Below are 55,839 nucleotides of genomic sequence, written 5' to 3' on the forward strand. Positions count from 1 at the left end.
GCCCCCCGGCCTGCCTCTGAAGGCTCGGGCAGCGACTTGGAACCCCTGCGTGGCGGCGCCGGCGTTCGCGGCGCCCCCCCCCCCCCCACGGCTCGGAGGTGGCCGCCCGCCAGCGGACCGGCGCGGCGCCCTCGGCGGTGAGGGTGACGACGGTGACGTGCCCGCGTGAGCGGGCCTCCACGAGCAGCCGGCCCGGCCGGGGCACCGAGCGGTCGTCGCCGTCCGCGGAGTCACCGGACGGCGAGGCGGAACCCCGGGCCGCGGCCGAGGCCGAGGCGGAGGCGGACGCCGAGGGGGCGGCGGAGGCGACGGAGACCGACAGGCGGCCCTGGCCGCCGCGATTGGACCGCTCGCGCGCGTCGGCCGTGCCCGCGACACCGGCCTTCTCGTACTGCACGCCGTCGAGGCCCTCGTCGGCGCTGAGGGAACCTTCCCCCTTGTGCTCGGCCGCCAGCGGCGCGCCGTGGTAGGCCGCCCACAGCGCCAGCACCGGCGCCGCGACGACGGCGGCGACCACCGTGGAGGTCACCGCGCGGTGCCGCATCCGGGCCCGCCGCGCCATCCGTTCCTTCAGGTCCATCGGGAAGCCGCGCCGGTCGAAGCGCGGGGTGCCCTGGCGGGTGCGCCCGACGCCGCCCCGCATGGCGTGCAGCAGGGCTGCGTACGCGGCCGAACGGGGCGCCTCGACCGTCGACAGCACGGCCGTGGCGGCGGTGGTGGCCAGGCCCGGCCAGGGGCCCGTCGCCACGGCGCGCTCGGCGGTGACCCGGCAGTGCGGGCACACGTCGACGTGGGTCACCAGCTCGCGGCGGAGCGCCGAGCCCAGCAGCACCCGGGCGTCACCGGCGAGGCGGGCGACGGCCGCGCAGTTGCCGAGCTCGACCACGGCGAGCGCGGCCCGGGTGCGCTCCACCTCGCAGGCCGCCTGCGCCAGCAGCGCCCGCGTCGTGTCCGGTTCCCGTCCGACGACCAGCGCCACCTCGTGCGGCGCCAGCTGGTGCCGCACGGCGAGCTCCAGCGCCTCGCGCTGCTCGGGGGTGGTGCCGGCCGCCTCGGGCCAGGCCAGCGCCGCCAGTTCGCCGCGCCTGCGGGCGGCCACGTCCGCCGAGGCCTTCACCGACACCGGGCGGCCCTCGGCCAGGGTGCGCAGACAGGCCCAGCGGGCCAGCGCGTACAGCCAGGGCCGGCGCAGCTCCTGGTCGCGCAGCCGGGCGCGCTGGCGCTCGGCCACGGCCAGCACGTCGCCGAGGGCGGCGGCGGCGGAGTCGTGCTCGCACAGCACCGAGAGGCAGTAGGTGAACAGCCCGTCCAGATACGGCTCGTAGTGGGCCGGCGGCTGCGCGGGCAGGGTCCCCTGCGGGCGCGGCCGCCGCCGCGCCGGGGACCCGGCACCCGGCGCGGAGCGGCCACGCTGGACCGGCGCGCGGTGTCGGCGGTGCGCGCCGGTTGTCTGGGAGGGTGTGTCAGACCTGCTGCTCATCACTCCGTGACGGTAGGACCACGACCCGTACGCCCTCAGGCATCACGGCGGGCTTTAATCCAAATGGGTGGTGATCCCGCCCGAAAGAGCACACGCGGCTCACCCCCTCGGGTGACCCCTCCGGCCAGGTGCGCGAGCCTTTTCCGGAGCGGACGGCAGGGGTCCGCTCCCCGGGCGGTGCCGGGTTGTCGGTGGCACCCGATAGCGTGCGGCACATGGCTGCCCGTACCCGCCCCGCTTCCAAGGACCGTCCGTCGTACCGCTGCACGGAGTGCGGCTGGACGACGGCCAAGTGGCTCGGCCGCTGCGGCGAGTGCCAGGCGTGGGGCACGGTCGAGGAGTACGGCGGCGGCGCGACGGCGGTGCGGACGACCGCGCCGGGCCGGGTGACCACGCCCGCGAAGCCGATCGGCCAGGTCGACGGGCGGCAGGCCACCGCGCGCGGGACGGGCGTGCCGGAGCTGGACCGTGTCCTGGGCGGCGGGCTGGTGCCCGGGGCCGTGGTGCTGCTCGCCGGCGAGCCCGGCGTGGGCAAGTCGACCCTCCTGCTGGACGTGGCGGCGAAGGCCGCCGGCCCGCAGGCCCGGACGCTGTACGTGACGGGCGAGGAGTCCGCCTCCCAGGTCCGGCTGCGCGCCGACCGCATCGGGGCGCTCTCCGACCACCTCTTCCTGGCCGCCGAGACGGACCTGTCGGCCGTGCTCGGCCATCTCGACGATGTGAAGCCGTCCCTGCTGATCCTGGACTCGGTGCAGACCGTCGCCTCCCCGGAGATCGACGGCGCCCCCGGCGGCATGGCCCAGGTGCGCGAGGTCGCGGGCGCGCTGATCCGCGCGTCGAAGGAGCGCGGCATGTCGACGCTGCTGGTCGGCCACGTCACCAAGGACGGCGCGATCGCGGGTCCCCGGCTCCTGGAGCACCTGGTGGACGTGGTGCTGTCCTTCGAGGGCGACCGGCACGCCCGCCTCCGCCTGATCCGGGGCATCAAGAACCGCTACGGCGCCACCGACGAGGTCGGCTGCTTCGAGCTGCACGACGAGGGCATCACGGGCCTGGCCGACCCGTCCGGCCTCTTCCTGACCCGGCGCGACGAACCGGTCCCCGGCACGTGCCTGACCGTCACGCTGGAGGGCAAGCGCCCGCTGGTCGCCGAGGTGCAGGCGCTGACCGTCGACACCCAGATCCCCTCCCCGCGCCGTACGACCTCCGGCCTGGAGAACTCCCGGGTGTCGATGATGCTCGCGGTGCTGGAGCAGCGCGGCCGGATCAAGTCGATCGGCAAGCAGGACATCTACACGGCCACCGTCGGCGGCGTGAAGCTCGGGGAGCCGGCCGCCGACCTGGCGGTGGCGCTGGCCCTGGCCAGCGCGGCGATCGACACGCCGCTGCCGAAGAACCTGGTCGCGGTGGGTGAGGTGGGCCTGGCGGGCGAGGTCAGGAGGGTCACCGGGGTGCAGCGCAGGCTCGCCGAGGCGGCCAGGCTGGGCTTCACCCACGCCCTCGTACCGCCGGACCCGGGCAAGATCCCGGCGGGGATGAAGGTGACGGAGGTGACGGACATAGGGGACGCCCTGCGCGTCCTGCCCAAGAGGGCCCCACGTCCCTGACCCTCTCGACGGTAAACTTTGCCCTGGTCTCGCCCATCCGGGCATCCGTACGACCGGAGGAGAGCAGTGGCAGCCAACGACCGGGCGGCAGCTCCCGGCAAGGCCTGGAGTCGCGAGGGCTCCGGCGGTGAGGGCCTGATGCGCGCCTCCCTGAGCGCGGTGGCCCCCGGCACCGGCCTTCGGGACGGCCTCGAGCGGGTCCTGCGCGGCAACACCGGTGGCCTCATCGTGCTGGGCATGGACAAGACCGTCGAATCGCTGTGCACCGGCGGTTTCGTGCTGGACGTCGAGTTCAGCGCCACCAGGCTGCGCGAGCTGTGCAAGCTCGACGGCGCCCTCATCCTCGACCGGGACATCACCAAGATCGTGCGGGCCGGGGTCCAGCTGGTGCCGGACGCGTCGATCCCCACCGAGGAGACCGGCACCCGCCACCGCACCGCGCAGCGGGTCTCCATCCAGACCGGCTTCCCGGTGGTCTCCGTCAGCCAGTCGATGCGGCTGATCGCCCTGTACGTGGGCGGGCAGCGCCGCGTCCTGGAGGACTCGGCGGCCATCCTCTCCCGCGCCAACCAGGCGCTGGCCACCCTGGAGCGCTACAAGCTCCGCCTGGACGAGGTCGCGGGCACCCTCTCCGCCCTGGAGATCGAGGACCTGGTCACCGTCCGGGACGTCACGGCGGTCGCGCAGCGCCTGGAGATGGTGCGCCGGATCGCCACGGAGATCGCGGAGTACGTGGTCGAGCTGGGCACCGACGGCCGGCTGCTCTCCCTGCAGCTGGACGAGCTGATCGCGGGCGTCGAGCCCGAGCGCGAACTGGTCGTCCGCGACTACGTGCCGGAGCCCACCGCCAAGCGCAGCCGCACGGTCGCCGAGGCGCTCACCGAGCTGGACTCGCTGCCCCAGGGCGAGCTGCTCGAACTCCCCACCGTCGCGAGGGCGCTGGGCTACGCGGGTTCCCCGGAGGCACTGGACTCCGCGGTGTCGCCGCGCGGGTACCGGCTGCTGGCGAAGGTGCCCCGGCTGCCGAACACGATCGTGGAGCGGCTGGTCGAGCACTTCGGCGGGCTGCAGAAGCTGCTCGCCGCGAGCGTGGACGACCTGCAGACGGTCGACGGTGTCGGCGAGGCCCGGGCCCGCTCCGTCCGCGAGGGTCTGTCGCGCCTCGCGGAGTCCTCGATCCTCGAGCGCTACGTCTGACTAGACGTTCTTCAGGACGAAGGACGTCTGCTTCGCGGAGCGGCCCGGCAGCTTCACCTCGAGCAGGTAGGTGCCGTACGGGGCCGTCCGGCCCTTGGGCGTGGCGCACTGCGGGGAGCTCGTCCTGCGGTCCCACTCGACGTCGTACGAGGTGGAGCCGCCCGCCGGGACCTGCAGCAGGTACGGGGCGCGGCTCTCGGGGCAGTCGTCGCTCGCCCACACGTGGTGGTCGTTGACGTCGCTGATGGACAGGACCGCCGAGTCCGGGCCGAAGTCCAGCTTGCAGGCGGTGGCCGAGGGGTTGGTCGCGGTCAGCGTGAACCGCGGGCGCTCGCCGGGCTCGTAGGCGTTGTCGGTGCTGCGCACGCTCAGCGAGACGCCGGGCCCGCAGTCCGGCAGCGAGGAGCCGGCGGGCAACTGCGCACCGCCGCTTCCACTTCCGCTTCCGCCCCCACTTCCGCTTCCGCCGCCGGAACCACCCGCGCCCGCGGCGCCCGAGGCACCGGCGTCCGCGCCGCCGTCGGAGGCACCGGAGTCGGCGCCCTGCGAACCGCCGTCCGTGGCACCGGAGTCGCCCGCGCCGCCGTCGGAGGCGTCACCGCCGCCGTCTCCGCCACCGCCGCCGACCGAACCGCCCGGGCGGGAGCTGTTGAGCGGACCGCTCGCGGACGGACCGGGGGTGATGGACGGCACGGGTGAACGGCCGTCCGGCCCGTTGGCGCTGTTCCCGCCGCCGTCACGGGAATTGACGGCCCATACGGCCAGGACGGTGAGCAGCGCGAGCAGGAGCAGCACAACCGCCCGTCGCCGCCAGTAGATGGAGGACGGGAGAGGTCCTACAGGATTGCGCATAGAGCCCACGCGCAAACCTTATGCGGTTTCCCTTGAATCGGACCAAGGCACACGCAACACGCTGGCAACTTGTGTGATTGATCAGCAGATCTCCCCTCCGTTCCGGGGAGCGCCCCCACCCGTTCGCGCTGCCCGCCGCGGCGGCCCCGGGGACGTAGGATCAAAGGCGCTATGAACGACGACCGCGACCACCACACGCTGCACTCGCCCGTGATCGACTGGTTCGACGACAACGCCCGGGACCTGCCGTGGCGCCGTCCCGAGGCGGGCGCGTGGGGCGTCATGGTCAGCGAGTTCATGCTGCAGCAGACCCCCGTCAGCCGGGTCCTGCCGGTGTACGGGCAGTGGCTGGAGCGCTGGCCCACGCCGGGCGCCCTCGCCGCGGACCCCTCCGGCGAGGCGGTGCGCGCCTGGGGCCGGCTCGGCTATCCGCGCCGCGCGCTGCGGCTGCACGCCGCGGCGACCGCGATCGCCCAGCTGCACGGCGGCGAAGTGCCCACGGAACACGCCGAGTTGCTGGCCCTGCCGGGGGTCGGAGAGTACACCGCCGCCGCGGTGGCCTCCTTCGCGTACGGGCAGCGGCACGCGGTGCTGGACACCAATGTGCGCCGGGTGTTCGCGCGGGCCGTGACCGGTGTGGAGTACCCGCCGAACGCCACGACCGCCGCCGAGCGCCGGATCGCCCACCGGATGCTCCCCGCCGACGAGGCCACCGCCGCCCGCTGGGCCGCGGCCACGATGGAACTGGGCGCCCTGATCTGCACCGCCCGCGGCCCCGAGTGCGTGCGCTGCCCGATCGCCGGGCAGTGCGCCTGGCGGCTGGCCGGCTCCCCCGCGCACGACGGTCCGCCCCGCCGCGGCCAGACGTACGCCGGCACCGACCGCCAGGTCCGGGGCAGGCTGCTGGCCGTGCTGCGGGAGGCCACGGAGCCGGTGCCGCAGTCGGCGCTGGACGCCGTATGGCACGAGCCCGTCCAGCGTGCCAGGGCCCTGGACGGCCTGGTCGCCGACGGCCTGGTGGAGCCCCTCCGGGACGGTCTGTACCGGCTGCCCGGCTGAGTGCCGCGCTCCCCGGACGGCCGCCTCGTTACACAACCGATGGGTGGCTGTGGGTCCGCTGTGCGGCGGCGGTCGCGAAAGCCGTACATCCGCTCCGTAGCGTCGGCCGGGACGTAATCAAGCGCGCCGGACGGAGGGACGCCATGGCGGCGAACGCCCAGGGGACAGCCCAGGTCATGGACTTCGAGGAGTACGTGCGGAACCGGCAGGAGGCCCTGCTGCGCAGCGCGCGCCGGCTCGTCCCGGACCCGATCGACGCCCAGGACCTCGTCCAGACGGCGCTGGCGCGCACCTACCCGCGCTGGGGCGACATCGCCGACAAGAACCTGGCCGACGCCTACATGCGCCGGGTGATGATCAACACCCGTACCGAGTGGTGGCGCGCCCGCCGGCTGGAGGAGGTGCCCACCCCCGAGCTGCCGGAGGGCTCCGTCGACGACGGCGCCGAGCAGCGGGCCGACCGGGCGATGCTGCTGGATGCGCTCGCCATGCTGGCCCCCAAGCAACGCCAGGTGGTGCTGCTGCGCCACTACCGGCAGCTCAGCACGGAGGAGACGGCGCACGCGCTGGGCATGTCCGTGGGTACCGTGAAGAGCACGCTGCACCGGGCGCTGGCGCGGCTGCGCACCGAGCTGGAGCGGCAGAGCAACGGATACGGAAGGCCCGTGGAGCCCGTCACGGGCAGGACGGAGGGCGTGTGCGCCGCAGCGTAGTCCCGGTGGGTGCCGCCGCCGCCGCTGTCGCGGTGTGCGGGGCGCTCGTCGCCGTGACCGGCTGCCGCGACACCGGGGGCGTCCGCGAGGAGGGCACCGCCGCGGTCGCCTCCCCCGCCCCGCCGTCCTCCTCGGCACCACCACCGGCCCCGGACGCCCACCCCCTGGACGCCGGGCGGTCGGCGGACTCGCGGGGGGTGGACGCCAAGGCCACCGCGGACGTGGTGCGCCTGGTGAAGCACGACCCGAAGGTGGCTCAGGACATCCGGGACAGCCTGGTGGCCTGCCCCGCGCCGTCCGCGGACACGGCGACGGCGGGCACGGCGGCTGCCGGCGCGGAGACCGGGGGCACGGCGACCGAGGGCACGGCGACCCGGCCGAAGGCCCCGGTGGAGCCGTACCCGGTGGACCGCCGCTCCGGGCGGCTGACCGGCGGGGACGGCACGGACCTGGTGGTCAACGTCTCGACCTGCGCGGACAGCGTGGGCATCGGCAGCTACGTCTACCGGCGGGTGGGCGGTGCGTACGTCAACGTCTTCGCCGACGAGCAGCCCCCCGTCTTCGCCGAGATCGGCGACGGCACCCTGAAGGTGACCCACCAGGTGTACGAGCCGCAGGACGCGGTCTCCAACCCCTCGGGCGAGGACGTGACCACCTACCGGTGGAACGGCTCCCGCTTCGAGGAGGTCTCGTTCTCCCACCGCGACTACGAGACGGACGACGGCACCGGGAGCGGTTCGCATGGCTGAGACGCACGTCCTGTTCGTCGAGGACGACGACGTCATCCGCGAGGCGACCACCCTGGCGCTGCAACGGGACGGCTTCGAGGTGACCGCCGTGCCGGACGGCCTGGCCGGGCTGGAGGCGTTCCGGGCGCGGCAGCCCGACCTGGCGCTGCTGGACGTGATGGTGCCGGGCCTGGACGGGGTGAGTCTGTGCCGGCGCATCCGGGACGAGTCCACGGTGCCGGTGATCATGCTCTCGGCGCGGGCCGACGCCATCGACGTCGTCCTGGGCCTGGAGGCGGGCGCCGACGACTACGTGACCAAGCCCTTCGACGGGGCCGTGCTGACCGCCCGCATGCGGGCGGTGCTGCGGCGTTTCCGGGTGGCCGCGGTGGACGAGCCCCCGGCCGGGGCGGGGGTGCTGACCTTCGGTGACCTGGAGGTGGACCCGGAGGGGATGGAGGTGCGGCGCGCCGGTGGGCGGATCGCGCTGACGCCCACCGAGATGCGGCTGCTGCTGGAGTTCTCGGCGGCGCCGGGGACGGTGCTGTCCCGGGACCGGCTGCTGGAGCGGGTCTGGGACTACGACTGGGGCGGCGACACCCGGGTGGTGGACGTCCACGTGCAGCGGCTGCGGGCGAAGATCGGGCAGGAGCGCATCGAGACGGTGCGCGGCTTCGGCTACAAGCTCAGGGGCTGACGCGGTGACCGCACGTCCGGGGGACCCCGCCGCGAGGAGGGGCCGTCCGCTGCCGAAGATCGGGCTGCGCTGGAAGGTCTGCGCGGCGATCGCCGTGGTGTCGGCGCTGGTCGCGCTGGTGCTGAGCCTGGTGGTGCACAACGCGGCCCGGGCCAGCATGATCGACAACTCCCGGGACGTGCAGAACGAGCGGGTGCAGTTCGCCCAGCGGATCTACGAGTCCACCGGCCGGCTGACCATCGACGCCCGGCTGGACGACCCCGATCTGCCCGCGCCGCTGAAGCGGCTGGCCAGGGAGGGCAAGCGGGCCACCTACGTCTCCGACACCGGCGGCGCGCCCGTGGTGTGGGCGGAGACCCCGCTGGCGGACGGCAAGATCCTCTCGCTGAAGACGACCTTCACCGACCGCTTCTCGGTCCTGGAGGACCTGGACCAGGCCCTGGTCATCGGCTCGTCGGCGGTCGTCGTGGGCGGTACGGCGCTGGGCGTGCTGATCGGCGGGCAGCTGTCCCGGCGGCTGCGCAAGGCGGCCGAGGCGGCGGGCCGGGTGGCCGACGGCGAGACCGACGTACGGGTGCGCGAGGCGATCGGCGGCCGGGTCCGCGACGAGACGGACGAGCTGGCGCGGGCCGTGGACGCCATGGCCGAAGCCCTCGCCGGCCGGCTGGAGGCGGAGCGCCGGGTCACCGCGGACATCGCCCATGAGCTGCGCACCCCCGTGACGGGGCTGGTCACCGCGGCCGAGTTGCTGCCGCCGGGGCGCCCCTCGGAGCTGGTCAGGGACCGTTCGCAGGCGCTGCGCACGCTCGTGGAGGACGTGCTCGAGGTCGCCCGGCTGGACGGCGCCGCCGAGCAGGCCGACCTGCAGGACGTGGCGCTGGGCGACTTCGTGCGGCGCAGGGTCGCGGCCGCGGCGCCCGAGGCGGCCGTGACCGTCCGCGGCGACGCCGTCGTCCGCACCGATCCGCGCCGGCTGGAGCGCGTCCTCGGCAACCTGCTGGCGAACGCCGCGCGGCACGGCCGGCCGCCCATCGAGGTCACCGTCGACGGCCCGTACGTGGAGGTCCGCGACCACGGCCCGGGCCTGCCCGGCGACCTGCTCCGCGACGGCCCGAGCCGCTTCCGCACGGGCAGCAGCGACCGGGCCGGCGGCGGTCACGGCCTGGGCCTGACCATCGCCACCGGCCAGACCCGCGTGCTCGGCGCCCGCCTCACCTTCCGCAACGTGCCCGAGGAGGAGGGCGGCGGCGCGGTCGCCCGGCTGCTGCTGCCCCGCGAGTAGCCGCGGGGGCGGGCGGCGGGCACGCGGGCGGGGCGTCGGTGCGGGCCCGCGTCCGCATCGCGCCTTGGCCGGCCGCGACCGGTGCGGGAGCCGCAGGTGCTCCGCCGTACGGACGATGCTCGCACGCGGGTCGGACGACGACCCCCGTGCGAGCATCGGCAGCGGGTGGGAGGAGTGGGCGGGCGGGCGGCTCAGACCACCTCGACCGCGGCCACCGCCTCCTCGGTGCTGGGCACGGCGGGCGCCGAGCGCAGCGGGATCTCCTTGACGAAGAAGGCCAGCAGGAAGCCGATGACGCTGACCGCCGCGCCCCACAGGAAGACGTGGTGAGTGCCGCCCGCGACGGCGTGGAGGTAGGCGTCCTTGACGGCCGGCGGCAGCTTGGCCAGGCCGGCCGGGTCGAGCTGCGCGGTGCCGGAGGTGGCACCCGAGGCGGCGTCGCCGAGGCGGTCGGTCATGGTGTTCTGCACCTGGTGGGTGAAGATCGCGCCGAAGAGGGCGACGCCGAAGGAGCCGCCGATCGTCCGGAAGAGGGTGGAGGACGAGGAGCCGACGCCCATGTCCTTCATCTCGACGCTGTTCTGCGCGATGAGCATCGTGATCTGCATCAGGAAGCCCATGCCCGCGCCGAGCACGGCCATCCACACGCCCGAGACGAAGCGGCTGGTGCCGGTGTCCATCGTCGACAGCAGGTAGAGGCCGACGGTCATCAGGCCGCCGCCGACGATCGGGAAGACCTTGTACTTGCCGGTCTGGGTGGTGACCCGGCCGGCTATCAGCGAGACGACCATCATCGCCAGCAGCAGCGGGAGCAGCAGGAGACCGGAGTTGGTCGCGGAGGCGCCCTGCACGGTCTGCTGGTACAGCGGCAGGAAGGTCATGGCGCCGAACATCACGAAGCCGACCAGGAAGCCGATCACCGAGATCAGCGAGAAGTTGCGGCTGTGGAAGATGTGCAGCGGGATGACCGGCTCGGCGACGCGGGTCTCCACGTAGAGGAAGGCGGCCAGGGCGGCCAGGCCGAGCACCAGCAGGCCCAGGATCTGGGGCGAGCCCCACTCGTACTGGTTGCCGCCCCAGGTGGTGAGCAGGACGAGCGAGGTGATGCCGATGGTGAGCAGCACCGTGCCGAGGTAGTCGATGCTGGTCTTGATGGTCTTCTTCGGCAGGTGCAGCACCGCCGAGATCATGAAGAGGGCGACCACGCCGAGCGGGAGGTTGATGTAGAAGCTCCAGCGCCACCCCCAGTTGTCGGTGATGTAGCCGCCGACGAGCGGGCCGCCGATCATGGCGACCGCCATGACGCCGGCCATCATGCCCTGGTACTTGCCGCGCTCCCGCGGCGGGATCAGGTCACCGATGATCGCCATGACACCGACGATCAGACCGCCGGCCCCCAGGCCCTGCACGGCGCGGAAGGCGATCAGCTGGCCCATGTCCTGAGCCATGCCGGACAGCGCCGATCCGATCAGGAAGATCACGATCGACGACATGAATATGCCCTTGCGGCCGTACATGTCGCCGAGCTTGCCCCAGACGGGCGTCGATGCGGCGGTGGCGAGCGTGTACGCGGTGACCACCCAGGACAGGTGCTCCAGACCGCCCAGCTCACCCACGATGGTGGGCATCGCGGTGCCGATGATCATGTTGTCGAGCATCGCGAGCAGCATCGCGATCATGAGCCCGAACAACACCACGCGCACGCTGCGCTGCGGGGTCTCGGCGGTGTCCGCCATCACAAGCTCCCCTACTTGTTTCTTGCTTCTCTTCGGTTGCTTACCTGCCGCCCGGCTAGTTGCCTGGGGCACCCTGACAGTATGCGGCTTACTAGCCGGGCGTCAAGTAAGTTAAAGTTCGCCCATGGCAACGCCCCACGCACGCAGAGGTGATACGCGACGCCGCATCCAGGACGTCGCGCTGGAACTCTTCGCCGAGCAGGGATACGAGAAGACGTCCCTGCGCGAGATCGCCGAGCACCTGGACGTGACCAAAGCGGCGTTGTACTACCACTTCAAGACCAAGGAGGACATCCTCAACAGCATCGTCGAGGACCTGGCCTCACCGGTCGACGAGCTGATCGCCTGGGCCAACGAGCAGCCGCGCACCCTGGAGACCAAGTGCGAGGTGCTGCGCCGCTACGCGGACGCGCTGTGGAGCGCCGGCCCGCTGTTCCGCTTCATCCAGGAGAACCAGGCCACCGTCCGCGACCTCAGCATCGGCGAGACCTTCAAGACCAAGCTGCTCGCCGTCCACTCCCTGCTCAAGGACCCGGACGCGCCGCTGACCGACCAGGTCCGCTCGATCACCGCGGTCTTCGCGATGCACGCCGGGATGTTCGCCATGCAGAACCTCGAGGGCGACCCCGAGGACAAGCGTGCCGCCGTCCTCGAGGTCGCCCAGGAGTTGATCGCCCGGACCTACCGGGGTCAGACCGACACGCCGTGAGCCCGGAGGTAGGGCAGCGGGTTCACGGACGAGCCGTAGTACGGGGTCGTGCGGATCTCGAAGTGCAGGTGCGGGCCGGTGCTGTTGCCGGTGTTGCCGGACAGCGCGATCTGCTGGCCCTGGCCGACGTGCTGGCCGATGCCGACCTGCATCTTGGACAGGTGGCCGTACTGCGAGTACATGCCGTTGGCGTGGCGGATCACGATGTTGTTGCCGTAGGCGCCGCCCCAGCCGGCCTCGACGACGGTGCCGGCGCTCACGGCGTGGACGTTGGTGCCGATCGGCACGGCGAAGTCCTGGCCGGAGTGCTTGTGCGCCCAGCGGGCGCCGTCCTGCATGTAGCCGGCGGACAGCGCGTACTTCTTGACCGGCACCGACCAGCCGCTGTTGGTGCGGCTCTGCTGCTGCGGGACGCTCTTCGCGGACTTCGCCAGGTGGTTCCGGTGCTTGCGGTGCAGCTCGGCGCGGGCGTGGCGGTCGGCCTTCACGGCCTGGGCGGCACGCTGCTGCACGTCGGCCTGCGCCCGGGTGACGTCCGCCAGCTTCCCGGCCGCGCCGAGGCCCAGCAGGCTCTCGCCCTGCGTCTGTGCCATGGCCGTCCCCGCCGCACCGAGTGCCAGCGAGGCGCACACACCGGCGGTGACGACGGTACGACGGCCACGGAAGACGGAGTTCGAGATCTTGGGCATACGCATTCGGAATTACCTCGCGGAAATAGCCGGACAAGTCTTTGCGACGCGTTCGCCGCGATCCCTTGGTAACCCGACATTCCGGCCCGGGACAAACCCCCGCGTTTACTACCTTTTTTCGTAGCCGAAGCGGTCCGCACCCCTCTTCCCCGCCTGGGACAAGGGCTCCGTCCCCTAAGGTGATTCGTACGTGGCCCAGGTCACGTGGGTCACGTCACCGGCCCCGGGACCAAAGGGAATTGCCCTTCGGGACCTAGGTCCCGTGGCCCGGGTCACATGGAAAGAGAAATCCGGGAGCTCGCGGGGCGCGGGAAAGGGAAAAGCGCGCGATCCGCATGACGGGGGGGCGGGAACGTGGATCCTTCGGCCGTGGGCGTACGACTGGCGTCGGCCGTGGCGGGGCCACTGGTCAAGCGGCTCTTCGTGGCCGAGGGCCCCGGCGCGGGCCTCGTGGACCGGCCGGTCCGCATCTCCTCCCGCGTCTCCTTCAGGGGCGAGAAGCGCACCCTCACCGACGCGGACCTGCGCGCCCTGGCCGCCCGGCTGGTGCGCCGGGCCCTGCGCGCCGGGGAACGCCCCGTCGGCGCCGACGAGGAGACCGCCGTCGCGGACGCCCTCGCGGCCTCGCTGCGCGCCCTGGGCGACGTCGACCTCACCGACCTGCAGGCCGTGGACCTCGGCCACACCGCGTTCGCCCGCGCCCTGCGCCGTGCCGCCGGTTCCCCGGAACGGGAACTCAGCGCCGACGGCGCGTACTTCCACGAACGGCTGCTCGACACGGCCTGCCTGCACATCCTGCACTTCTTCACCCAGCGTTCGACCTTCGTCGCCGCCACCCTGGTCGAGCAGAGCCGTGCACTGGGCGAGCTGACCGTCCGCGTCGACGAGCTCATCACCCGTACCCCGCTGCCGGGCGGCGAGGACGCCGCCTTCGAGCGGCGCTACCTGGAGTACGTCGCGAAGAAGCACGGGCGGCTCACGATCCACGGCCTCGACCTGGCGGACACCCCGGACCGCTGGCCGCTGGACACCGCCTACCTCAGCCTGGAGGCCGCGCCGTCCGCCGGACCCGCGGACGGCGCGCCGGAGCACTCCGCCGGGCCCCGCGCCGCCGACCGGGCGCTCGCCGCGCACGAGCGGGTCCTGCTGCGCGGCGAGGCGGGGTCGGGGAAGACCACGCTCGTGCAGTGGCTGGCGATCGCCTGCGCGCGCCAGGACCCGGACGAGGGCACGGCGTACCTGGAGGACCGGATCCCGTTCGTCCTCCCGCTGCGCACCCTCACCCGCCACGGGGAGCGCCTCCCCGCGCCCCGCGACTTCCTGGCCGCCGCCGGGTGCCCGCTCGCCGGCACCCAGCCGGCCGGCTGGGAGGCCCGCGTGCTCACGGAGGGCCGCGGGCTGCTGCTGGTGGACGGCATCGACGAGATCCACGGGGCCGAGCGCCGGCACGCCCGGGCCTGGCTCGGCGACCTGCTCGACGCCCATCCCGGCAACCGCTGGCTGGTCACCTCCCGCCCCTCCGCCGTACGGGAGGACTGGCTGGCCGCCGAGGGCTTCACCGAGCTGGCCCTGACCCCCATGGGCCCCGCCGACGTCGCCGCCTTCGTCCGCCGCTGGCACGCCGCCGCCGGGCCGGAGGCGGCCGGGTACGCCGAGGGGCTCCTCGGCGCCGTACGCGCGGAGCCGGACCTCGCCCGGCTCGCCACCAACCCCCTGATGTGCGGCCTGATCTGCGCCCTGCACCACGACCGCCGCGGCTACCTGCCCCGGGCCAGGAAGGACCTGTACGCCGCGGCCCTGTCGATGCTGCTGGTCCGCCGTGACCGCGAACGCGGGACGGCGCTCGTGCCGCTGCGCGAGGAGGCGCAGACCGAGCTGCTGCAGCGGCTGGCGCACTGGCTGGTCCGCAACGGCCGCACCGAGATGGATCTCGACCGGGCCGAGGCCGTCGTCGCGCGGGCGCTGCCCGCCGTCCCCGAGGCCGCCGCGCTCGGCGACGCCGGCGCCGTCCTCGCGCACCTCCTCGACCGCGGCGGCGTGCTGCGCCGGCCCGCACCCGGCACCGTCGACTTCGTGCACCGCACCTTCCAGGACTACCTGGGTGCCCGCGCCGCCGTGGAGGAGGGCGACTTCGGGCTCCTCGCCGCGCACGCCGCCGACGACCGGTGGGAGGACGTGCTGCGCATGGCGGTCGCGCTCGCCCGTCCGCAGGAGCGGGCCGCGATCCTGCGGGACCTCCTCGACCGCGGCGACCGCGCCGACGACCGGCGCACCCGGGCGCGGCTCCATCTGCTCGCCGCGGCCTGCCTGGAGGACGCCGCCGCCCTCGACCCGGGCGTGCGCGAGGCCGTGGAGCGGCGCGCCGCGGCACTGGTGCCGCCCGCCGACGCGGCGGAGTCCCGCGCCCTGGCCGAGGCCGGGCCGCTCGTCCTGGATCTCCTCCCCGGCCCCGACGGTCTCTCCGACGCGGACGCCCTCCACGTGGTGGTCACCGCCTGCCACCTGCCATCGGACCGGGCCGCCGGCTACCTCGGCCGCTTCGCCGCCCACCCGTACCTGCGGGTCCGCGCCCAGCTGATGTGGTCCTGGCACCGCTTCGACTGCGCGGTGTACGCGCAGGAGGTCGTCGCCCGCCTCGACCCGGACGGCCTGGACTTCACCGTCCGCTCCGCCGAGCAGCTGCGCGAACTGCGCAGGCTCGGTCTGCGGCCCACCCGCCTCGACCTGCGCGGCGACCTGCCCGCGGACGAGCTGGCCGGGTACGTGGCCGGGCTCGCCCTCACCGAGGTCAGGGTGAAGGACTGCACCCTGACCGACCTGCGCTTCCTTTCGGGGCAGCAGGGGCTGCGCAGGCTCGCGCTGCTCGGCCCCGGCGTGCCCGCCGACTGGGCGTCGATCGGCGGGCTGCCCGCGCTGCGGGAGCTGGAACTGGCCGCCCCGGCCGACGGCCGCCTCGACCTGTCACCGCTCGCCGCCCACCCCGGGCCGCTGACAGTGCGCGTCCCGCTGCCCGCGGACCGTCTCGCCGGGACCGGGCTGCTGCCCGCCGGCGTGACGGTCGTCCCCGGACCGCCTCCGGCAGGCTAGTCGCCGTCCCGGTCCTCCCAGCCGCCCCAGCCGCCCCGGCTGCCGTGGCCCCGGCCGCCGTGGCCGTCCTCGTCGCAGTGCCCCGCGCAGGGATCCCCGCCGGCCGCCACCGATGCGGTGACCGAGGGTGCCGGGCTCGGCGGCGCCGAGGGCGGCGCGGCCACCCGGGTGGAGCCGGCGAGCAGCAGCGAGCCGCTGGAGTACGCCACCGACTGGAAGCGGGGCGGCGAGTCGGAGGTGTCGAAGGTCCAGCGCTGGACGGGCCGGCCGTCGCGGGGCCTGAGGACGACCTCCGCACCGGGTTCGCGGGCCCCGGGGGCGACCGCGAGCTGCTGGTTCCAGCGGGGGACGAGGTCCCCGGACACGGTGAGGTCGTAGCGCACGTCCTCGGCGCCGGTGACGAAGGACGCCGTGCACAGGCCCAGTTCCAGCGCCCGGCCGCGGTGGGAGTTGAGGCAGTACGCGGGCTGGGCCACGCTCCGCATCAGCCCGTCCGGCTCGTACGACCAGAACTGCGTGGCCCCGGAGTCGCAGCGCGCGGTGACCGTCCCGGTGCCGATGACGGTCCGCCGGCCGGTCAGGTCGACGCACAGGTCGTTGTCCCTGTTCCGGAGCCGGCCGCGGAGCCCGTCGGAGGGAACGGGGTCGGCGGTGATCGTGCCGGAGCCGGGCACGGTGTCCGAGGTGGTGACCGAGGCCGAGGCTGCGGGCGAGAGGGTCGCCGCGGTGGGCGCCGTTCCGGAGGCACGGTCGTCGCCGCCGCCGTCGCCGGTCGTCAGACCGACGACCAGGGCGGTCACGAGGGCGAAGCCGCCGAGGCCCAGCAGGGTCGCGGTGAGCCGGCGGCGGCCGCTGTCCGCGGCCCGGCGCCGGCGGCCGCCCTGGCGCCGGCCCGGGGAGGCGCCGGGGCCGTTCCCGGCATCGTTGTCACGGGCCGCCCGGCGGGTGGGGCGCGAGTCGTAGTAACCCCGCGCCTCCCAGACCAGGACCGCCTCGGCGATCAGCACGCCCAGCCGGTCCCCCGAGTGGTCGAGCTGTTCGGCCGCGTAGCGGCAGTGGTCGCACCGGGCGATGTGCCGCTGGAGGTCGGGCACGAGCCCGGTCCCGCCGCGGTGGACGGAGATGTCCAGCAGCCGGCTGAACTGCAGGCACGCCTCGTACGGCGCGAGGTCCCGGTGCGCCTGGACGCAGGCCTCGCGGAAGCGGGTGCGGGCGAGCTCCAGCTGGGCCGCGGCCCGTTCCGGGTCGATGCCGAGCAGCCCGGCCGGTACGTCCAGCGGCTCGGCGTCGACCTCGGCGTGCCAGAGCAGGCAGCGGGCGGGCTCGGGGAGCCGCATGAAGGCCCGGTTCGCCAGCCGGCGGTTCTCCGGTACCGCCAGGCGGGTGTCGGTCTGGTCCGGGCGGGGCCGCAGCCGCCGGTGGAGCCAGGCGCGCCGGCGGTCGACGGCCCACTCCTCGGAGATCTTGTGGACGGTGATCAGCAGTTCGGGGCGCCAGGCGGCCGTGGGCCCGGTCAGTCGCAGGGTGTCGACGAAGACCCGGGTGAACGCGGCCGCCGCGAGTATCCCGGAGGCGTGCCCGGAGACCGTGCACAGCTCCGCGTACTCGGAGACCGGCCGCCAATGGCGGGCCAGCAACTCCTCGAACGGCTGGTGCGCGCCTTCCTTTCCCAGGGCCTTTCCGATCTCTCCGGACAGCGACTCGTCCGGTACGCCGAACAGCCGGCCGGGGTGCGCGGAATTCGGATGCGGGGATTCCTTCAACGAGAGTTTCCTTCCGCGTTCGCCCCGCCGGGAAAAGTACGAACCAATGCGCCGGCGCGGGACGCAGCTACGTGGGGGGAGGTGGGGCCGGGGCGCCGGTGAAGGGGCATGGCGGCCGCTCCTCACTCTCGGCTGATCTTTTCGAATGCCTGCCGGAATGACGGCACGACACCGGCCGGAGCACGGAGAAGGAAGGGTCCGTGCTGAACATCGCTCACCTTTCCACAAATGCAACCGGCGCAACAAGGGTGGGTTCATGGGGAACGCAAAACGCGACGACCCCGCCCGCACTATTGTGCGGACGGGGTCGGATCGCTCTGCGATTACCTGCGGTTATGCTTCCTTGCTGAGGTTCGGCCCACCGGCCGCCTCGACCGGAGGCGCGTCGGCGACGGCGACCTTCTCCTCACCCCGGAAGGTGAACTTGATCTCCTCGCCCTCGCCCTCGGTGCCGACGACCACGATGTGACCGGTGCGCAGCTCGCCGAAGAGGATCTTCTCGGAGAGCACGTCCTCGATCTCGCGCTGGATCGTCCGGCGCAGCGGCCGGGCGCCCAGCACCGGGTCGTAGCCCTTCTTGGCGAGCAGCTTCTTGGCCTCGGGGCTGAGCTCGATGCCCATGTCCTTGTCCCTGAGGCGCTCGTCCACCCGGGCGATCATGAGGTCGACGATCTGGATGATGTCTTCCTCGCTGAGCTGGTGGAAGACCACGATGTCGTCGACACGGTTCAGGAACTCGGGGCGGAAGTGCTGCTTGAGCTCCTCGCCGACCTTGGCCTTCATCCGCTCGTACCCGGTCTTGACGTCACCCGCGGCCGCGAAGCCGAGGTTGAAGCCCTTGGAGATGTCCCGGGTGCCGAGGTTGGTGGTCATGATGATGACCGTGTTCTTGAAGTCCACGACCCGGCCCTGGGAGTCGGTCAGGCGACCGTCCTCCAGGATCTGCAGCAGGCTGTTGAAGATGTCCGGGTGGGCCTTCTCGACCTCGTCGAAGAGGACGACGGAGAACGGCTTGCGGCGCACCTTCTCGGTGAGCTGGCCGCCCTCCTCGTAGCCGACGTATCCCGGCGGGGAGCCGAAGAGCCGCGAGACGGTGTGCTTCTCGCTGAACTCGGACATGTCGAGCTGGATGAGCGCGTCCTCGTCGCCGAAGAGGAACTCGGCGAGCGTCTTGGAGAGCTCGGTCTTACCGACACCGGACGGGCCGGCGAAGATGAACGAGCCACCGGGGCGCTTGGGGTCCTTCAGACCGGCCCGCGTACGGCGGATGGCCTGCGAGAGGGCCTTGATCGCGTCCTTCTGGCCGATGACGCGCTTGTGCAGCTCGTCCTCCATGCGCAGCAGACGCGAGGACTCCTCCTCGGTGAGCTTGAAGACCGGGATGCCCGTGGCCGTGGCCAGGACCTCGGCGATCAGCTCCTCGTCGACCTCGGCGACGACGTCCATGTCGCCGGCCTTCCACTCCTTCTCCCGCTTGGTCTTCGCGGAGAGCAGCTGCTTCTCCTTGTCGCGGAGGGAGGCGGCCTTCTCGAAGTCCTGCGAGTCGATCGCGGACTCCTTCTCCCGGCGCACGTCGGCGATCTTCTCGTCGAACTCGCGCAGGTCCGGCGGAGCGGTCATCCGGCGGATGCGCATCCGGGAACCGGCCTCGTCGATCAGGTCGATCGCCTTGTCCGGCAGGAAGCGGTCCGAGATGTAGCGGTCGGCGAGGGTCGCCGCGGCCACCAGGGCGGCGTCCGTGATGGACACCCGGTGGTGGGCCTCGTAGCGGTCCCGCAGGCCCTTGAGGATCTCGATGGTGTGCGGCAGCGACGGCTCCGCGACCTGGATGGGCTGGAAGCGGCGCTCCAGGGCCGCGTCCTTCTCCAGGTGCTTGCGGTACTCGTCGAGCGTGGTGGCGCCGATGGTCTGCAGCTCACCGCGGGCCAGCATGGGCTTGAGGATCGAGGCGGCGTCGATCGCGCCCTCGGCGGCACCCGCACCCACCAGGGTGTGGAGCTCGTCGATGAACAGAATGATGTCGCCGCGGGTGCGGATCTCCTTGAGCACCTTCTTCAGGCGCTCCTCGAAGTCACCGCGGTAGCGGGAGCCGGCCACCAGGGCCCCGAGGTCCAGGGTATAGAGCTGCTTGTCCTTCAGCGTCTCCGGGACCTCGCCCTTGACGATGGCCTGGGCCAGGCCCTCGACGACGGCGGTCTTGCCGACGCCGGGCTCGCCGATGAGGACGGGGTTGTTCTTGGTGCGGCGCGACAGCACCTGCATCACGCGCTCGATCTCCTTCTCGCGCCCGATCACCGGGTCGAGCTTGGTCTCACGAGCGGCCTGCGTGAGGTTGCGGCCGAACTGGTCCAGGACGAGCGAGGTCGAGGGGGTGCCCTCGGCCGGACCGCCGGCGGTGGCGGCCTCCTTGCCCTGGTAGCCGGAGAGCAGCTGGATGACCTGCTGCCGCACCCGGTTGAGATCGGCGCCCAGCTTCACGAGGACCTGGGCGGCGACGCCCTCGCCCTCGCGGATCAGGCCGAGCAGGATGTGCTCGGTGCCGATGTAGTTGTGGCCGAGCTGGAGGGCCTCGCGGAGCGACAGCTCCAGGACCTTCTTGGCCCGGGGGGTGAAGGGGATGTGCCCGGACGGGGCCTGCTGGCCCTGGCCGATGATCTCCTCCACCTGCTGGCGGACCGCCTCGAGCGAAATCCCGAGGCTCTCCAGGGCCTTAGCGGCGACACCCTCACCCTCGTGGATAAGGCCCAGGAGGATGTGCTCGGTGCCGATGTAGTTGTGGTTGAGCATCCGGGCTTCTTCCTGAGCCAGGACGACAACCCGCCGCGCGCGGTCGGTGAACCTCTCGAACATCGTTAATCGCTCCTCAGAGCGGTCGGGCAGTTAGGGGCGTGTCCCCTCCCTGTCCTTCCGCATGCTAGTCCCGCACAGCGGGGCAGCTCACTTCAACCGTCGACACCTTGCGAGGTCGTTAACCCCCGCGCCGTCGACAACAGCCTCAACCCGATGGTGCGAGACGATGTTCCCGCAGGCCAGGCGGATAGCCCTTTATCCAGTACGCCGAGGGCGAACGCCCCGCCTGTCCGACATGGCCGTCGTCCGTTCCCACTAGGTATTTCTTACCCGCCCGCACGGACAGTCCATGCCGGGAGCACGCCCGCTGTCTGCTATAGGCGAACAGACTTGCGTCGTGTGGATTCACGGAGGGTGACGGATCCGGCCGACCGGGCACTCCCGGTGACCCCGCTCGTAACCCGGGACCCCCGGGGGGCGTTGCGCAGGGCATGCAGGCCTCACGGGTCCCGGCGACCCTGGAACACGCGGACGTGCTCGACGTCCCCGCGGAGGCGGGGCACGAGGTGCTCGGCCGCTTCCCGGCACCCCGGACGGGGCCGGTCGCCCTGACGGGGCACCGCATGCGGTTCTTCGTCGCCCCGGGCAGCGCGGAGGAACTGCCCGGCCTGCTGGACTGGCTGGAGTGGAGCGGCATCCCGCTCGACCTCGTCCCGCTGCGCGGTCCCGGGGCCACCTGCGACGACGGCGCGCCCGCCTGGCTCCGGCCGCCCGTTCCGGACGGCGGGCGCCACGCCGGCGCGCCGCTCGGCCTGCCCTCGATGACGCTCGGCACGCAGCCCGGCCCCGCGGCGGACGGACGCTCCGGGGGGACCGTGGGCCTCACGGCCCTGGTCTCCGCGCTCGCGACCGCCTGCCACCGGGTCCGGCTGCGTGTCGCCCGGACCGATCAGCCGTGCGCCTTCTCGTACGCCTCGCGGATCTGCGCGGGGACGCGGCCGCGGTCGTTGACCTCGTAGCCCTCTTCCTTCGCCCACGCACGGATCTTCGCGGTGTCCTGGCTCGCCGCGCCCCCGCGGGAGGCGCCCTTCGTGGCGCGCCCGCGGCCCGCACGGCCACCGGTGCGGCGGCCGCCGTCCACGTACGGGCCGAGGAGACCACGCAGCTTGTCGGCGTTGTCGGTGGTGAGGTCGATCTCGTACGTCACTCCGTCGAGTGCGAACGTCACGGTCTCATCCGCCTCGCCGCCGTCGAGGTCGTCAACAAGAAGGACCTGAACCTTCTGTGCCACCGGCTTCCCTTTCATCGAATACGGATTACCGGTAAAAGCAAACCGCCTTTTCCCGGAAAACTCAAACCCCTTGCCCGAAGTGCTCCCGGCCGGGTACGCATCCGCGTGGTCTTCCGCGGAACGTTTCGGACATACTGTTGTGCCGGGCGGACACCGTGGGCAGCCTCACAGATGCAACAGCATCCGGCTGTTGCCCAAGGTGTTGGGTTTCACTCGTTCGAGGTCGAGGAACTCGGCCACGCCCTCGTCCTTTGACCTCAGCAGCTCGCCGAAGACATCGCCGTCGACCGGCGTCTCGCCGATCTCGACGAAGCCGTGCTTCGCGAAGAAGTCCACTTCGAAGGTGAGGCAGAAAATTCTCCGCACTCCCAGCCACCGCGCGGTCTGCAGCAGCTTCTCCAGCACGAGGTGCCCGACACCCTTGCCGTGCTGCGCAGGATCGACCGCGAGGGTGCGCACCTCGGCGAGGTCCTCCCACATCACGTGCAGCGCGCCGCAGCCCACCACCTCGGCGTCGTGGTCGTGTTCGGCCACCCAGAACTCCTGGATGTCCTCGTAAAGCGTCACCGTCGGCTTGTCGAGCAGGATGCGGTCGCGGACATAGGCGTCGAGCAGCCGCCGGACGGCCGGCACGTCGGCCGTCCGGGCCCGGCGGATGGTCACGTCATTTGATGCGGCGGGCATGTGCGGACGCTATCGCCCGTCCGATCCGTCCGTCTCCCCGGGGTCACCCGGATCAGCGGATTGCACCACCCGCATTGCGTCACGGAGCGCTTCTCGCTGTTCCGCCGACATCTTGCCGAAGAAGGCGACAAGGGCCGCCGCGGGGTTGTCGCTCGCGGCCCACGCCTCGTGCATGAGTGCCGCCGAGTAAGCGGCACGAGTGGAAACCGCCTCATAGCGATAGGCGCGCCCTTCGGCTTCCCGCCGTAGCCAGCCCTTCTGATGAAGGTTGTCCATTACGGTCATGACCGTCGTGTACGCGATCGAGCGCTCCCGGCGAAGATCCTCCAGCACCTCGCGCACCGTCACCGGGCGGTTCCAGCGCCACACCCGGGTCATCACGGCGTCTTCGAGGTCTCCCAATGGACGGGGCACACCCGAATACTAGTTGCTTACGGGCGCATTGCCCGGAATGCCGGAAATATCGAGGTCATACCCGGTGCTCGGTGCCGCCCGACCGCTGGGCCGGGGGCTGCGCGCCGGACAGCGCGGCGTCGACCACCGCGTCCTCCTTGGCCTTGTTGACCCCGCCCTGGCTCCTGATCAGCGTCCGGATGAGGAAGGTGAACGCGATGGCCATCACGGTGGGGGGCACGAGCGCGGAGACGTAGTCCATGGCACCAGGGTAGCCACGCCCCCGTACGCGCCCTGCGGCGGACCACCACCGGCGGCGGAGGAGTCCCCCGCCGGTCGTGCCGCGGCCCCGGCGGGCGGGGGGCCGGCCGGGGCCGCGGTCCGTTCGCTCCGGGGCGGCTGCGCGCCCGTACGCGCCCCGCGACGGGCCCCCGCGGCCGGGCAGCACCCCCGGGGCCGCGAAGGCCGCCGGGCCGGCCGCCAGGGGACGCACCGGGGCCGCGCCGGTCGCGGCGAGGGAGCCGCCCGGCGCACAGGTCCGCGGGGAGCACCACGGCCCCGGCCGGGGCCGGCGAGGTCGAAGGTGACGACGACCTCGCGGGCGGGCGCCGACGCCTCGCCCGGGCACTGGGCAACGGCGGTCGCGGTGCACACCGCGGGCCGGGTGGGTCTGATGCCGGGTGGTTCGGGGCGGCGCACCCGTGAACGCACGGGAGGCGTCACGGGAAAACCCGTGACGCCTCCGGAAGGTTGTGCGGTGCCTTCGCGTCAGCCCGTGGCACGCTCCTCGGGCGGCGGCGCGGAGCGGCGGCGCGGCGGGAAGATCTCGGCCGGCGTCGGCACCTTGCGCTTCTCCTCACCGGGATCGGGCGCGGCCGGCTCGGCGGGGGGCGTCTTCGGCTCGGGTTTGGGCCCCGGCTTGGGGTCGTCGGAGGCGGCCCGTCCCCCGGGCAGCGCACGCAGCCGCGCCCTGCCCGTGGAGGGCGTGCCGCAGGGTGGCGAGGGGGCGGGGATGCGCGCCTCCAGGCGGGCGCGCACGTCGAGTTCCGCCAGGTGCTCGCAGCGGCGCAGCACGGCCCGCCTGCGGTGCGCCTCGGCGTCCGTGCACGGCGCGTCGTGCAGGCGGCGCAGCGCGGCGAGGTCGTCCGGCAGGGGCACGTACCCCGTGTCGAGCGCTCCCGTCAGCCGTTCGAGGTAGCCGGCGGCGCTGCCCGGCAGCGCCTCCCGGTACCTGGCGAGTTCCGCGAGCTGGAAGGTCCGCAGCCGGCCGCCCTCGCGGGCCGCCTCGTCGACGTCCTCGGCGAGGCGCAGATAGTCCCTGACCTCGTCGGGGGTGGGGATCATGGTGCTGGACTGGAGGGCCGCTGAGAGGGCGCGCCGGAGCACGCGCAGTTCATCCGCGCTGAACGCCATTCCGCCTCGGGACCCGTGTGGCGTGGGCATGGTCCGACTTTACGTACTAAGCGAACAAAATACGCGTAACCAGATATGGCCGGGCGCGCCGCGTACGTCCCCCCGCGGACCCGCAGCCGGGCTGTCGGGCTGTCGGGCTGTCGGGCTGTCAGGTCGTCGACACGTTCCGCTCGTAGACCAGCCGGAGGCCTATCAGGGTGAGCCAGGGCTCGTGGACGTCGATGACCGCCGACTCGCCCAGCACGAGCGGCGCCAGTCCGCCGGTGGCGATCACCGTGACGTCGTCCGGGTCGTCGGCGAGCTCCCGCGCCATCCGCTCGGCCACGCCGTCCACCTGGCCGGCGAAGCCGTACAGGATGCCGGACTGCATGGCCTCGATGGTGTTCTTGCCGATGACGCTGCGCGGACGGGTCAGCTCCACCTTGCGCAGCTGGGCCCCGCGGGCGCCCAGGGCGTCCACCGAGATCTCGATGCCGGGGGCGATGGCGCCGCCCGCGTACTCGCCGCGCGACGTGACCGCGTCGAAGGTGGTGGCCGTGCCGAAGTCCACCACGATGCACGGACCGCCGTAGAGGTGCACGGCGGCCAGGGAGTTGATGATCCGGTCGGAGCCGACTTCCTTGGGGTTGTCGGTGAGCACCGGGACACCGGTCTTGACGCCGGGCTCCACGAGGACCGCGGGCACGTCGCCGTAGTAACGGCGCGTCACCTCGCGCAGCTCGTGCAGCACGGAGGGGACGGTGGAGCAGATGGCGATCCCGTGGATGTTGTCGCCCAGTTCCTCGCCGAGCAGCGGGTGCATGCCCATCAGGCCCTGCATGAGCACGGCCATCTCGTCCGCCGTGCGGCGCGGGTCGGTGGAGACCCGCCAGTGCTCGACGATCTCTTCCCCGTCGAACAGTCCCAGGACGGTGTGGGTGTTGCCGACGTCGATGGTGAGAAGCATCAGTCCCGCTCCGACCCCTCGGCCCGCAGGTCCAGGCCGATGTCGAGGATCGGGGAGGAGTGCGTCAGCGCGCCCACGGCCAGGTAGTCGACGCCGGTCCCCGCGTAGGCGCGGGCGTTGTCCAGGGTGAGCCGGCCGGAGGACTCCAGCAGGGCGCGGCCGGCGACGATGGCGACGGCCTCCTCCGTTTCGGAGGGGGTGAAGTTGTCCAGCAGGATCAGGTCGGCGCCCGCCTCCAGGACCTCGCGGACCTGGTGCAGGGTGTCGACCTCGACCTCGATCGCCAGCTCGGGGAACTCGTCGCGGACGGCCTTGAAGGCGGCCGCCACACCGCCCGCCGCGACCACGTGGTTGTCCTTGACCAGGGCCGCGTCCGACAGCGACATGCGGTGGTTGACGCCGCCGCCGCAGCGGACCGCGTACTTCTCCAGCGCGCGCAGGCCCGGGGTCGTCTTCCGGGTGTCGCGGACCTTCGCCTTGGTGCCCTCCAGCGCGTCGGCCCAGCGGCGCGTGGCGGTGGCGATCCCGGACAGCCGGCACATCAGGTTGAGCGCGCTGCGCTCAGCGGTCAGCAGGTCCCTCGTACGGGTGCGCACCGAGAGCAGCGCTTGACCGGCCTCGACCCGGTCGCCGTCCTCGACGTGCCGCTCGACCTCGAACTCGTCGGTGCACACGATGGACAGGACCGCCTCGGCGATCCGCAGTCCGGCGACCACGCCGGCCTCGCGGGCGGTGAAGTCACCGGTGGCCATGGCGTCCTCGGGGATGGTGGCCACGGTCGTGACGTCCACCCCGCCGTCCAGGTCCTCCTCGATCGCCAGGTGCGCGACGTCCTCGACCAGCACCGGGTCCAGCCCGGCGTCGGCGAGCAGCTGCGCCAGGTCGGGGTCGAGACCGCACTCGCTCGGGTCGTGCGCGTAGTCGTCGCCGGAACCGCAGCCGCAGCCGTCGCCGCAGCCACCGCCGCCGGCGCCGCCGATCTGCAGGAGGGGGAGGTCGGGCGTGCTCATCGCTGGGGCTCCGTTCCAGGACGGGTTGCGGGAAGGTCCGCTGTGGGGGTGGTGCGGATGGTGAGACTAGTGGGTGCGGCGGGCAGCCCCGCACCACCGGAGGGGAGCCGGACGACGATGTGCCGGCGCCAGTCCGCGTCGTCGCGCTCCGGCCGGTCCTCGCGCCAGTGGCAGCCGCGGGTCTCCTCACGGCGGCGGGCCGCCTCGACCAGGACCCGGGCGACCAGGCAGAGGTTGGTCGCCTCCCAGGTCTCCACACAGGGTTCGGCCGTCTTGCCGTCGCGCTCCAGCAGCTCCTCGGCGTCGGCGTACATCCGGCTCAGGGCCGCCGCCGCGTCCTCCAGGCTCTGCGCGCTGCGCAGCACCCCCGCACCACGGGTCATGATCCGCTGGATCGCGAAGCGCGCCTCGGAGGGCAGCAACGGGGAGCGGCCCGGCTCCGGGACCACCGGGGCGCCGGGGGCCGCGGGGTGCTCGGCGATGTCGGCCGCGATGCGCTCGGCGAAGACCAGCCCCTCCAGCAGGGAGTTGGACGCCAGCCGGTTGGCGCCGTGCACGCCCGTGCAGGCGACCTCGCCGCACGCGTACAGGCCCGGCACCGTGGTGCGGCCGTGCAGGTCGGTGCGGACGCCGCCGGAGGCGTAGTGCGCGGCGGGGGCCACCGGGATCGGCTGCGTGACCGGGTCGATGCCGTTGGCGCGGCAGGCGGCCAGGATCGTCGGGAAGCGCCGCTCCCACATCCGCGCGCCGAAGTGCCGGCCGTCGAGGTACATGTGCTCGGCGCCGGTCTCCTGCATGCGGCGCGTGATGCCCTTGGCGACGATATCGCGCGGCGCCAGCTCGGCCAGCTCGTGCTGCCCCTGCATGAAGCGCACCCCGTCGGCGTCCACGAGGAACGCGCCCTCCCCGCGCACGGCCTCGGAGACCAGCGGCTGCTGGCCCTCCGCGTCCGGGCCGAGGAAGAGCACCGTCGGGTGGAACTGCACGAACTCCAGGTCCGAGACCTCCGCGCCGGCGCGCAGCGCCAGGGCCACCCCGTCGCCGGTGGACACGGCCGGGTTGGTCGTGGCCGAGAAGACCTGCCCCATGCCGCCGGTGGCCAGCACCACGGCGCGGGCCCGGACGGCGCCGACGCCGTCGCGCTGCCCCTCGCCCATGACGTGCAGGGTCACGCCCGCGGCGCGGCCCTCGGCGTCGGTCAGCAGATCCAGCACGAGCGCGTTCTCGATGAACTCGATCCCGGCCTCGCGCACGGCCTCGATCAGCGCCCGGGAGATCTCAAGGCCCGTCGCGTCGCCGCCCGCGTGGGCGATCCGGCGGCGGTGGTGACCGCCCTCCCGGGTCAGCAGGATCTCGCCCGTCGCCTCGCTGGTGTCGAAGTGCGCGCCCGTCGCGATCAGCCGGCGGACGGCGTCGGGACCCTCGGTGACCAGGGTGCGCACGGCCTCCTCGTCGCAGAGCCCGGCGCCCGCCACGAGGGTGTCGTCCAGGTGCTGTTCCGGGGTGTCGCCCTCGCCGAGGGCGGCGGCGATGCCGCCCTGCGCCCAGCGCGTGGAGCCGTCGTCGAGCCGCGCCTTGGTGACGACGGTGACCTTGGCGCCCTGCGCGGCGCAGCGCAGCGCGACCGTCAGCCCGGCGACGCCGGACCCGACGACCACCACGTCCGCCTCGTGCTCCCAGCCGGGCGCGGGGGCGTGCAGCCGTATGCCAGAACCTGTGCCGCTCATCGGCGGACTCCGAACTCCAGGGGGATGTTGTCGATCAGCCGGGTCGTGCCGACCTTGGCGGCGACGGCGAGCACCGCCGGTCCGGTGTGGCCGGGGGCGGCCTCGGTGAAGTCGCCCGGGTCGATCAGGGCGAGGTAGTCCACCGCCAGGCCGTCGCCCTTCTCCAGCACCGTCCGCGCCGCGTCCCGTACGGCGTCCGGCCCGTCGTCCAGCGCGTCGCGCCCGGCGAACAGGGCACGGGAGAGCGTGAGGGCGGTCTCCCGGTCGTCGTCGGAGAGGTAGCGGTTGCGGCTGGACAGGGCCAGGCCGTCCGGCTCGCGGACCGTGGGGACCCCCACGATCTCGGCCGGGAAGTTCAGGTCCGTCACCATGCGTCGGATGAGCGCCAGTTGCTGGGCGTCCTTCTGGCCGTAGAAGGCGACGTCCGGCCGGGTCAGGTGGAGCAGCTTGGCGACGACGGTCAGCATGCCGTCGAAGTGGCCGGGGCGCGAGGCGCCCTCGTAGCCCTCGCCCATCGGCCCGGCACTGATCCGCACCCGCGGCCGGCCGCCGGGGTAGACCTCGTCGACGGAGGGCGCGAAGACCACGTCGGCGCCGGCCCGGCCGGCGATCCCGACGTCCGCGTCGAGGGTGCGCGGGTAGCGGTCGAAGTCCTCGTCCGGCCCGAACTGCAGCGGGTTGACGAAGACGGTGACGACGACCGTGCCGTCGCCCACCCGCTCGCGGGCGGTCCGCACGAGCGTGGCGTGCCCCTCGTGCAGCGCGCCCATGGTCATGACGACGCCGACCTCACCGGGCCGGCCCCCGACGGCCTCCCGCAGTTCGCGCGCGCTGTGCACCAGCCTGGTCATCGCTTTCCCCCCTCGGCGCCGTCCGCCAGGACGCCCAGCAGCGCCTCCGCGAACTCCGCCTTCAGCATTCCGCCCGCCAGCGCGCGATCCGCCGTGGCGCGGGCCATCGCGACGTACGGGGCCACCATCTCCGGGGCGTGCAGACGCAGCTCCGCCAGGTGCGCGGCCACCGTGCCCGCGTCGCCGCGGGCGACCGGGCCGGTCAGGGCGGCGTCACCCGAGCGCAGGGCGTTGTCCAGGGCCGCGCCGAGCAGCGGGCCCAGCATGCGGCCGGGCTCGGCGACGCCGGAGGCGCGCAGCAGCTCCATGGACTGGGCGACCAGCGTCACCAGGTGGTTCGCGCCGATCGCCAGGCCGGCGTGGTAGAGCGGCCGCGCCGACTCCTCGATCCACTCGGGCTCGCCGCCCATCTCGATCACCAGCGCCTCGGCCGCCATCCGCAGCTCCGCGGGGGCCGTGACGCCGAAGGAGCAGCCGGCCAGCCGCTGCACGTCGACGGACGTGCCGGTGAAGGTCATCGCGGGGTGCAGGGCCAGCGGCAGCCCGCCGGCGCGCAGGGCCGGGCCCAGCACACCCGTGCCGTACCGGCCCGAGGTGTGCACCAGCAGCTGACCCGGCCGTACGGCCCCGGTCTCGGCGAGGCCGGCCACCAGCCCGGGCAGCGCGTCGTCCGGCACGGTCAGCAGGACGAGCTCGGCGCGGGCCAGCACCTCGGCCGGCTCCACGAGCGGCACGTCGGGCAGCAGGGCGGCGGCTCGGCGCCGTGAGGCGTCGGACACACCCGACGCCGCGACCGGGTGGTGCCCGGCCAGCTTCAGCGCGGCCGCGAGCGCGGGACCGACCCGACCCGCGCCAACGACGCCGACCGTGAGCCGCGCGGGGCGGGCCTCCACGTCGGGGGGCAGGGGCCCCGGGGTGTGCGATGCGTTCACGCTGCGCTGGCCTTCCGTTCCAGTCCTCACGGGGGTACCGGACGTTCTCGTCAATGCTACGCGAATGTTTCCCGGCGCCCGCCGGGGCGGCAGGATCGGTCCATGACCTCTGCCGATGACGAGAAGGCGCGGCGCATCGCCGCCGTACGCTCCTGCGACCGCGTGCTGTCCCACGGGAAACCCGCCACGATGCGGGAACGACTGGCGCGGCTGGCCGGACGGGAGGGTCTGGACAGCCCCGTTGACATGTACGGCGACGGGATCGTCGCCGAGCTGGAGCAGCGCGTGGCCGGGCTGCTCGGCACGGAGGAGGCCGTCTGGTTCCCCACCGGGACGATGGCCCAGCAGGTCGCCCTGCGCTGCTGGGCGGGACGCACCGGCAACCCCGCCGTCGCGCTGCACCCGCTGGCCCACCCCGAGGTGCACGAGCGCGGCGCGCTGTCCGCGCTGAGCGGGCTGCGGACCGTCCACCCCACCACGGCCCGCCGGATACCGGACGCCGACGAGGTGCGCGACATGGACGAGCCCTTCGGCACCCTCATGCTCGAACTGCCGCTCCGGGACGCCGGCTTCGTCCTCCCCACCTGGGAGGAGCTCACCGCCACCGTGGCCGCGGCGCGCGAGCGCGACGCCGTCGTCCACTTCGACGGCGCCCGCCTGTGGGAGTGCCCGCCGCACTTCGGGCACCCCCTGGACGAGATCGCGGGGCTCGCCGACAGCGTGTACGTCTCCTTCTACAAGTCCCTCGGCGGCGTCGCCGGCGCCGCACTGGCGGGCTCCGCCGACCTCGCCGCGGAGGCCCGTACCTGGCGGCACCGTTACGGCGGGCTCGTCTTCCAGCAGTGGCCCGCGGTGCTGTCCGCGCTCGACGGGCTCGACCACGAACTGCCGCGCCTTCCGGAGTACGTGGCCCACGCGAAGGGCGTCGCGGCCGCCCTGCGGGACGCGCTCGCCGCGGGGACGGGCTGGGTCCGGGTGCACCCGGAGGTGCCGCACACGCACCAGTTCCAGGTGTGGCTCGCGGAGTCCCCGGACGTCCTCAACGAGGCCACGGTGCGGCAGGCCGAGGAGACCAAGACGTCGCTCTTCGGGCGCTGGACGGGGGCGGAGGTGCCGGGGGTCGCGATGACGGAGGTCACGGTGGGGGCGTCCGCGCTCGAGTGGGACCCGGCCGGGGTCGCGGACGCGGTGTCCGATTTCATCGGCTTCCTCGCGGGGGCGCGTACCGCGTGACGTCCGGCCCGGGTGCGTTTGTGGTTGCGGTTGGGGTTCTTTTCCCGCCCGCCCTCCCTCCCCCAGCCTTCGGCCGGGGGGACCCCCATCCCGGTTGGTTGGTGCGGGTCTCGCCGGGTTTCGTTGGTGGGCCGGGGGCGGGGCCTCCGGGGTGGGCATTCTGTACCGCATATTTATGTGCATGGCGGGCAATCCGAACAGGTGCCGCTCTGCCGCACAACAAATACACGTCAGCGTCCAGAACGCCCACCCCTCCGACCCCACCCCCTCCGCGAGTTGCGCGACCAACGCCCGGTGGGGGGATGAAGCAGTCCGGGGTGACCCCGGATTGCCTGCTCACCCCCCACCGGCCGTCATGCGCCCACACGACGGGAGGGGGTGTGGCGGGGTGCGCCCGGAAGCGACGAGCGGTGATGCCGGTGACGCAACGGCCCGGCAAATCCGCGAGCGCTGAGGACGTGCGCCGGCGCGCCACCGCCCCAGGCACACGATGCGAGACCCGCACTGACCGACCGGGGCAATCGGGTGGGCGGCGGGGAAAAAACCGCACCGCAACCACAACCCACCCGCACCCCGGGGACGCTCAGACGCCGCCGCCGGCGCCACCACCGCCCGCGCGAACAAGCCCCGTCTCGTACGCGAGCACAACCGCCTGCACGCGGTCGCGCAGATCCAGCTTCGTGAGGATGCGCCCGACATGCGTCTTCACCGTCGCCTCGCTGAGCACCAGCTTCGCCGCGATCTCCCCGTTCGACAGCCCCTGCGCGACCAGCAGCAGCACCTCGCGCTCGCGGTCGGTCAGCCGGTCCAGTTGCTTGTGCGTCGGCTGGCTCGCGCTCGGCAGCAGCGGGGTGAACCGGTCGAGCAGGCGCCGCGTGGTGCTGGGGGCGACGACCGCGTCGCCGCTGTGGACGGCGCGGATCGCCGCGAGGAGTTCGTCCGGGGGGACGTCCTTGAGCATGAAGCCGCTCGCGCCGGCCTTGAGGGCGGAGAAGGCGTACTCGTCGAGGTCGAAGGTGGTCAGGATGAGCACGCGCGGCCCGCCGTCGTCGGGGGTGCGGTCGGGGGCGCCGCAGATCTGGCGGGTGGCCTCGACGCCGTCCAGGCGGGGCATGCGGACGTCCATGAGGACCACGTCCACCGCCGTGGTGCGCAGGGTCTCGACGGCCTCCGCGCCGTCCCCGGCCTCGGCGACGACCTCCATGTCGGGCTGGGCCTGCAGCACCATGCGGAAGCCGGTGCGCAGCAGCACCTGGTCGTCGACGAGCATCACGCGGATCGCCATGGGTCCGGTCCTCTTTCCCTCTGACTGTCGTCTCTGTTTCCCGCCGTCGCGCGGCGCATCCGCTAACGCGCGGCCTTCACCGGGAGCACCGCGCTGATGCGGAAGCCCCCGCCGGGGCGCGGCCCGGCGTCCAGGGTGCCGCTGACCATGCCGACGCGTTCGCGCATGCCGATCAGGCCCTGGCCCTGGCCGTCCTCGCCGCCGCCCTCGTAGAGCTCCTGCTGGGCGCCGCGCCCGTCGTCCTCGATGAGGAGGGCGAGGTCGCCGTCGCCGAAGGTGAGCCGGACCTTGGCGTGCGCCTCGGGCCCGCCGTGCTTGCGGGTGTTGGTGAGCGCCTCCTGCACGATGCGGTAGGCGGTGAGCTCGACGCCGCTGGCGAGCGGCCGGGACACCCCCTCGACCTCGAAGGCGACCGGCAGCCCGGCGCCCCGCACCTGCTCTATGAGGTCGGTCAGCTGGTCGACGCCCGGCTGCGGCACGTACTCGCCGCCGCCGTCGTCGCCGGCGCGCAGCACCCCGAGGAGGCGGCGCATCTCGGTGAGCGCCTGGCGGCCGGTGGTGGAGATGGTCTCCAGTGCCTGCTTGGCCTGCTCCGGGGAGGCGTTCAGCACATAGGCGGCGCCGTCGGCCTGGACGACCATGACGGAGACGTTGTGGGCGACGACGTCGTGCAGTTCGCGGGCGATCCGGGCGCGTTCGGCGGCGACCGCGGCCTTGGACTGGGCCTCGCGTTCGCGCTGCAGGCGGGCGGCACGTTCCTCCAGCTCGGCGTAGTACGCGCGGCGGGTGCGGAGGCTGTCGCCGATCACCCAGGCCAGCAGGAAGGGGACCGCGAGGAAGACGGCGGAGACGGCGTCGGCCCATTGGCCCCCGCCCTCGTTGGGCCAGCGCAGGGTGGAGATGGTGGAGGCGACCAGGCCGCCGGCGAAGGCGAGCCGGGACGCCCAGCGGGCGCCGTTGGCCGCGACGGTGTAGATGATCACCAGCATGGCGAAGTCGCCCGGGTTGGCCTGGACGTCCAGCACCAGCTGGAGCACCCCGACGAGGACGGCAAGCAGCAGCATCTTCTCCGGCATGCGGCGGCGCAGCGCGACGACGAGGGACAGCGCGAGGGCCAGCGGCACGGCGGCGGCCCGGGAGTGCGCGTGCAGTTCGTCGTTGGCGATCCACAGGGAGGAGAACCCGAGCAGGACGAGGGCCCAGAAGCCGTCGACCCAGGTCGGGTGCCTGCGGAGGAAATCGTAGAGACGCTGCACGTAACCCAGCGTAGGCATCCCGGATGCGTGCGGGAGTCAACCGGAGGAGCGATCCGGGGTACTCCCCAGGGTGGACGCGCGCCCTCCGCCGAGGAGGAGACGGCAGGCCGCCCGGCGGTGCGCCCCCGCGCGGTCAGCCCGCGGCGCGGCGGTGGCTGCGGGTGCCGTTGCGGGAGCGCTTCTCGATGTACATGCGCTGGTCCGCGGATTGCAGCACCTCGTCCGCCGTCATCCCGCAGCCGGCCCAGCCGATGCCGAAGCTGGCGCCGACCCGGACCGCGCGGCCCTCGAAGCGGATCGGCGGGATGATCGCGTTGCGCAGGCGGACGGCGAGGTCCTCGGCGTCCTCCCTGCCGAGGCCGTCGGCGAGGACGACGAACTCGTCGCCGCCCAGCCGGGCCACGGTGTCGCCGTCCCGCACCGCGCTGGTGAGGCGGCGGGCGACCTCGATGAGCACAGCGTCGCCGGTGTGGTGGCCGAAGCGGTCGTTGATCGACTTGAAGCCGTCCAGGTCGCAGAAAAGCACGGCCAGGCCCTTGCCGCCGTCGGGGTCGTCGGACGGCGCGACGGTGTGGGTGTGGTGGTCGAAGCCGGACAGCCGGGCGGCGCCGTCGACCGGGTCGTAGTCGTAGGTGTAGGCGAACTCGTCGGCGGCCGCGTGGGCGGCGGTGTGGCCGTCGGCGTCCGGGGCCTGCGGGCGCGCGCAGATCTTGCCGGACAGCCGGGCGCGCAGTTCGGCGCTGTTGGGCAGGCCGGTGAGCGAGTCGTGGCTGGCGCGGTGGGCGAGGGCGAGTTCGCGGCCCTTGCGCTCCTCGATGTCCTCGACGTGGGTGAGCAGGAAGCGCGGCCCGTCGGCGGTGTCGGCGACGACGGAGTTGCGCAGGCTGACCCAGACGTAGCTGTTGTCGCGGCGCTGCAGCCGCAGTTCGGCGCGGCCGCCCTCGGCGCTGGTGCGCAGCAGGACGCCGACGTCCTCGGGGTGGACGAGGTCGGAGAAGGAGTGGCGGCGCAGCACGGCGGCCGGGCGGCCGAGCAGCCGGCACAGCGCGTCGTTGGTGCGGACCAGCTTGCCGTGCTGGTCGCCGCCCATCTCGGCGATGGCCATGCCACTGGGGGCGTACTCGAAGGCCTGGCGGAAGCTCTCCTCGCTGGCCCGCAGCGCCTGCTGCTCGCGCTCCAGACGGACCAGGGCGCGTTGCATGTTCGCACGTAGACGCGCGTTGCTGATGGCGATGGCGGACTGGAAGGCGTACATCTGCAACGCCTCGCGGCCCCACGGGCCGGGCCGGCGGCCGCCCACGGGGCGGTCGACGGAGATGACGCCGATCAGCTCGCCCGCGCCGGCCGGGTTGGCGTACATGGGGGCGAGGAGCCGGTCCTCGGGGTGCCACTCGTCGGGGAAGCGGGGTGGCGGGCCGTCGCCGGGCCAGCTGGGGACGTCGTCGCCGTCCAGGACCCAGCCCTCGTGGTGGGGTATGAAGCGCAAGGTGCCCCAGCGCTCCCCCATGGTGAGCCGGCGCTCCCAGGAGGCGCGCGAGCCGACCCGGCCGGCCATCAGGGCCTCCGCCGCGGCGCTCCCGGCGACGGCGGCGACGACCAGGTCACCGTCCGGGCGGATGAGGTTGACCACGGCCAGTTCGAAGCCGAGGCCCCTGACGACGCCGTCGGCCACGGCCTGCAGGGTGTCGGCGAGGCTGCGTGCGCAGTTGAGGTCCGCCACGACCTGGTGCACCTGGCGCAGGGTCGCGAGGCGGACATACGGCTCCGACTCGGTGTCCATGCGCTCTCCCCGGGCCCTCGACGACAACTCCTGAGACTGCTTGTGGTCCGTTGTGGTCCAATTCCCACCGCAACTGAATCACAGCGAGCAGTTCGACCGGTACACAGGGTCAACAATTCATGCCCCTTGTGACTCAAGTCACATCTGATTGTCGTGTTCCGATCACGCAGCGTAGAGCAGACCGGGTGTCCCCCTTCACCCATTGAACACAATCGAGCAGGTGAGCGGGGGTTGTACGACCGGAAGCGGGAATGGCCGGGAGGTCCTAGGACCTGGCTCGATCCGAAGTCCGATGCGGGTGGTGCGGCAGTCCGGCTAGCGTCGGGGCGTGTCACAGTCAATCACCTCCGCGTCCCGCATCCCGCATCCTGGGACCGTGCCCGACGGTTCCGAGCCACCCTTGTCCGGCGTGGACAGCGACGCCTTCCGCGCCGTCATGGGCCGCCTCGCCGCGGGGGTGGTCCTGGTGACCGCCCACGACCCCGAGGAGGGCCCGCGCGGCGAGGACGTCGGCATGACCGCGACCGCCTTCGTCTCGGTCTCCCTGGAACCGCCCCTGGTGATGGTGAGCCTGCGCGAGGGGTCGCGCATGGACGAGCTGCTGGAGCGCCGGCAGCGCTGGGCGGTGTCCGTGCTGAGCGAGAGCCAGCGGCACATCGCCGGGCGCTTCGCCATGCGCGGCCGCATCAGCGACCGGCTGCTCTTCGAGGACGTGGCCTACTACCGCGGGGAGGCCTCGGGCGCCCCGATCCTCGGCGGCGGCCTGGCCGTGCTCGAGTGCGAGACCGAGCAGCGCGTCCCGGCGGGGGACCACACCCTGGTGATCGCCCGCGTGCTGACCGCGCGCACCCCCAGCGCGGACGGCTCGCCCCTGATGTACTTCCGGGGCCGTTACCGGCACCTCGGCTGAGACGCCCGGCCGGGCCCCGCGGGAAGGACACCGCGGGGGCTCAGGACCAGCCCCGCGGGTCGCGGCCACGCTTGGTGTCGCCGCGCCGCTTCTTCTCCCGCAGCCGCCGCTCGTTGATGCCGCGCGGGATCTTCGTGGGCCTGCGCACCTTGGGCGGCGGCGCCGTTGCCTCGGCCAGCAGCGCCGCCAGGCGGGTCATCGCCGCCTCCCGGTTGCGCCACTGCGAGCGGTGCTCGGAGGCCCGTACGACCAGGACGCCGCCCACCAGGCGGGAGGCGAGCCGCTCCAGGGCCCGCTGCTTCCACACCGGGGGCAGCGACTCGGAATTGGCGAGATCGAATCGCAGCTCGACCTGGCTGTCGGAGGTGTTGACGTGCTGGCCGCCCGGTCCGGACGACCGGGAGAAACGCCACATCAGCTCGGCATCCGGTACGGAGACCGAGCCGCGGACGACGAGTGGGGGCGGCCCTGACATGCCTCCCATGATCCCGCCGACGGTCGCCGGAGTCACAGGATTTTCCGGGACATGGCCCCGGAGGCGGTTTTCGCCGTAAAGGAACCATGCGGGCCTCTCACGACGTTCCCCCCTGTGAAGGTAGCGTCGACGTCGGCACGAATGACCGACATCACGGAGGGGACTCCCATGGCTGTAAGCCTGTCGAAGGGCGGCAACGTCTCGCTCACCAAGGAAGCACCGGGCCTGACGGCCATCACGGTGGGCCTGGGCTGGGACGTGCGCACGACCACCGGCACCGACTTCGACCTCGACGCGAGCGCCATCGCGCTCAACCCGAGCGGCAAGGTCTACGCGGACCCTTACTTCGTCTTCTTCAACAACAAGCAGACGCCGGACCAGAGCATCGTCCACACCGGCGACAACCGCACCGGCGAGGGCGCGGGCGACGACGAGGCCATCAACGTCAACCTGGCGGGGCTGCCCGGCGACGTCGAGCGGATCGTCTTCCCCGTCTCGATCTACGACGCCGAGACCCGCAGCCAGAACTTCGGCCAGGTGCGCAACGCCTACATCCGCATCGTCAACCAGGCCGGCGGCGCCGAGATCGCCCGCTACGACCTGAGCGAGGACGCCGCCACCGAGACCGCCATGGTCTTCGGCGAGCTCTACCGCAACGGCGCCGAGTGGAAGTTCCGCGCGGTCGGCCAGGGCTACGCCTCGGGCCTCGCCGGCATCGCCACCGACTTCGGTGTCGGCCTCTGACACCGGACGGGCCCGCAAGCCTGACCGGCCTCAGTCGATGAGGCGCCCGTGCCCCGCACGCGACTAGCGTGCGGGGCATGCTGGTGCTCGAACCCCTCGTACCGGTGGACGGCTCCCTGCCGCCCGGCGTCCTCGCCGGGCTGACGGAGCTGTACGCCTCCAACCCCGACTTCCACCGCGCCACCGGCGACTTCCCGGATCCCGGGTCCGTCACCGCGGAGCAGGTCGCGAGCAGCGTCAACGCCGAACTGGCCCATCCCGCCGTGGAAGTGCTGCTCGCACGCGACGACGCCGACACCGACACCGACGGGAGCCTCGCCGGTCTCGCCGTCACCCTCGCCGAGCACCCCGACCCCCTCGACCCGTACCCCTGGATCGGCCTGCTGATGGTGCACGGCGGCCGGCACCGCTCGGGCCTGGGGCGCGAACTCGCCGGACTGGTCGAGGAACGGCTGCGCGCCCAGGGGCGCGACGGTGTGCGCCTGGCGGTGCTCGACGGCAACCCGGGCGCGCTCGCGTTCTGGCGGACGCTCGGCTACCGGGTCATCGACCACCGCGAGGACCGGCAGATGGGCCGTCCCTGCTCCGTCCTCCACAAGGACCTGCCGCCGGGGCCGCCGCGTACCATCGGCGGGTGATCGACCTCGGCTACTCGCTCTCCCGCCGCTTCCCCGACCCCCCGCAGACCGACTACCGCACCGCCGACGTACGGGCGCTGCGCCACGACCTGTTCTGCGGGGACGTCTACCTGGCGGACGTGACGGCCGACCGCGAGCTGTCCACAGCCTGGGGATGGGTGCCCGTCCTGGACTTCGCGTGGGCGCTGTGCGACATCGTCGAGCAGCTGGACCGCGACCCGCTCGGCGGCCGCGCCGCCCGCCCCCAGTACGCCGAGCTGGACTTCACCGAGTCCACCGACCGGCTCCGCTTCCGGCGCCGCTTCGGCTTCGTCGACGTCAGCGCCGACTGGGCGCCGGACGACCGGCCGCTCTCCCTCGCCCACGCCGAGCTGCGCCGCGAGGCCCGCGACTTCCTGCACGACCTGGTCGCCGACCTCACCGACATGCACGACGGCCTGGACGCCAACCCCGTGATCTGGGACCTGGCGGCGCGTTTCCCCCGGCTGTAGCCCGAACGGCGCAGCCCCGGGTGCGGGACCCGTTCGGTCGCCGTCCACTTGGGGCATGGACGACTACCCTCTGCTGAACCTCTTCTGGACGATGCTCCTGATCTTCTGCTGGGTGCTGTGGTTCTTCCTGCTCTTCAGGATCATCGGGGACCTCTTCCGCGACCACACGGTGGGCGGATGGGCCAAGGCCGGCTGGATCATCGTGCTGATCTTCCTGCCCTTCATCGGCGTGCTGATCTACGTCATCGCCAGGGGCAAGGGGATGGCCGAGCGCGACCAGAAACAGGCGAAGGACATGGACGCCGCCTTCAAGCAGTACGTGCGGGAGGCAGCCGCGGGCGAGGGCGGAGCGGCGGGCGGCAACGTCGACCGGCTGTCCAAGCTCGCCGAGCTCAAGAGCCAGGGCCACATCACCGAGGACGAGTACACCAAGGCGAAGGCGAAACTCCTCGCCTGACGCCGGCGTGCGACGCCGGCGCTTGACCTCAACCCCGCTTGAGGTCGGACAGTGGGCGGTGCGGATCATCCGGCCGCCCACTGTCGTCGTGTCCAGGGGGAACCATCGTGCACGCCATCCGTCTCCATGCGTTCGGCCCGGCCGCCAACCTGAGTTACGAGAGGACCGCGGACCCGGAGCCCGGCCCCGGGCAGGTGCGCATCGCCGTCGCCGCCGCGGGCGTCCACGTGATCGACACCGCCATCCGCTCCGGCGACCCCAAGGGCCCGTACCCGCTGCCCGAACTACCCACGGTCCCGGGCCGCGAGGTGGCCGGCACCGTGGAGGCCACCGGGGCGGGCGTCGGCCGCGAGTGGCTCGGCAGGCCCGTTGTCGCCCACCTGGGCATGGTGCCGGGGGGCTACGCCGAACTCGCCGTCACCGCCGTCGAGAAGCTCCACGTCCTGCCGGACGGGCGGGACCCCGCCGAGGCCGTCGCCATGATCGGCACCGGCCGCACGGCCATGGGCATCCTCCGCCAGGCCCCCCTCGGCCCCACCGACACGGTCGTGGTCACCGCGGCGGCGGGCGGACTCGGCAGCCTGCTGGTGCAGGCGGCGCGCGCCGCGGGCGCTTTCGTCCTCGGGCTGGCGGGCGGGCCTGCCAAGACCGCGCGCGTCCTCGAACTGGGCGCGGACGCCGCCGTCGACTACCGCGCCGAGGGCTGGACGGACGCGGCCCGGGCCGCCCTCGGCGGGCGGCCGGGCACGGTCGTCCTCGACGCGGTCGGCGGCGGCCCCGGCCGCGGGGCGGTGGACCTGCTGGGCCCGGGCGGACGGCACGTCCTCTACGGCTGGGCGTCCGGCGGGCCGCTGGAGTTCCCGCCCGGCGAGCTGTCCTCGCGCGGCATCACCTCCGAGGTCGTGCTCGGCCCGGCCATGCTGCGGATCGGGCTGCGGACGCTGGAGGAGGAGGCCCTCGCCGCATGGACGGCCGGGCGGCTCACCCCCGCTCTGCAGCGCTTCCCGCTCGCCGAGGCCGCCGCCGCGCACACCGCCCTGGAGGGCCGCGGCACGATGGGCAAGGTCGTCCTGGTCCCGTAGGGAGGGCTCCCGGCACCGGCGACCGGGGATCCGTCACTCCCCCGCCCGTACCGCGGCCGTGTGCCCGCGGCCGGTCCCGGGCAGGGAGAAAACGTGACAACAGCGACGACTCACGCCCTGCACGCGGTCCCGCTGACCGGGGGCCCGGTGGAGATCCGCGGCGCGCTCGACCTGGAGCGGACGCGGGCCGGACTGCTGCCGCGCCGTCTGCCGGCGTGGACCCGGGCGCAGTACCCGGACGTCTTCATGGACGAGACGACCGCCCTGCCCTCCGGCGTGCGGCTGGCGTTCCGCACCGCGGCCCGGGTGGTCGAACTGGAGCTGCTGACCTCGGTCTGGCAGCTGGCGGGGACCTCGGAGCCGCTGCCCGCCGGGGTCGTCGACCTGGTCGTCGACGGCAGGCGGGCCGGCAGCGCCCCCGCGCCGCCCGGGAACGTGCTCCACAAGCCGGACCTCTTCGCCGAGCCCTCCCGGCGCGAGCCGGGGGCGCCGGGGCGGGTCCGGTTCGGTGGCCTGCCGGGCGGCGAGAAGGACGTCGAGCTGTGGCTGCCGCAGCAGACCCGCACCGAGCTGGTCGGGCTGTGGGCGGACGCCGAGGTGCTGCCGCCGCGCCCGACCGGCCGGCGGCGCTGGATCCACCACGGCAGCTCCATCAGCCACTGCGCCGCGGCGGAGTCCCCGACCGCGACCTGGCCCGCCCTCGCCGCGGCCCTGGCCGGGGCGGAGCTGCTCAACCTGGGGCTCGGCGGCAACGCGATGCTCGACCCGTACGTCGCCCGGACCATCCGGGACCTGCCGGCCGACCTGATCAGCCTCAAGCTGGGCATCAACATCGTGAACCGGGACGCCTTCCGGCTGCGCTCCTTCGGCCCGGCGGTGCACGGCTTCCTCGACACCGTCCGCGACGGGCACCCGGACGTCCCGCTGCTGGTCGTCTCGCCCATCAGCTGCCCGGTCGTGGAGACCACCCCCGGCCCGACCGCGCCCGACCTGTCGGCCGCCGTCCCGCGGGTGGTGGCCATGGGCTCCCCCGCGGACGTGCCCGGCGGCGCGCTCACGCTCACCGTGATCCGGGCCGAGCTGGCCCGGATCGTCGCCGCCCGGGCCGCCGCCGGCGACCGGAACCTGCACTACCTGGACGGCCGCCGGCTCTTCGGCCCCGGCGACGTCGCCGACCTGCCGGACGACCTGCACCCCAACGCCGCGGGCTACCGGCGGATGGGCCGGCGCTTCGCCGCGCTGGCCTTCGGTCCGGGCGGGCCGTTCGCGGACCCGCGGCGGGCCGGAACCGGCGCCGGCCCGGTCCGGGGCCCGGTCAGCCGGGGGTGAGCGGGCGCAGGACGCCGTCCGGGTCGTGGCGCCGCCACAGCCCGCGCACCCGCGTGCCGGTGGTGCCCGGATAGGCGCGGTCGAAGACCCCGGGGCCGGTGCCGCTCTCGAAGTTCACGTAACTGCCGCTGCCGTGCTCCCGGACGGGCGCCCACAGACGGTGCAGGTCGTCCTGCCCGTGCGGCGGGAAGAGGTTGCCCTGCGCCAGGACCTGCGCGCCGCGGTGGGCGTAGGCGGTGGCGTCCGCCGGGACGTCGTCGATCGCGCCCCCGAGGGAGCGCAGCTGGACGAAGGCCGGCCGGCGCCGGTCGCCCGCGGTCGCCATGACGGCGCGTGCGGCGTCCCGGGTCATCGCGGGCAGCAGCGAGTTGGTGCTCACCACGGGCTGCTGCCCGGTGTTCGCGTGCTGGTGGGCGGTGGAGACCAGCGCGGTGTAGGGGGCCAGTTGCGCGGTCGCCTGGAGCGGGCGGTGCCGCCCGGCCAGCAGGGGGCCGAGTGCCTCGCGGACGCGCTCGGGGTCGTCGTCGGCCGCGGCGACGGTGACGGAGAGCGCCAGGGCCGGGCCGTTGGACAGGAGGTGGGCGGCGGAGGTGAGGGTGCGCGGCGCGGCGGCCATCGCGGAGGCCCACTGCGCGAGGGCGCCGCCCGCCGGGTCGGCCTCGAAGACCAGCTGGGCCACGCCGATGTCCCCCAGGTCCATCGCCTCGATCTCGAAGGCGGTCACGATCCCCACGCCCGCGCCCGCCCCGCGTACCGCCCAGAACAGGTCCGGGTGGTGGGTGGCGTCGGCGCGCAGCGCGGTCCCGTCGGCCAGGACGAGCTCGACGGCGCGGACCCGGTCGACGGTGAGGCCGTACGTACGGGCGAGCCAGCCGATGCCGCCCGCGGTGGCCAGGCCGCCGGCCGCGACGTTGCCGTGGTCGCCCGAGCTGACGGCGAGCCCGTGGGCCGCGAGCACGGAGGCCACCCGGCCCCAGCGGGCGCCCGCCCCGACCCGCACCAGGCGGGCCGCCCGGTCCAGGACCCGGACCTCGTCGAGCCCGGAGAGGTCGACGACCACGCCACCGTCGTTGGACGACCGGCCGGACAGCCCGTGGCCGCCTGAGCGCACGGAGACGGGCAGCCCCTGCGACCGCGCCGCCGCGAGGGCGGCTGCGATGTCGCCGGGTCCGTGTACGAGGACCACAGCGGCGGGGCGGGCGACGGTGGTGTAGGTGGAGCGCAGCAGCGGGTAGCGGGAGTCGCCGGGGAGCACGGTCCGCTCCGCCAGGACGGCGGGCACGGCGAAGGCGGCGGCCGGGGCGGTGACGTGGTCGTGGCCGGGTGTCATCGGGCCAGCCGTTCCCGGACGGCGGGCACGACCTCGCCGGCGAAGACCTCCAGCTGGCGCCGGTGGGCGGTGACCGGCCAGAAGACGAAGGTGTCGAAGCGCAGCGCGGTCGCCCACTCGGCAAGGGTGTCGGCCCACCGGTCGGCGTCCCCGTTCAGGCCGGGGGCGCCGGAGCCGCCGATCTCTCCGATCACGTTGTAGATGCGGCGGACGCGGGAGGGATCGCGCCCGGCGCCGCGGGCGGCCTCGTCGACGATCCGCTGGCGCTCCGGCACCTCCTCGGGCGGCACATAGATGTTCAGCGGCGAGATCCAGCCGTCCGCCGCCCGGCCCGCCACCGCCAGCATCCGCGGCCGCTGCCCGCCGAGCCACAGTTCGACCCGGCGCGGCGGCACCGGGCCGGCCTGGTAGCCGGGCACCGTGAGCACCTCGCCGCGGTGCCGCACGGGGCCGCCGTCCAGGGCGGTCCGCATGACCCGCAGCGACTCCTCGGTGTACGTCACGACCTCGCGGGGCGGCATCGGCGGCGCCCCCATCGAGCCGATCGCCTCCGGTATCCCGCCGCCGCCCACGCCGAGCCGGAATCGCCCGCCGGAGGCCGCGGCCAGGCTGGCCGCGGCCTTGGCCAGCATGACCGGGGGCCGCAGCCGCAGGTCGGCGACGTCGGTGAGGACGGAGATGCGCGAGGTGCGGGCCGTGACGAGCGCGGACAGGGTCAGCGCGTCGAGGTGCCCGGGCTGGTACGGGTGGTCCTGCACGGCGAGCAGGTCCAGCCCCGCGGCGTCCGCGGCGGCGGCCAGCTCCAGTGTGTCCGGCAGCCGCGCGGCGTCCGGGTCGAGGCTCAGCCCGAAGCGGAGCCGCTGTGCACGGTCGGTGGTGTCCATGGCTTCAGCGTCGGGGGACCGGCACCTTCGGCAAAGACGAGGGTTAGCCACTAATCTTGAGTAAGTGACTTCCCATGACACCGCCGACCCCGACATCGACGCCGAGGCGTGCACCGCCTTCCAGGCCGTCCTCGAAAAGGTCGGCCGGCGCTGGACCGGCGCCGTCCTGCTGGCCGCCGCCCGCGGCGCCCGGCGCTTCACCGACTACCGCCGCATGGTGCCCGGCATCTCCGACCGGCTGCTCTCGCAACGCCTCAAGGAGATGGAGAGCCTCGGCCTCATCGGCCGCGAGGTCATCCCCAGCACCCCCGTGCAGATCCTCTACCACCCCTCCGCCCGCGGCACCGAGCTCCTCGCCGCCCTCGAACCGCTCATCGCCTACGGGCTGCGCCACGCGCCGGGACCGCCGCCCGCGGCCGCGCCGGCCGGCTGACCCTCCCGCCGGAGTGGACAGCGGCGCCCGGATCGGCCAGGCTGCGTCGGCGATCATGCGGGGGCGATCATGCGGGGGGCATCATGCGGGGGGCATCATGATCGGGCGAGGGGCGGGGAGTTCCATGGAGCACGTTCGATTCCGGCTGACCTGGCACCAGAGGCTGCTGCCGCAGGTGCCCGGCGCCCTGCTCGTCACGGCCCTGACGATCTCCGCATGGCTGCGCTCCCCGGACTCGCCCGGCCCCGGCTTCCCGTTCGCGGCGGCGGTGTGGCTCGCGGTGCCGGCGGGACTGCTGGTGCACGCGCGGTTCGGCGTCACGCTGACCCCCTCGGCGGCGGTGGTGCACAACACGCGGCGCAGGACGATCCGCTGGGCGGACGTCCAGGGCATCTGGACCGAGTCGGGCGTGGGGGTGCGGCACGTGGTGCTCTGTGAGGCGAACGGCCGCGTCACCCGCCTGCGGGCCCCGATCACCGGATTCATGAGCCGGGACGCCGCCTTCGAGGAGAAGTTCCGGACCATCGGCGAGTGGTGGCTGCGCCACCGCGGACCCGAATGGACCCCGCTGCCCCAGCCGTGGCGAAGCCGCTGAGCCGTCCCCACGGGCCCACACCCCCGCTACGCAACGAGTAACGCAAGCCGCGCAAAAAACAAACAGTCAGCCGCACTTGGTCATCATCATGCCGAAAACATCGCGCAGGAGCCTTGTGAAGCGGCCTGACGGGTCCTTACTGTCGCCTCACCTCACGACGTCCGCTCCGCCTCGAACGTCCCGGGCGGTCGCGCCTTACGAGAGAAGAGCTGGGGATGACACGGAGCAGCAGGAGTGCGTGGCGAAGAGCCGTGGCCGTGGTCGCGGTGGCGGCCGGCCTCGGCGTCGGCATCGGGCCGGCCGGCGCGACGGCCCAGGCCGGCACCGCCTCGGCGAAGAGCGCGGCCGGGCCCGTCGTGACGCGGGCGGCGCTGGACCCCGCCCTGGTCAAGGGCCGCGGCGCGGACCTCGGGTTCGTGGAGCAGGAGGCCGAGAACGCCGCCACGGACGGGGAGGTCATCGGCCCGGACCGGACCGCCTACACGCTCCCCGCCGAGGCGTCGGGGCGCAAGGCGGTGACCCTGCGGCGCGGCCAGTACGTGGAGTTCACGCTGCCGAGCGCCGCCAACGCGATCACCGTGCGGTACAGCATCCCGGACGCGCCCGGCGGGGGCGGCATCACCGCGCCGCTCGACGTCACGGTCAACGGCCGCGCCCGCACCACGATGACCCTGACCTCGCAGTACGCCTGGCTCTACAACCAGTACCCGTTCTCCAACGACCCGCAGGCCGGGCTGCTCCACGACGACTGGTGGATCACCGAGTGCGGCTGCGTGCCGAACGCGACCACCCCGGCGCCGGTCATCGCCAAGCCCTTCCGTCCGAACCACTTCTACGACGAGCAGCGCCTCCTGCTGGGCCGGACGTACAAGGCGGGCGACAAGGTCCGGCTCACCGTCCCGGCACGCTCCGGGGCCGTCCCGACGACCGTCGACCTCCTCGACTCGCAGCTCGTCGCGCCGCCCCGGGTGTCCCTGCTCGCCGCCAACGTCCTCGCGTTCGGCGCCGATCCGACCGGACGCCGGGACTCGGCGGGCGCCCTCGACAAGGCGATCGCCTTCGCCCGCCGCGCGCACCTGAAGGTCTACGTCCCGCCGGGCACGTACCAGGTCAACCGGCACATCATCGTGGACGACGTGACGATCGAGGGCGCCGGCAGCTGGTACACGGTCTTCAAGGGCAAGGAGGTCGCGCTCGGCACCCCCGCGCCCGATGGGTCCGTCCACACGGGCGTCGGCTTCTACGGCAAGGACGCGTCGGCCGGCGGCAGCCGCGACGTCCACCTGTCGGGCTTCGCGATCGAGGGCGACGTCCGCGAACGCATCGACACCGACCAGGTGAACGGCGTCGGCGGGGCGATGAGCGACTCCACCATCCAGGGCCTGTACATCCACCACACCAAGGTGGGCCTGTGGTTCGACGGCCCGATGTCGAACCTGCGGATCACCGACAACGTCATCACCGACCAGATCGCCGACGGCCTCAACTTCCACACCGGCGTGACGGATTCCGTCGTCCGCAACAACTTCGTCCGCAACTCCGGCGACGACGGGCTGGCGATGTGGTCGGAGAAGACCGGCAACGCCCGCAACACCTTCGACCGCAACACCGTGCAGACACCGGTGCTCGCCAACGGCATCGCGATCTACGGCGGTACGGACAACACGCTCTCCGGCAACCTGATCGCCGACCCCGTCCGCGAGGGCAGCGCCCTCCAGGTGGGCTCCCGCTTCGGCGCCGAGCCGTTCACCGGGCACCTGTGGATCACCGGCAACACCACGGTGCGGGCCGGAACTTACGAGCTGAACTGGAACATCGGCCTGGGCGCGATCTGGTTCTACGCGCTGGAGCGCAACATCGACGCCGACATCCGGGTGACCGGCGACCACTTCCTCGACAGCACCTACAACGCGGTCATGCTGGTCGCCGACTGGCCGGTGAAGGACACCTACTCCATCACGAACGTGCACTTCAAGGACATCCGGGTGGACGGCACCGGCACCTCGGTCGTCAGCGCCCGGGCCGCGGGTTCCGCGTCCTTCGAGAACGTCGACGCCCGCAACGTCGGCGCGGTCGGCGTCAACAACTGCGGATCCTTCAACTTCCCCGCCACCGGTTCCGAGTTCTCCCTGACCGACCTCGGCGGCAACGACGGCGGCGGCACCACGGGCCCCTGGCTCGGCGCGTGGGAGCTGCCCAACACCATCACCTGCGACGACCGTCCCCCGGTCGTCGCACCCCCGGGCCCCGCCCCTTGGTGACGGACGTCCGCACCCGGCCCGCGGGGCCACCGACCGGGTGACCCCACCGCACGAGGAACGCCCCGGCCGCAGCGGCGGCCGGGGCGTTCCGTACGTCCGGCCGGGTGCGGCGGCGCGGGACGCCGGTCGGAGCCCCCGGTCGCGGGGCCTCTTGACCGAATCCATAACCCCGCACCCCCTCCGGGTCATCTGCGGATCCGCAACCGGCCATCTGTGCTTCGCCGAACGGGTGTCGGGTGGACACGGGCCGGCGACCAGCCGGCACATCACCCGTAAGGAACACGCAATGACACTTCGCGGGAAGAGAACCGTGGGGACCGGCGCGCGCCGGACCGCCGTGGTCACCGCGCTGGCGCTGGCCCTGACCGGTGCGGTCACCGGCGCGGCCACCGCCTCCGGTTCCGCCGGGGACGACGCCTCCCGTGGCCGTACGGCCGAGGGTGACTGGCTGCCGCAGACGCCGCCGGACTGGCCGCTCGTGGTGGACCACACCCGTACCCCCGCCGAGACGGTCACTCGCGGTCTGCAGCACTACAGCGAGACGTACGACACCGTCGGCGGCCGGCAGCACATCCAGGTGCTCTCCGCCGACCTCGGCGACCCGAACCTGCGGGTCGGCATGGTCGAAGCAGGCGACACCGTCACCAACCCGGCCGACGAGACGCCGTCCTCGATGGCCCACCGCACGCACGCGGTGGCCGGCGTCAACGGCGACTACTTCGAGATCCACGCCAGCGGACGCCCGCTCGGCGGCATCATGACCGACGGCCGGCTGCTGAAGAGCCCCAAGCCGGGATTCGCCTCCCAGCTGGCCGTCAAGCCCGACGGCACCATGGTCATGGGCCCGCAGACCTTCTCCGGGACGGTCACCGCCGGCTCCGCGACCCGCGCGCTCACCTCCGTGAACACATTGAACGACGTGGCGTCCGGCGGCATCACCGAGGTCACCCCCGACCTCGGCGAGACCCCCGGCCTGGCCGGCCCCTCCACGCTGGTGCTCGGCCACGTCACCGACGGCGGGTTCGTCGTCGACGACGTGCGGAGCGGCGTCACCACCGTGCCCCGGCTCGCCGACGGCCGGCTCGGTCTGCTCGGCGCGGGCGAGGGCGGGCAGTGGCTGACCGACACCCTGCACGGCGGCGACACGGTGGGCATCGCCACCCGGCTCTCGCCCGACAACGATGTCACGCAGTTGATCAGCGGCGTCGACACACTGGTGAAGGACGGCAAGGTCTACAAGGACCCGACCGGCACCCCGCCGAGCGGCGCCAACCCGGAGACCGCCGTCGGCATCACCGAGGACGGCAGGCACGCCATCGTCGTCGCCGTCGACGGCCACGGCGGCGCCTCCACCGCCTTCGGCATGACCCGTGACGAGGTCGCCGGCTACATGGTCGCCCACGGCGCCCGCACCGCGATGCTCTTCGACGGCGGCGGCTCCACCGGCATGGTCAGCCGGGCCCCCGGCGCGCAGCAGGCCGAGGTCGTCAACACGCCCTCCGACCTGCCCGGCAACACCGAACGCCCGGTCGCCAACGGCATCTTCTTCTACTCCACCGCCAAGGAGGCCGGACCGGCCGTCAAGGTCGTGGTGAACGGCGGCGAGCAGGTCACCACCGTCGCCGGCGGCTCCGTCCCGCTCCCGGTCCACTCCGTCGACCGGTACGCCAACCCGGCCGCCGGCCAGGTCCACGTCCGGATCGAGCCCTCGTCCCTCGCCACGTACGAGAACGGCAGGCTCACCCCGCACCGCACGGGCACCGGCCGGATCATCGCCACCGACGGCAGGGCGACCACCTCGGAGAAGCTCGAGGTCGTCGGCAAGCTGGAGACCCTCACGGTCGCGCCCGGCAAGGCCGACCTCGACAACGGCGCCACCCAGCAGCTGACCCTCTCCGGCACCGTCAAGGGCGGCGGCCGGGTGCAGATCCCGGCCGAGGCCGCCACCTGGAAGGTCACCCCGGACGACCTGGGCACCGTCGACGCGCACGGCCTGTTCACGGCCGACGCCGACCACGGCGGCCTCGCCGAGGTGACCGCGCGGGTCGCGGGCGCCGACGGCACCGCGTCGTTCGCCGTCGGCAGCGTCAGCAAGGTCATCGACCCGATGACCAGCCTCGACGTCTGGCGGCTCAGCAACAACACCACCGGCCAGCCGGCCACCCTAGCCGCCGACCCCGGCGTCGTCCCGCCCGGCTCCACCGAGTCCGGCTCGCTTCGCCTGGACTACTCGATGCCGGCCGGATCCGGCGTCAAGCAGCTGGTGCTCTCGCCGCGCACGACGCTGAAGACCGACACGAACAACGGCCAGGTGCCCACCGGCATCGGGGTCTGGATCAAGGGTGACGGCAACGGCATCGAGCTCGCCGAGAAGTACATCGGCGTCAACGGCACGTCCACGACGCTCTACCCGACGTTCGTCACGTGGAAGGACTGGCACCTGGCGGTCGCCCAGCTGCCCGCCGGCATGCAGTTCCCGCTGACGATCAGCTTCATCGACTTCCTGGCGATCAGCCCGAGCACCGCCTACAGCGGCTCGCTCAACGTCGCCGGGCTGCAGGCGCTGTACTCGCCGCGGCCGGTCGTGGAGCCGGAGTACCACGCGATCCCGGACAACCCCAAGTGGCTGTCGTACGAGGAGGACTCGGCCGACTTCGCCAGGAAGGGCACCACCCTCCTCGCCGGCGACGACGCTCACCTGCTCGCCTCCGACCCCGGTTCCGTCAGCAGCAACGTGATGGACTCCATCGCCGGGCGGCTGCCCGCCCTCACCCCGCAGGCCCGGCCGGACGCCGCCCAGTTCCTCGGTGACATGGCGGACGACGGCAAGCTCGCCGACCTGCAGTACGCGAAGTCGAAGATGGACGCCCTCGGCATCCCCGAGCGCGACATCGTCGGCAACCACGAGATCACCCAGGGCGCCGACTCGGAGGACGGCAACTACAGCGACACGTTCGGCGACACGCACTACGCGTACAGCCAGGGCGCGGCCCGGCTGATCGTCACCGACAACTCGCACGGCAGCCTGCAGTCCTCGGACCCGTTCCAGAACCCCGAGGGCGTGCAGTACCCGTGGCTGGTCCAGCAGTTGACGGACACCACGGCCAAGGACGTGCTGGTCGTCACCCACATGCCCGCCTACGACCCGCACCCGGCCGCGAACAGCCAGTTCACGGACCGCTGGGAGGCGCGCATGTACCTGCGGCTGGTGCAGCGCTACCAGGAGACGCACCCGAAGCAGCACGTGATCATGATGTACGGCCACGCGCGCGGCTTCGCCGAGCAGATCCTGAACCCCGAGGGCGAGAGCGTCACCACCGAGCAGGGCGGCATCCCGCAGTTCACCTTCGCCGACCTCGGCATGCCCGCGTACGCCCCGGCGGACAAGGGCGGCTTCTACCACTTCGGGCTGATCCGCATCGGCTCCGACGGCGACCTCCAGTTCTCCGTAGAGCCCGCCCTCGCCTCGATCAGGGTCACCGGCCCCGAGGACCCGATCGCCCGGGGTGACAGCGTCACCCTGACCGCGGCCGGCGACCAGGTCGCCGGTGACAACATCGCACCGCTCACGATCCCGATCGCGGACCCCGCGTCCCACGTCTGGACCTCGAGCAACCCCAAGGTCGCCTCGGTGGACCCGTCCACCGGCGCCCTGACCGCCCACCGCTCCGGCACCGCGACCGTCACGGTGACCAGCGGCGGCGTCACGGGCACGACCCAGGTCACGGTCCGCTGACCCCGCAGGGGTGCCCGCCCGCGCGGGCACCCCTCCGCGGTCCCGCACGAAAGGGCCTCACGGCAGTCGGCCGGGGGACGGCCGCACGCGTTCCCTCCGCCACCGCCGGGCGGGTCCCAGCAGCGGGACCCGCATCACGCACAGGGCGAAGGCGACCTGGCCCGACGCGGGGATGAGCAGCATCTCCCCGTAGTTCTGGAAGAGCAGGAACCAGGTGGGCAGAAGCAGGAGTCCGGCGAGGGGCAGCCGGAACTCCAGGCTCGTCCGCGGGTTGAGAAGCGCGTAGTACGCGCTGATCAGGAGCGACGGGATCGCGATCAGCGGGATGCAGGCCAGCCAGAGCCCCGTGCTCGCATCGGCGGGCAGCGAACGGTCCACGGCCACCCAGGTGAGCGCATAGGTCACGGCGTAGCGCAGGACCAGATCACCGAGCCGCAGCCCGACGAATCCGAGATTGCGCCAAGGCGTGTCCGGATCCACAGCCGTCCTCCTCGTGGCAGCACGGATCAGCGGCACACCCGAACGGCATCCGCTGCGCACGCCATCCTGGCAGCGATCTTGAACGTGTTCAATTCCGGGTCGGCACCTCACTTCCGCAGGCACGAGGGCCACGCCGCCCACTCACGCCGCCACTCACCGCGCCGCGCTCAGCCCTGACCGGATCAGCGAGTCCAGCCGCCGCCAGGCCGGGGAGGCGGCGTTGACCCTGCCCTGGACGAGGGCGGGGATCCCGGAGGCCGCGTCCGCCTCGGGCGGTGTGCCCGGTCCGTAGCGGCTACGGGTCTCCTCGACGATCCGCCGGGCCAGGTCCTCGATGCGGGGGTCGCCGGGATCGAGGCCGTACGCGTGGTCGTAGCGCAGGAAGAGCCGCCGCAGCGCGGGCTCGGAGAGCATCTCGCTCTGGTCTCGGAAGAGCTCGGCCGCCCGGTCCGGGTGGGTGGCGAAGACCAGGACCCACAGGTCCCGCTGGAGCTCGACCCACCGGGCGGTGAAACCCCACCGCTCCAGGGCCTCCAGATGGGCGGGCACCCCGGCGGGCAGCAGCGCCGGCTCCCCGGAGGCGAGCTCGCGCAGCCGCGCCTGCGTGGCCTGCAGCCCGCGGATCCGGTCGGTCAGTTCCCCGTCGATGTCGTGCAGCGCCCGGCGGAACTCCTCCCGGCCGGCCGCCCTCAGTTCGCGGATGCGGGCCAGCGGGACACCGGCTTCGGCGAGCGTCCGGATCCTGACGAGGGCGACGACGTCGTCCGCGCCGTAGCGCCGGTAGCCGGAGGCATCGCGTTCGGGCTCGGGAAGCAGCCCCTTGGCGTGGTAGACGCGGACGGTCTTGACCGACACCCCGGCGTACCCGGCGAGCTGACCGATGGTGATCACCCCGCCATCGTGGCACTTGACCCTGCCCCAGGGGCAGGGCCGCACCCTGGTGCCATGGTGAACACGAACTTCGACCGCGAGACCCTGCGCGAACTGGCGGACGCCGGGAACGAGCGCGCGCTCGACCGGCTGGCCGACCTCGCCGACGCCGCCGGGGACACCGCCGAACTGGGCTCACTGCTGGACGAGGGCTCCCCGCGCGCGGGGTTCCTGCTGACCCGCCGCGCGTCCGCCGCGGGCGACCTGCGGGAACTGCAGCGCATCGCCGATGCCGGGTACGAGGAGGCCGAGCACGAACTCTCCCGGCTGCTGGACGGGTAGCGCCGCGGGGAGGGGCGGGGCGACCGGGTCGCCGTGTACGTGACCCGCACGGCGAGGACCCGCTCCCGCCCCAGGGCCTCGGGCGGCCGGCGGCGCGGCGAGCGACGCGGCCGCCGCTGCGGGGAAGAGCCGGCGCCTGCGCGGCCCGGTCCGGAAGCCCGGCGGGTCGGGCTCCCGGCCGGTCACGAGAGCGCCGCCCGCAGCGCGCTCCGCGGCGAGGGCGAGGGGGCAGGTGTGTGTACGGGATTCCTCCAGCGGTTCGGTCGCGAGACGAGGCACCCGCCCGGCCGGCCCGCCCCGGTGCCCGGCCTTGCCCCGACCCGCGATCCGCGGTGCAGCGGCGTCCGCCTGTCAGTGCCCGTGTCTAACCTGCCCGCAGGACCTGCACGGACCGTGATCGAGGGGACTGGGACATGCTGCTGGAGAACAAGACCGCCGTCGTCTACGGCGCGGGCGGAGCGGTCGGCCGGGCGGTGGCCCGCACCTTCGGCCGCGAGGGCGCACGCGTCTTCCTCACGGGGCGCAGACTCACGGGACTGCCGGAGCTGGCCGAGGAGATCGAGGCCGCGGGCGGCCGGGCGGACGTCGCCCGGGTCGACGCGCTCGACCCGGAGGCGGTCGAGCGGCACGCGGCCGAGGTGGTGCGGACGGCGGGCCGGCTGGACGTCTCCGTCAACGCGGTCAGCATCCGCGGCGACCTGCAGGGCACGCCGTTGACCGGCATGTCCGTCGACGACTTCCTCACGCCGGTCACCACCGCGGCCACCGCCAACTTCGTGACCGCGACGACCGCGGCCCGGCACATGGCGGAACAGGGCGCCGGGGTGATCCTCACCTTCTCCACGGCGGCATCCCGCCTCTCCGCCCGCGACCAGGCCTTCCACGCCACCGGGGGCTTCGGGGTCGCCTGCGGCGCCGTGGAACTGTTCTCCCGGCACCTGGCCGGCGAAGTCGGGCCGCGCGGCGTGCGTGTCGTCTGCCTGCGCCCGGACGGCCTCCCGGAGGCCTGGGTCTCCTGGGGCATGATCGACGACGCCGAGCCCGACCCGGAAGGCAGTTCCACGGTGAAGGCCCACATGGAACGCGGCACCGCGCTGCGCCGGCTGCCGAAACTGGCCGAAGTCGCGGAGACGGCCGCGTTCATGGCGTCCGACCGGGCGGGCGCCATCACCGGCTCCGTGGTCAACCTGAGCTGCGGATCCGTCAGCGACTGAACGGCGGGCGGCTGCTGCCCGCGCACCTCGGTGAACTGCCCCCGGCGCCCTGCCTGTTGCTCCCCGTGCAGTCGCCCCGCCGCAAGACGCCCGGCCCCCGTTCCCCTACAGACCGCGCAGCGCCTCGTACAGATCGCCGTAGGCCGCCCAGCAGTCGATGCTGCCGTCCTCGTAGAGGCTTCCCATGTACCAGTCGTCGTCGTGGACGGGCTTGACGAGGCACAGGTCGTGGAACCCGAGAACGATCTCCGGGTGCAGCACCTCGTCGCGGGCTCCGGGGCGGGCCACCCACTTCACCGCCCGGTCCGGATCCAGGGCGATGGCCTCTTCGTCCCCGGAGACGTCTCGGATCCGCTGAAGGGACCACCCCGGGGGGAGCCGTTCGTCTGCCATACGCGAATGGTCTCACCGCCAGGTGTGAGCACCGCCTCAGGAGCGGAGCGGGGCGGGGCGGGGCGGCCCGCGGCACGACCACGAGAGTGGCACGGGTTCCGCGCCGGTGAGCCGCGCGCAGGCCACCCCGGCCGGTGCGGGCCCCGTGAGGGATGTGGCTTCCGCCCTGTCAGACTGTGCGCCACCAGGCCCGACAGGGCCGCCGTACCACTCCTGGAGCCGCGTTGAGACCCGCGTCATCGATGACGCTCATGTGCGCCGTCACTCTGCTCACCGGCTGCGCCGCGCAGGGACAGGCGCCGACCCGCGCCGCCGGCGCCGGGACGGCGTCCCCGGCACGTTCGGCAGCGCCAAAGTGCGCGGCCGACAGCTACGTCTGGCAGTCGGTCGTGGAGCGGAATGTCCTGGTGGGCATCTCGGACGCGGAGGAAATCGAGATCCCGGCACATGGCTCGGCGCGTCCTCCCGAGGCGAGACTGGTCCGTCCGCTGACGGCAGGGATCTCCCCCGCGTCGGTCCAGGCGGGGGCGCGTCCGGCCGACGCCCTGAAGTCGCTGGAGGAGAAGACCTCGCAGGGCCTGGAGCCGGTCGGTACCCGGCTCGCCCTGAGCGAAGACGGAGCTCGCATCACGTCGAGGATGCTCAACGACGACGACACCCCGGCCCGGGGCCGGTTCGTCGAGGCCGTGGGGGTCCGCCTCGTCACGGCGGAGTTCTCCGTCACGTGCACGGGCGGCACGGTCCGCGGGACCGTCACGACCTGGACGCGAGGCCGCATTCACGAACACCTGAAGTGCGGCATCAAGGAGCAGTTGCCGGCGATCGGGCAGGAAGCACAGCGCAGGGCCTGCCCCGCGTGAGAAGCCCTCCCCCGAGGGAACTTGGGGACCCGTGGGCGGTCCCGGCAGTGGATGTCAGCCCATGGCGCGTCCGAAGGAGCCATCTCGCTCCGGAGAGCCTCCTCGTGCTCGGCCCTCAGCGTGAGCGAAGACCCTGCCATGTCCAGGAGAACGAGCGACGTGACCAGCAGGCCGCGTGAGAGTCCGTGCAGCACCAGGTGCCGGGTCGACGAGTACGACGTGTACGCACGTGCGGCCTTCTGCCGGGCTCTCTGCGCTCAGCACGCCAAGGGGCGGGCCCTGGCAACGTGTTCGGCACGCATACCGCTTTCGGATCGGGCCGGAAGGCTGTCTCGGCTGGCATGCAAGATGAGTAGGCGTACTCAGGTGCGTCTGCCGCTGCTGCGACACGCTGGCGGACATGCAGCGTCATTCGGTGTGGTCGGATCTCGGGCTCGCGGTCGTCCTTCTTCCGGTGTCGGCCATGCTTGTCGTCTGGCTCGGGATGCACGTGCTGTTCTCGGGTGACGACTTCGGTTCCCCCGGCATTCGCACGGCCCATGCTGCGCGGAGTGGCGCATGGATCAGCGGATGCGCAGCAGTGGTGGCGGGTGGTGGGTTGATGGGGCTGCGGTTGTGGATCGCTGGCTCCGTTCAGCTGCTCGTTCTCGGTGCGGCGGCTGTTCTGTTCTCCGCAGTGGCCGTGCAGCATGGCTGATCACAGCAGTTGCCGCCGGCAGATGAGAGCGCCGGCGATTTCGCGACCGGTCATCAGTGGACGGACGGTCATGGCGTCCCACCGGAGAAGAGCGGCTGGTGGAGGGCTGTTGCATGTCGAGCTCACTCCTGACCAGGCACAACGGGGGCCAGTAACTGAACGATCGATCGGGCATACGCTGCTGCCGATCACGTGCGGGAAGTCTGAGGGGGCCTGTCATGGGTGCGGAAAGGGCGACGAGCGGTAGAGCCGTTTCAGACGGGGTGAACGAGGCTTCGTACCTGGATGATGTGACCGATCCGGAGCGCGGCGGCTCCGCATTGCGGCGGCGTCTGTCCTGTCTGGTTGTCGCGGTGGCGATACCCGCCTTGATGGCGGGCGGCCTGGTCTGGCTGTTCCGGGACGAGTTGTTCCATCCGTTCGGGGAC

At 73.1% G+C, this 55,839-nt stretch carries 52 protein-coding genes and 1 pseudogene (1 of these 53 running past the window's edge); 27 read left to right on the forward strand and 26 right to left on the reverse strand.

What is annotated here, in order from left to right; translation table 11 throughout:
• Positions 1–1,480: RNA polymerase sigma factor (locus ACFW3D_RS23070; RefSeq protein WP_500506521.1), on the reverse strand; the 1,480-nt coding region annotated here is incomplete at its 3' end.
• Positions 1,481–1,695: 215 nt separating this feature from the next.
• On the opposite strand from ACFW3D_RS23070, the gene radA reads away from it, so the two are divergent.
• Both radA and disA read left to right on the forward strand, forming a co-directional pair.
• Positions 1,696–3,087 (forward strand): DNA repair protein RadA, encoded by a 1,392-nt coding sequence (gene radA / locus ACFW3D_RS23075; RefSeq protein ID WP_500506522.1) that lies wholly within the window; start codon positions 1,696–1,698, stop codon positions 3,085–3,087.
• A 66-nt stretch (positions 3,088–3,153) separates the two neighbouring features.
• The gene (disA, locus tag ACFW3D_RS23080) at positions 3,154–4,284 is read left to right on the forward strand and encodes a DNA integrity scanning diadenylate cyclase DisA (RefSeq protein ID WP_500506524.1); all 1,131 of its coding nucleotides are present in this window, start codon (positions 3,154–3,156) and stop codon (positions 4,282–4,284) included.
• Here the strand turns inward: disA and ACFW3D_RS23085 are convergent, their stop codons facing one another.
• Positions 4,285–5,136 (reverse strand): hypothetical protein, encoded by an 852-nt coding sequence (locus ACFW3D_RS23085; protein ID WP_500506526.1) that lies wholly within the window; start codon positions 5,134–5,136, stop codon positions 4,285–4,287. It lies immediately after the preceding gene.
• A 171-nt stretch (positions 5,137–5,307) separates the two neighbouring features.
• Here ACFW3D_RS23085 and ACFW3D_RS23090 point away from each other — a divergent pair, with 171 nt between their 5' ends.
• The 5 genes from ACFW3D_RS23090 (at position 5,308) to ACFW3D_RS23110 (ending at position 9,615) form a co-directional block, all read left to right on the forward strand.
• Complete coding sequence (locus ACFW3D_RS23090; RefSeq protein WP_500506528.1) at positions 5,308–6,195, forward strand: HhH-GPD family protein; 888 nt, start codon at positions 5,308–5,310, stop codon at positions 6,193–6,195.
• 143 nt (positions 6,196–6,338) lie between these two features.
• The gene (locus ACFW3D_RS23095; RefSeq protein ID WP_500506530.1) at positions 6,339–6,908 is read left to right on the forward strand and encodes a SigE family RNA polymerase sigma factor; all 570 of its coding nucleotides are present in this window, start codon (positions 6,339–6,341) and stop codon (positions 6,906–6,908) included.
• On the forward strand, positions 6,893–7,657 hold the full coding sequence (locus ACFW3D_RS23100; RefSeq protein ID WP_500506531.1) for a hypothetical protein: 765 nt from the start codon (positions 6,893–6,895) through the stop codon (positions 7,655–7,657). The genes ACFW3D_RS23095 and ACFW3D_RS23100 overlap by 16 nt, the downstream gene beginning before the upstream one ends.
• A complete protein-coding gene (gene cseB / locus ACFW3D_RS23105; RefSeq protein ID WP_500506533.1) occupies positions 7,650–8,333 on the forward strand; it encodes a two-component system response regulator CseB in 684 nt (227 codons plus the stop codon). The genes ACFW3D_RS23100 and cseB overlap by 8 nt, the downstream gene beginning before the upstream one ends.
• Positions 8,334–8,337: 4 nt before the next feature.
• Positions 8,338–9,615: an ATP-binding protein gene (locus ACFW3D_RS23110; protein WP_500506534.1), complete on the forward strand. Its 1,278-nt coding sequence runs from the start codon at positions 8,338–8,340 to the stop codon at positions 9,613–9,615.
• Between the two features lie 191 nt (positions 9,616–9,806).
• Here ACFW3D_RS23110 and ACFW3D_RS23115 read toward each other — a convergent pair whose 3' ends face one another.
• Entirely contained in the window at positions 9,807–11,351 is a 1,545-nt protein-coding gene (locus ACFW3D_RS23115; protein ID WP_500506536.1) for an MDR family MFS transporter, read from the reverse strand.
• A 124-nt stretch (positions 11,352–11,475) separates the two neighbouring features.
• On the opposite strand from ACFW3D_RS23115, the gene ACFW3D_RS23120 reads away from it, so the two are divergent.
• On the forward strand, positions 11,476–12,060 hold the full coding sequence (locus ACFW3D_RS23120) for a TetR/AcrR family transcriptional regulator (RefSeq protein ID WP_500506538.1): 585 nt from the start codon (positions 11,476–11,478) through the stop codon (positions 12,058–12,060).
• Here ACFW3D_RS23120 and ACFW3D_RS23125 read toward each other — a convergent pair.
• The gene (locus tag ACFW3D_RS23125) at positions 12,042–12,755 is read right to left on the reverse strand and encodes a M23 family metallopeptidase (protein WP_500506540.1); all 714 of its coding nucleotides are present in this window, start codon (positions 12,753–12,755) and stop codon (positions 12,042–12,044) included. The genes ACFW3D_RS23120 and ACFW3D_RS23125 overlap by 19 nt on opposite strands.
• A gap of 348 nt (positions 12,756–13,103) precedes the next feature.
• Between ACFW3D_RS23125 and ACFW3D_RS23130 the strand changes: the two genes are divergently transcribed.
• Positions 13,104–15,836 (forward strand): NACHT domain-containing protein, encoded by a 2,733-nt coding sequence (locus ACFW3D_RS23130; RefSeq protein WP_500506542.1) that lies wholly within the window; start codon positions 13,104–13,106, stop codon positions 15,834–15,836.
• Here ACFW3D_RS23130 and ACFW3D_RS23135 read toward each other — a convergent pair.
• Both ACFW3D_RS23135 and ACFW3D_RS23140 read right to left on the reverse strand, forming a co-directional pair.
• Positions 15,833–17,599: an RICIN domain-containing protein gene (locus tag ACFW3D_RS23135; protein WP_500506544.1), complete on the reverse strand. Its 1,767-nt coding sequence runs from the start codon at positions 17,597–17,599 to the stop codon at positions 15,833–15,835. The two genes, ACFW3D_RS23130 and ACFW3D_RS23135, sit on opposite strands and share 4 nt — an antisense overlap.
• A 333-nt stretch (positions 17,600–17,932) precedes the next feature.
• Complete coding sequence (locus tag ACFW3D_RS23140; protein ID WP_319157219.1) at positions 17,933–20,449, reverse strand: AAA family ATPase; 2,517 nt, start codon at positions 20,447–20,449, stop codon at positions 17,933–17,935.
• Between the two features lie 431 nt (positions 20,450–20,880).
• Here ACFW3D_RS23140 and ACFW3D_RS23145 point away from each other — a divergent pair, with 431 nt between their 5' ends.
• Entirely contained in the window at positions 20,881–21,408 is a 528-nt protein-coding gene (locus ACFW3D_RS23145; protein WP_500506546.1) for an SCO3374 family protein, read from the forward strand.
• Here ACFW3D_RS23145 and ACFW3D_RS23150 read toward each other — a convergent pair.
• The 10 genes from ACFW3D_RS23150 to ACFW3D_RS23195 form a co-directional block, all read right to left on the reverse strand.
• Positions 21,339–21,680, reverse strand: coding sequence for a histone-like nucleoid-structuring protein Lsr2 (locus ACFW3D_RS23150; protein WP_500506548.1), 342 nt, complete (start codon positions 21,678–21,680; stop codon positions 21,339–21,341). The genes ACFW3D_RS23145 and ACFW3D_RS23150 overlap by 70 nt on opposite strands.
• 165 nt (positions 21,681–21,845) lie before the next feature.
• Entirely contained in the window at positions 21,846–22,364 is a 519-nt protein-coding gene (locus ACFW3D_RS23155; protein WP_500506550.1) for an amino-acid N-acetyltransferase, read from the reverse strand.
• Positions 22,365–22,373: 9 nt separating this feature from the next.
• Complete coding sequence (locus ACFW3D_RS23160; protein ID WP_361809777.1) at positions 22,374–22,778, reverse strand: BlaI/MecI/CopY family transcriptional regulator; 405 nt, start codon at positions 22,776–22,778, stop codon at positions 22,374–22,376.
• A 55-nt stretch (positions 22,779–22,833) separates the two neighbouring features.
• Complete coding sequence (locus ACFW3D_RS23165; RefSeq protein WP_499610816.1) at positions 22,834–23,019, reverse strand: hypothetical protein; 186 nt, start codon at positions 23,017–23,019, stop codon at positions 22,834–22,836.
• Between the two features lie 506 nt (positions 23,020–23,525).
• Complete coding sequence (locus ACFW3D_RS23170) at positions 23,526–24,200, reverse strand: hypothetical protein (RefSeq protein ID WP_500506552.1); 675 nt, start codon at positions 24,198–24,200, stop codon at positions 23,526–23,528.
• A gap of 118 nt (positions 24,201–24,318) precedes the next feature.
• Positions 24,319–25,116 (reverse strand): type III pantothenate kinase, encoded by a 798-nt coding sequence (locus ACFW3D_RS23175; protein WP_499610808.1) that lies wholly within the window; start codon positions 25,114–25,116, stop codon positions 24,319–24,321.
• Positions 25,116–26,126, reverse strand: coding sequence for a carboxylating nicotinate-nucleotide diphosphorylase (gene nadC, locus ACFW3D_RS23180; protein WP_500506554.1), 1,011 nt, complete (start codon positions 26,124–26,126; stop codon positions 25,116–25,118). The genes ACFW3D_RS23175 and nadC overlap by 1 nt, the downstream gene beginning before the upstream one ends.
• Positions 26,123–27,853 carry an L-aspartate oxidase gene (locus ACFW3D_RS23185; RefSeq protein WP_500506557.1) on the reverse strand — a complete coding sequence of 577 codons (1,731 nt, stop codon included), beginning with the start codon at positions 27,851–27,853 and terminating at the stop codon, positions 26,123–26,125. The genes nadC and ACFW3D_RS23185 overlap by 4 nt, the downstream gene beginning before the upstream one ends.
• Complete coding sequence (panC, locus tag ACFW3D_RS23190; RefSeq protein WP_500506559.1) at positions 27,850–28,704, reverse strand: pantoate--beta-alanine ligase; 855 nt, start codon at positions 28,702–28,704, stop codon at positions 27,850–27,852. Before panC ends, ACFW3D_RS23185 begins: the two co-directional genes overlap by 4 nt.
• On the reverse strand, positions 28,701–29,636 hold the full coding sequence (locus ACFW3D_RS23195) for a Rossmann-like and DUF2520 domain-containing protein (RefSeq protein ID WP_500506561.1): 936 nt from the start codon (positions 29,634–29,636) through the stop codon (positions 28,701–28,703). The genes panC and ACFW3D_RS23195 overlap by 4 nt, the downstream gene beginning before the upstream one ends.
• A gap of 102 nt (positions 29,637–29,738) precedes the next feature.
• On the opposite strand from ACFW3D_RS23195, the gene ACFW3D_RS23200 reads away from it, so the two are divergent.
• Positions 29,739–30,869: a threonine aldolase family protein gene (locus tag ACFW3D_RS23200; protein ID WP_500506563.1), complete on the forward strand. Its 1,131-nt coding sequence runs from the start codon at positions 29,739–29,741 to the stop codon at positions 30,867–30,869.
• Positions 30,870–31,452: 583 nt separating this feature from the next.
• Here ACFW3D_RS23200 and ACFW3D_RS23205 read toward each other — a convergent pair.
• The 3 genes from ACFW3D_RS23205 to cdgB form a co-directional block, all read right to left on the reverse strand.
• Positions 31,453–32,154 carry a response regulator gene (locus ACFW3D_RS23205; protein ID WP_500506565.1) on the reverse strand — a complete coding sequence of 234 codons (702 nt, stop codon included), beginning with the start codon at positions 32,152–32,154 and terminating at the stop codon, positions 31,453–31,455.
• Between the two features lie 62 nt (positions 32,155–32,216).
• A complete protein-coding gene (locus ACFW3D_RS23210; protein WP_500506568.1) occupies positions 32,217–33,410 on the reverse strand; it encodes a sensor histidine kinase in 1,194 nt (397 codons plus the stop codon).
• A gap of 133 nt (positions 33,411–33,543) precedes the next feature.
• Positions 33,544–35,190 carry a diguanylate cyclase CdgB gene (cdgB, locus tag ACFW3D_RS23215; protein WP_500506570.1) on the reverse strand — a complete coding sequence of 549 codons (1,647 nt, stop codon included), beginning with the start codon at positions 35,188–35,190 and terminating at the stop codon, positions 33,544–33,546.
• Positions 35,191–35,599: 409 nt separating this feature from the next.
• Between cdgB and ACFW3D_RS23220 the strand changes: the two genes are divergently transcribed.
• The gene (locus ACFW3D_RS23220; RefSeq protein ID WP_500506572.1) at positions 35,600–36,100 is read left to right on the forward strand and encodes a flavin reductase family protein; all 501 of its coding nucleotides are present in this window, start codon (positions 35,600–35,602) and stop codon (positions 36,098–36,100) included.
• A gap of 40 nt (positions 36,101–36,140) precedes the next feature.
• On the opposite strand, the gene arfB is transcribed toward ACFW3D_RS23220, so the two are convergent.
• Positions 36,141–36,584 (reverse strand): alternative ribosome rescue aminoacyl-tRNA hydrolase ArfB, encoded by a 444-nt coding sequence (gene arfB, locus ACFW3D_RS23225; protein ID WP_500506574.1) that lies wholly within the window; start codon positions 36,582–36,584, stop codon positions 36,141–36,143.
• Between the two features lie 159 nt (positions 36,585–36,743).
• On the opposite strand from arfB, the gene ACFW3D_RS23230 reads away from it, so the two are divergent.
• From ACFW3D_RS23230 to ACFW3D_RS23255, 6 genes are all read left to right on the forward strand, one after another.
• A complete protein-coding gene (locus ACFW3D_RS23230; RefSeq protein ID WP_026251085.1) occupies positions 36,744–37,319 on the forward strand; it encodes a TerD family protein in 576 nt (191 codons plus the stop codon).
• Between the two features lie 77 nt (positions 37,320–37,396).
• Complete coding sequence (locus ACFW3D_RS23235; RefSeq protein WP_500506576.1) at positions 37,397–37,957, forward strand: GNAT family N-acetyltransferase; 561 nt, start codon at positions 37,397–37,399, stop codon at positions 37,955–37,957.
• Positions 37,954–38,448, forward strand: a complete 495-nt coding sequence (locus ACFW3D_RS23240; RefSeq protein WP_500506578.1) for a hypothetical protein — start codon at positions 37,954–37,956, stop codon at positions 38,446–38,448. Before ACFW3D_RS23235 ends, ACFW3D_RS23240 begins: the two co-directional genes overlap by 4 nt.
• Before the next feature lie 55 nt (positions 38,449–38,503).
• The gene (locus tag ACFW3D_RS23245) at positions 38,504–38,905 is read left to right on the forward strand and encodes an SHOCT domain-containing protein (RefSeq protein ID WP_500506580.1); all 402 of its coding nucleotides are present in this window, start codon (positions 38,504–38,506) and stop codon (positions 38,903–38,905) included.
• 107 nt (positions 38,906–39,012) lie between these two features.
• Positions 39,013–39,987, forward strand: a complete 975-nt coding sequence (locus tag ACFW3D_RS23250; RefSeq protein WP_500506582.1) for a zinc-binding dehydrogenase — start codon at positions 39,013–39,015, stop codon at positions 39,985–39,987.
• Between the two features lie 93 nt (positions 39,988–40,080).
• A complete protein-coding gene (locus ACFW3D_RS23255; protein WP_500506584.1) occupies positions 40,081–41,316 on the forward strand; it encodes a GDSL-type esterase/lipase family protein in 1,236 nt (411 codons plus the stop codon).
• Here ACFW3D_RS23255 and ACFW3D_RS23260 read toward each other — a convergent pair.
• Both ACFW3D_RS23260 and ACFW3D_RS23265 read right to left on the reverse strand, forming a co-directional pair.
• Positions 41,303–42,646: an FAD-binding oxidoreductase gene (locus ACFW3D_RS23260; protein ID WP_500506586.1), complete on the reverse strand. Its 1,344-nt coding sequence runs from the start codon at positions 42,644–42,646 to the stop codon at positions 41,303–41,305. The genes ACFW3D_RS23255 and ACFW3D_RS23260 overlap by 14 nt on opposite strands.
• Complete coding sequence (locus ACFW3D_RS23265; RefSeq protein WP_500506588.1) at positions 42,643–43,530, reverse strand: LLM class flavin-dependent oxidoreductase; 888 nt, start codon at positions 43,528–43,530, stop codon at positions 42,643–42,645. The genes ACFW3D_RS23260 and ACFW3D_RS23265 overlap by 4 nt, the downstream gene beginning before the upstream one ends.
• A 64-nt stretch (positions 43,531–43,594) precedes the next feature.
• On the opposite strand from ACFW3D_RS23265, the gene ACFW3D_RS23270 reads away from it, so the two are divergent.
• The 4 genes from ACFW3D_RS23270 to ACFW3D_RS23285 all read left to right on the forward strand — a co-directional run bounded on the left by ACFW3D_RS23270 (position 43,595) and on the right by ACFW3D_RS23285 (position 50,555).
• Entirely contained in the window at positions 43,595–43,963 is a 369-nt protein-coding gene (locus ACFW3D_RS23270) for a winged helix-turn-helix transcriptional regulator (protein WP_500506590.1), read from the forward strand.
• Between the two features lie 124 nt (positions 43,964–44,087).
• Complete coding sequence (locus ACFW3D_RS23275; RefSeq protein ID WP_500506592.1) at positions 44,088–44,558, forward strand: hypothetical protein; 471 nt, start codon at positions 44,088–44,090, stop codon at positions 44,556–44,558.
• A 215-nt stretch (positions 44,559–44,773) separates the two neighbouring features.
• Complete coding sequence (locus ACFW3D_RS23280; RefSeq protein WP_500506594.1) at positions 44,774–46,819, forward strand: glycosyl hydrolase family 28-related protein; 2,046 nt, start codon at positions 44,774–44,776, stop codon at positions 46,817–46,819.
• 286 nt (positions 46,820–47,105) lie between these two features.
• Positions 47,106–50,555: a phosphodiester glycosidase family protein gene (locus tag ACFW3D_RS23285; protein WP_500506596.1), complete on the forward strand. Its 3,450-nt coding sequence runs from the start codon at positions 47,106–47,108 to the stop codon at positions 50,553–50,555.
• Positions 50,556–50,612: 57 nt separating this feature from the next.
• Here the strand turns inward: ACFW3D_RS23285 and ACFW3D_RS23290 are convergent, their stop codons facing one another.
• A complete protein-coding gene (locus tag ACFW3D_RS23290; RefSeq protein ID WP_500506598.1) occupies positions 50,613–51,035 on the reverse strand; it encodes a hypothetical protein in 423 nt (140 codons plus the stop codon).
• Between the two features lie 153 nt (positions 51,036–51,188).
• On the reverse strand, positions 51,189–51,926 hold the full coding sequence (locus ACFW3D_RS23295; RefSeq protein ID WP_500506600.1) for a MerR family transcriptional regulator: 738 nt from the start codon (positions 51,924–51,926) through the stop codon (positions 51,189–51,191).
• A 54-nt stretch (positions 51,927–51,980) separates the two neighbouring features.
• Between ACFW3D_RS23295 and ACFW3D_RS23300 the strand changes: the two genes are divergently transcribed.
• Positions 51,981–52,247: a hypothetical protein gene (locus ACFW3D_RS23300; protein WP_500506602.1), complete on the forward strand. Its 267-nt coding sequence runs from the start codon at positions 51,981–51,983 to the stop codon at positions 52,245–52,247.
• A gap of 413 nt (positions 52,248–52,660) precedes the next feature.
• Positions 52,661–53,461, forward strand: a complete 801-nt coding sequence (locus ACFW3D_RS23305; protein ID WP_500506604.1) for an SDR family NAD(P)-dependent oxidoreductase — start codon at positions 52,661–52,663, stop codon at positions 53,459–53,461.
• Positions 53,462–53,566: 105 nt separating this feature from the next.
• On the opposite strand, the gene ACFW3D_RS23310 is transcribed toward ACFW3D_RS23305, so the two are convergent.
• A complete protein-coding gene (locus tag ACFW3D_RS23310) occupies positions 53,567–53,854 on the reverse strand; it encodes a hypothetical protein (protein ID WP_500506606.1) in 288 nt (95 codons plus the stop codon).
• A 251-nt stretch (positions 53,855–54,105) separates the two neighbouring features.
• Here ACFW3D_RS23310 and ACFW3D_RS23315 point away from each other — a divergent pair, with 251 nt between their 5' ends.
• The gene (locus tag ACFW3D_RS23315; RefSeq protein ID WP_500506608.1) at positions 54,106–54,714 is read left to right on the forward strand and encodes a hypothetical protein; all 609 of its coding nucleotides are present in this window, start codon (positions 54,106–54,108) and stop codon (positions 54,712–54,714) included.
• Here ACFW3D_RS23315 and ACFW3D_RS23320 read toward each other — a convergent pair.
• A pseudogene (locus tag ACFW3D_RS23320) lies at positions 54,633–54,932 on the reverse strand (DUF6086 family protein); the annotation flags it as partial. The gene ACFW3D_RS23315 and the pseudogene ACFW3D_RS23320 overlap by 82 nt on opposite strands.
• Positions 54,933–55,114: 182 nt before the next feature.
• Here ACFW3D_RS23320 and ACFW3D_RS23325 point away from each other — a divergent pair.
• Positions 55,115–55,411, forward strand: coding sequence for a hypothetical protein (locus ACFW3D_RS23325; RefSeq protein WP_500506610.1), 297 nt, complete (start codon positions 55,115–55,117; stop codon positions 55,409–55,411).
• A gap of 353 nt (positions 55,412–55,764) precedes the next feature.
• Positions 55,765–55,839: the 5' end (the start) of a hypothetical protein gene (locus ACFW3D_RS23330; protein ID WP_500506612.1), read on the forward strand. The gene runs 402 nt beyond the window's last position; only the first 75 of its 477 coding nucleotides appear in the window; the start codon lies at positions 55,765–55,767; its stop codon lies beyond the right edge, outside the window.

The sequence above is a fragment of the Streptomyces sp. NPDC058864 genome (assembly GCF_042742985.1).
Taxonomy (GTDB): domain Bacteria; phylum Actinomycetota; class Actinomycetes; order Streptomycetales; family Streptomycetaceae; genus Actinacidiphila.

What these genes read in the sequence shown, in the direction of transcription:
- radA (WP_500506522.1), top strand. Translation starts at nt 1,696, where the DNA reads ATGGCTGCCCGTACCCGCCCCGCTTCCAAGGACCGTCCGTCGTACCGC.
- ACFW3D_RS23085 (WP_500506526.1), bottom strand. Translation starts at nt 5,136, where the DNA reads ATGCGCAATCCTGTAGGACCTCTCCCGTCCTCCATCTACTGGCGGCGA.
- ACFW3D_RS23090 (WP_500506528.1), top strand. Translation starts at nt 5,308, where the DNA reads ATGAACGACGACCGCGACCACCACACGCTGCACTCGCCCGTGATCGAC.
- ACFW3D_RS23095 (WP_500506530.1), top strand. Translation starts at nt 6,339, where the DNA reads ATGGCGGCGAACGCCCAGGGGACAGCCCAGGTCATGGACTTCGAGGAG.
- cseB (WP_500506533.1), top strand. Translation starts at nt 7,650, where the DNA reads ATGGCTGAGACGCACGTCCTGTTCGTCGAGGACGACGACGTCATCCGC.
- ACFW3D_RS23115 (WP_500506536.1), bottom strand. Translation starts at nt 11,351, where the DNA reads ATGGCGGACACCGCCGAGACCCCGCAGCGCAGCGTGCGCGTGGTGTTG.
- ACFW3D_RS23120 (WP_500506538.1), top strand. Translation starts at nt 11,476, where the DNA reads ATGGCAACGCCCCACGCACGCAGAGGTGATACGCGACGCCGCATCCAG.
- ACFW3D_RS23125 (WP_500506540.1), bottom strand. Translation starts at nt 12,755, where the DNA reads ATGCGTATGCCCAAGATCTCGAACTCCGTCTTCCGTGGCCGTCGTACC.
- ACFW3D_RS23140 (WP_319157219.1), bottom strand. Translation starts at nt 20,449, where the DNA reads ATGTTCGAGAGGTTCACCGACCGCGCGCGGCGGGTTGTCGTCCTGGCT.
- ACFW3D_RS23145 (WP_500506546.1), top strand. Translation starts at nt 20,881, where the DNA reads ATGCAGGCCTCACGGGTCCCGGCGACCCTGGAACACGCGGACGTGCTC.
- ACFW3D_RS23155 (WP_500506550.1), bottom strand. Translation starts at nt 22,364, where the DNA reads ATGCCCGCCGCATCAAATGACGTGACCATCCGCCGGGCCCGGACGGCC.
- ACFW3D_RS23165 (WP_499610816.1), bottom strand. Translation starts at nt 23,019, where the DNA reads ATGGACTACGTCTCCGCGCTCGTGCCCCCCACCGTGATGGCCATCGCG.
- ACFW3D_RS23170 (WP_500506552.1), bottom strand. Translation starts at nt 24,200, where the DNA reads ATGCCCACGCCACACGGGTCCCGAGGCGGAATGGCGTTCAGCGCGGAT.
- ACFW3D_RS23175 (WP_499610808.1), bottom strand. Translation starts at nt 25,116, where the DNA reads ATGCTTCTCACCATCGACGTCGGCAACACCCACACCGTCCTGGGACTG.
- nadC (WP_500506554.1), bottom strand. Translation starts at nt 26,126, where the DNA reads ATGAGCACGCCCGACCTCCCCCTCCTGCAGATCGGCGGCGCCGGCGGC.
- ACFW3D_RS23185 (WP_500506557.1), bottom strand. Translation starts at nt 27,853, where the DNA reads ATGAGCGGCACAGGTTCTGGCATACGGCTGCACGCCCCCGCGCCCGGC.
- panC (WP_500506559.1), bottom strand. Translation starts at nt 28,704, where the DNA reads ATGACCAGGCTGGTGCACAGCGCGCGCGAACTGCGGGAGGCCGTCGGG.
- ACFW3D_RS23200 (WP_500506563.1), top strand. Translation starts at nt 29,739, where the DNA reads ATGACCTCTGCCGATGACGAGAAGGCGCGGCGCATCGCCGCCGTACGC.
- ACFW3D_RS23205 (WP_500506565.1), bottom strand. Translation starts at nt 32,154, where the DNA reads ATGGCGATCCGCGTGATGCTCGTCGACGACCAGGTGCTGCTGCGCACC.
- cdgB (WP_500506570.1), bottom strand. Translation starts at nt 35,190, where the DNA reads ATGGACACCGAGTCGGAGCCGTATGTCCGCCTCGCGACCCTGCGCCAG.
- arfB (WP_500506574.1), bottom strand. Translation starts at nt 36,584, where the DNA reads ATGGGAGGCATGTCAGGGCCGCCCCCACTCGTCGTCCGCGGCTCGGTC.
- ACFW3D_RS23230 (WP_026251085.1), top strand. Translation starts at nt 36,744, where the DNA reads ATGGCTGTAAGCCTGTCGAAGGGCGGCAACGTCTCGCTCACCAAGGAA.
- ACFW3D_RS23235 (WP_500506576.1), top strand. Translation starts at nt 37,397, where the DNA reads ATGCTGGTGCTCGAACCCCTCGTACCGGTGGACGGCTCCCTGCCGCCC.
- ACFW3D_RS23245 (WP_500506580.1), top strand. Translation starts at nt 38,504, where the DNA reads ATGGACGACTACCCTCTGCTGAACCTCTTCTGGACGATGCTCCTGATC.
- ACFW3D_RS23260 (WP_500506586.1), bottom strand. Translation starts at nt 42,646, where the DNA reads ATGACACCCGGCCACGACCACGTCACCGCCCCGGCCGCCGCCTTCGCC.
- ACFW3D_RS23265 (WP_500506588.1), bottom strand. Translation starts at nt 43,530, where the DNA reads ATGGACACCACCGACCGTGCACAGCGGCTCCGCTTCGGGCTGAGCCTC.
- ACFW3D_RS23275 (WP_500506592.1), top strand. Translation starts at nt 44,088, where the DNA reads ATGGAGCACGTTCGATTCCGGCTGACCTGGCACCAGAGGCTGCTGCCG.
- ACFW3D_RS23280 (WP_500506594.1), top strand. Translation starts at nt 44,774, where the DNA reads ATGACACGGAGCAGCAGGAGTGCGTGGCGAAGAGCCGTGGCCGTGGTC.
- ACFW3D_RS23285 (WP_500506596.1), top strand. Translation starts at nt 47,106, where the DNA reads ATGACACTTCGCGGGAAGAGAACCGTGGGGACCGGCGCGCGCCGGACC.
- ACFW3D_RS23300 (WP_500506602.1), top strand. Translation starts at nt 51,981, where the DNA reads ATGGTGAACACGAACTTCGACCGCGAGACCCTGCGCGAACTGGCGGAC.
- ACFW3D_RS23305 (WP_500506604.1), top strand. Translation starts at nt 52,661, where the DNA reads ATGCTGCTGGAGAACAAGACCGCCGTCGTCTACGGCGCGGGCGGAGCG.
- ACFW3D_RS23310 (WP_500506606.1), bottom strand. Translation starts at nt 53,854, where the DNA reads ATGGCAGACGAACGGCTCCCCCCGGGGTGGTCCCTTCAGCGGATCCGA.
- ACFW3D_RS23315 (WP_500506608.1), top strand. Translation starts at nt 54,106, where the DNA reads ATGTGCGCCGTCACTCTGCTCACCGGCTGCGCCGCGCAGGGACAGGCG.
- ACFW3D_RS23325 (WP_500506610.1), top strand. Translation starts at nt 55,115, where the DNA reads ATGCAGCGTCATTCGGTGTGGTCGGATCTCGGGCTCGCGGTCGTCCTT.